This is a genomic window from Rathayibacter iranicus NCPPB 2253 = VKM Ac-1602, from assembly GCF_003149025.1.
GTDB classification, from domain to species: domain Bacteria; phylum Actinomycetota; class Actinomycetes; order Actinomycetales; family Microbacteriaceae; genus Rathayibacter; species Rathayibacter iranicus.
On the sequence record NZ_QGDV01000004.1, the window covers coordinates 170,879 to 226,912 of the forward strand.

Consider the following 56,034-nt stretch of genomic DNA (forward strand, 5'->3'; position numbering starts at 1 on the left):
GCGAGATATCTCTCCTCTCATCAGTGCCGACGCCCCCATCTTGCGAGCCCGGGCGGACGAGCCCACCCTGACGAGGTTAGCGTCTCGCCGGACATTTTCAACCAGTCGACATTCCATCATTCTGGACATGAAGCCCGTCCTCGAACGACGCTGCCCAAGCGCACGCGCCAGATGAACCTCTTTAAGCAATCCAGCTTCTCATTGAGTCTGCTCACCTTACAGAAGCGAGTATCACTGTAGCGCTCGCGAGCGCCGGCCCTCGCTCGTTGCTCACCAGAGAAGAAAGATCGCGACAAGAGTGCGCACTCAGTAGGAAAAATACCACTTATCCATCTCCATCGGGTCGCAATTTGATCCAACGCTTCTTTCACCGCTCCTTGAAGTAACGGAACATGTGCCTCTCTCGGGTGAGAGCCACGCCGAGAGAGGAGCCGAGGAGCACCGACGCCGCCGCGAGCGCGAGAATGCGCACCGTACCAAGCATTAACGCCGTCCGGTCGGATGCGGCTTCCGGCATGACGAACAGCAGCGTCACTGCCATCGCCGTGGCGCTAGCCGCAGACAGCCACGCGACATTTTCCAGGAGAAGTTGCACGAAGAGGGCACTCCTCCCGACACCGCAGTGCAGCGCGGATGCCAACTCCAAGCGGCGCACTCGGACGAGGACGCATCCAAGCGCGAGCCCAACGAGAGCAGCACTCGGGATCGTCAACAAGGAGTCACGCGCCTCGACAAGTGCTCCAAAGTCGTAGTTGGCGCCCAGACGAGCGTTGAGCTGACCCACCGTGGGCTTTTCTCCATTGCCCGGCGCAACGGCTGTGAGAATGAATGAGGGAGCCAGTGATTGAGCAAACGGTACGTCCAACCAGCATGAATCAAACATGCCGTCAGCCGGAACGACATCGAGAACCGACCAGCCCAACCCGGGAACGCGCCCATCGTCCGGGTAACTAAAAATGCCCGCGACAAAGACGGGCCCGCTCGTGGTTTCAACTCGTTCACCGACACCGATACTCAACGCGAGCGCGACCTCTTGCGAAAAGTACATACCCGCGACCGAGGGATCCGATTCGTGCGTGAAAAGCTCGACGAAGCGCGGGGTCACCGCCTTCGTGGGCACGACAGAAGACGGCAACGCTTCAAAAACGATACCGTCGCCCTCCGAAAGTGCTCCTGCCGCCCGGGCACCAGAGACGTCTGCGAGATTCTCGCAGGCAGTACCGATGACACTCTTGGCGGAACTCACAGTGGAGACAGTCGCACCGGCCGAGAGGAACTCCCGGAACCTCGCCGTGATCGCCGTCACCGTCGTCACATCGTAGACGCACAAGGAGCCGACGATGATAACGAAGAACACCAGCGCAAGGAGCGGCTTACTCGTACGAGTGGAGACGTTCCGCATTGCCTCCGAGAAGACGGATGAGAACCGCAACTCAGGTCACCAGCTCGATGATGGTGTGGCAAGCATCCGCCGCGCGAGAATCGTGTGTCGCTACGACGACGATGCTTCCACCGCTCGACACCTTCGCGAGTGCCTGGATCACGACCTCGGCCGTTGCGGTGTCGAGCTGAGCAGTCGGCTCATCCACCAGAAGCAGATCGGGCGAGAAAGCCACCGCGCGAGCAAGCATCAGACGTTGAGCCTCACCGCCCGAGAGCTGAGCGAAAGAAGCGTATCCCTTTTCTTGAAGACCGAACGTTTCGAGTAGGTCCGTCGCACGCTCTTCGGCCAGCGCCCGGCTCTCACCTTTCGCGAGGAACGGCAAGACAACATGATCGATCGCTGATCGCCTCGCCGAACCGTGCGGGTTTTGGAAGACCCAACCGGTACTCGAGATGCAGTTCTTCCGTACTGATCCGAACGTCGGAGTGACGGAGCCCGAGATGATCCCGAGCAACGTCGACTTACCGGACCCGGACGGACCTATCAGTGCATAGCTTCGCGAGGGTAGTAGTACCTGAGATATACCTTCAAAAAGGAGATGTCGACCATCGAAAGAGTGTTGAACGTCGACAAGCTCGACGAACTTGTCTCCAGCAGAGCGCTCATCGAGTGAAGCATCCGAGCGGACGTCTAACATGCACCCGAACCCTCCGGCGCAGCATCGACACTGTCCGGCGCTTCCGAGTCAGGGAAGACCACGAAAGACTTCCCCAGTTCAGAACCGACAATCTCGACAGCGAAGTTCGACCCCTCTGAGCTCGTGCAGCCACGATTATCCCTCAGTGCGAATATCGCGCCCGGAGGGACAGCCCATGTCTCCAGCGGCGAAGCGAGTTCCAGGCTTGCGTCAAGCATCACGGAGCCGCCTGAGTCGGCATCGGACTGTGCGGTACTTCCCGCCGCACCAGAGGAGTCAGAGGTGTGTAACGCCTGCCTGAATGCGGTCGTCCGCCGAAGAGCATTGACGTCCTCGGGAGTCGTGACCGCTCCGGATTCGTCAACGGGTACACGAAGCTCGCCAACCACCACGACTCGCTGTCCAGGCACGAGATCCTTCGGCGCATTGCTGACTTCAGCGCCGGTCGCTTGCGGGTCAAGGGTGGCCACTACGGTGCCTGATGCGACCTGTCCGCCAAGGGGGACGGCGCACGAGGCCGCCGTTCCTTCCGAAACCGGCAGCCAGAGGACCGAATCCCGGGCAATTGTATCAGAGGGAGAAGCAGGTCCGCCCAGCTCACGTAGTCGGGCGTTGACGATCTCAATGGCTGTCAAACCCAGAACCCCGTCGGCGCGGACAGATTTACCGAGGCGCATCAGTTCTTCCTGCAAAGCACGGACGTCGGCCCCGCTATCCCCGACGCGTAAGTCACGATAAAGCGGAGTTGTCGTCGCCACACTCAGGAGATGCACTCCGTCGACGGCAATGAAGCTCTGCCACGATGAGAGTGCAGACCCGGGCGCACAGTCGAGAGCCGTCACTGTTCCGGTCCGGGGTACCTCTACCGATAATTTTCCGCCCTGCTGAACGGACAACTTGACTGTCCGAGCATCGACCAGTGTTTGCGACGTAAGTGCAAATTTTGACGGCGTCGATTTCGTCATCGTCACCGATCCCGGCACCGCAGGCGGCACAGCAAGTGCAAGGCCCACCACAAATGCAGCGCTAGCAATCCCGATACCCGCTAATATCATCAGGCCGTAGCCCCTGCCCTTACTCATGGCGACTGCGCCGTGAGTAATGCGACTTGCGAGACTCGCGTCTCACGGCTGCTCTCCGAGAGGGTCGATCCGGCATTCCTCAAGGGCTTCTCGACCCGCATCCTCATCGACAAAAGGATAATCATCGCGAGAAGAGTCGTTGGCGTAGTCATTCGCCGAGTAAGACGATGGAACGACCGCCTTCTTCACCAGGCATTCTACGATCAACGACCCCTCGTCGGTCCTGTCCGGGTTGCGGTGTGTCCAGCTGTACAACGACCCGATCTCCGCTTCGCCGGACTGCCGGGAGCACGACTCGACATCGCTGTTGGCGACGTCGGAAGAGGTCTCTGGCGGAAAGGTGAGAGAGAACGAGCCATCCAACTCGTAGTCACCGATGTCGTACCCGAAGCCTGACACGCAGCCCCTGAAGCGGTCTATCATCTCCGAGTATTCTTGCTCTGAGATTGCCCCGTCCTTGATTGCCTTCCGGGAGAATTCGTCGGAAGCCCGCGCATAGCTGGCCGAAAACTCTGCGGCCCACGGCCCGGTGAATTCGACATCGGAGGCACTTTCTGCCCCTTCGGTGGTAGGAATCGTCTGGCTCGTACAGGCGACCAGACCCACGACCACCAGCGCACATCCGCATATTGACCACATTTTCGACCACACGTCTGACCGCCAATAACTTGAGGGCTACGGCCCTATGACGGGCATGAGCTTGGGAAGTTTCTTACGGTACTGCGTGCCGGCGAACGAACTGTACGCCGGCACGCAGCCTCTAGGAAAGGACGTCGTAATACGCGGTATTACCAGAGGCCTTCATCGGTGACCAGTGAGCTATAGCAAGCACCGACGAAGGCTTCCAACCACTGTACGCACACCCACGGTAGCCGCACGCGGTCGACCTATGGGTCCTGCTTTCGTGCTGGTATTCGGAATAAACTTGGCCACCACTTCCGTACTGGCCGCCGGCCCGCACACCGTGATGCCACACGCCCCCGTCAGCCGGATATACCGTCGTCGCTGATGCGCTGATTGCTCCCCCCATCACGAGACTACTGGCAGCCAACACACCTGCAACAACCTTCGCAACTCTGCATCGAATCATGTTTCCCCATTTCACGTAGCACCTTTCGGCGCCCCCATTAGTGCTTTCGCTGAGGAAGGCTAACACACCGATGAGTAGACGTTCAGGTCAAGCATCTGAGCTTTGCATCGACGCATCAATGACGACATCAGCGCCTCGCGCTCGCGGTCCTTTGAGTTGCGCCGAATTAGCATTTGACCAGGAGGTTCTTCTACCCGACTCGGTGGATTGGCTTCTCAGGCGAACGCCTCGCGTCCCCCTGAGAGGGGTATCAACGCGCGGCCCTCATACGTTGAAACGTGATGGAAAAGAATCAGAAAGACCAACAACGAAAGATAGGTGTCGGCCACGCAGCAGACCTCCGCCGCCGGGACCAGTCAGCGCTCGGCCCGCAAACACGCTTCTCTCCGGCGCCTCGTCCGATTGCCGTGCGCGCACCACAGGACGCACCGCAGCGATGCGCGCCGCGGTTGCACGTCGGTGACGTACTACTCAGCCCCATGCGCGCCAGCACCTTCCGACACGTGCCCCCGGCCAGTCAAGGTGCCGCCCACTGGCTTATAATGCTAACCATAATCGTTATGCTGCACCTATCTGTAAATGCTCGACCAACTACTCGCCACCTCCCAGCGACGCCGCGGACTCCTCGAGAAGCGCCGTCATCCCGACGCCCATCGCCAGATCTCTTCGCGGACGATTCCGCCGCGACCGCGTTGGGCGCGCAAGACCCTCGAGCATTCGAATGTACGGTGGTAATCATGAGTACCGCCGCATAGCGAAGGGTTGTGCAGGCAACGGCGAGGAATGATGCCCGGTTCGGGTGTATTCCAGCGTGACGCACCGAGTCGTCGCGCGGCCGGAACGAACTGCCCGAACGGTTCCGTCGGATCCTTGCTCTCGGGCACAGGCTGTGGAGCGTGACTCGCCGTGCGGGCGGCTGAGTGATGAGGGCGTCTCGCGGACGTTCGTGCACGACCATTCAGAGTGAGTACGTTCTCCTCCTCACAACGATCGACAGCTGACCGTCGGTGCGAGCCGAGCCCGGGTTGCCTGGGGTCGCGAACGTGGTGTTACTGTCTGGGTATCCACACGGGTGCCCCTGCAAGGGCTGAGATCGGGCTGACGCGGCCTGCGACCGTCGAACCTGTCCGGGTAATGCCGGCGAAGGAAGTAGGAATCGTCATGGGCTCTGCCATGCCTTCGCACTCGCTCACGTATCTCAGCGATTCTGAGCACCAGATCTATGTCCCGGCGACGAAGATCGCCTTGAGCGCCAGTCCCAATGGGAGCGAGAACGAGGCGTTCGTCGCCTACCGGACGGAGGGACCCGGCAGTGATCCGGTGAAAGGACTAGCGCCGTTCCGGGCGCCCTGGATCCAGGACCGGGACGACACCGAGTCCTACGAAGGACGCCGACGAAACCTTCACGACGACGGCCGTTCCGCTCAGCGCCGGGGAGCAGCCTCTGCCGAGTGGGAGGGCGCCAAGCCCGTCGTTCGGCGTGCTCGGGACGGGCGGGTGGTGACGCAGATGCGGTACGCCCGGGACGGCGTGGTGACTCCCGAGATGCGTTTCGTCGCGCTGCGGGAGGGATGCGATGTCGAACTCGTGCGCCGCGAAGTCGCGGCAGGCCGAGCGATCATCCCCAGCAACATTAATCATCCCGAGTCCGAGCCGATGATCATCGGCCGGGCGTTCCTGGTGAAGATCAATGCGAATATCGGCAATTCGGCTGTCACGAGTTCGATCCGGGAGGAGGTCGACAAGCTGCAGTGGGCAGCGAAGTGGGGTGCTGACACCGTCATGGATCTGTCGACCGGAGACGACATCCACACCACGCGCGAATGGATCCTCCGCAACTCTCCTGTGCCGATCGGAACTGTCCCGATCTACCAGGCCCTGGAGAAGGTGAATGGGGAAGCCGATGACCTGACCTGGGAGATCTACCGCGACACGGTGATCGAACAGTGCGAGCAGGGCGTCGACTACATGACTGTTCACGCGGGGGTGCTTCTTCGCTACGTGCCCTTGACCGCCGAACGCGTCACCGGCATCGTCTCGCGAGGCGGGTCAATCATGGCCGGCTGGTGCCTGGCCCACCACGAGGAGAATTTCCTCTACACCCACTTCGATGAACTGTGCGAGATCTTCGCGCGGTATGACGTCGCGTTCTCGCTCGGTGACGGGCTCCGGCCTGGGTCAACAGCGGACGCGAACGATGCCGCCCAGTTCGCCGAGCTCGATACCCTCGCCGAGCTGACCAAGCGGGCGTGGAAGTTCGATGTGCAGGTGATGGTCGAGGGCCCGGGCCACATCCCCTTCCATCTCGTGCGAGAGAACGTCGAGCGTCAGCAGGAACTCTGCGACGGAGCGCCCTTCTACACTCTCGGGCCCCTCGTGACGGATGTCGCGCCCGGATACGACCACATCACCTCCGCGATCGGTGCCACGGAGATCGCTCGCTACGGGACGGCCATGCTCTGCTACGTCACGCCGAAAGAGCATCTCGGCCTGCCGAACAGGGACGACGTCAAGACCGGCGTCATCACCTACAAGATCGCCGCTCACGCCGCCGACCTCGCCAAAGGCCATCCCGGCGCCCACGAGCGCGACGACGCCCTGTCAAAAGCTCGATTCGAGTTCCGTTGGCGGGACCAGTTCGCGCTCGCCCTGGACCCTGTGACGGCGGAGGAGTTCCACGACGAGACCCTTCCAGCGGAACCGGCGAAAACGGCCCACTTCTGCTCCATGTGCGGCCCGAAGTTCTGCTCCATGCGTATCTCCCAGGACATCCGGGATCAGTTCGGGGGTCTGTCCGGCCAACAGATCGAAGCCGGGCTGAAGCAGAAGTCCGCTGAGTTCACGGCGTTGGGCGGGAAGGTGTACCTCCCCGAACCGGCCATCAACGAACTCTGAGCATCGTCACGGATATCCACCGTCCGGGTGGCTGCTCTGTCCTGGGTCTGCGTCGTGGTGGTCATCGCCGCGTGGTGGGTTGCGAGCACTGCCGGACTCGTCCCGACTGACGCGCTGCCAGGACCACTCGACGTCGCTCGGGCCGCGGGGACACTACTCGTCGATGGCGAGTTCGTCGGCGCCCTGACGGCGAGCCTCGCACGGGTACTGGTCGGCAGCATATTCGGTGGTCATCGGTCTGGGGCTCGGTGTCCTCGCGGGGCTCTCGGTGATGGGTCAGGCTGTGATCGATCGGCCGCTCCAAATGCTCCGGATATCCGAGACGTCGATCGTCGGCTCGTGGAAGTGGCGACCGCGTACCGCATCCCTCGCGCCGTCATCGCCGTGCAGGTTCTGCTCCGCGGAGCCCTGCCCCAGGTCCTCACGGGGTTCCGGTTCTCGATCGGCATCGCGTGGATCGCACTCGTCACCGTCGAGGTCGTCGACACCCCCGAGGGTCCGGGCTCTCTGCTCAACCAGGCGCGGCAGTTCGCCCGCACCGAGATCGTGCTCGTCGTCGTCATCGTCCACGGCAGTGCAGGACGCGCTGCAGGTGCATCGCTCCTGTGGCAGAGGCCCCGTAACAATCCTTCGTGCACCTATCTGCAACTAATCAAAAAAGATGGGAGCGCACCCTGGTGGCTGCCAGGACCGGGATCAACAGGGGTGACGAGCCGGAACAGGCAGCTCCCCCACTTGGTGTACAGGCCCTCCGTCAGCGCCAGGTGCGGCTGTCCGACGAGCAGAAGGCCAAGCTGGCCGCTGAAGTACGCGGCCGGTGGGAACATCCGGCAGCTCGCCGCGTCGTGGGGCGTCAGCCGAGAGGCGGTGCGGTCAGCGCTCAGGCAGCAGCATGTTCCGGTTCGACAGGTTGTGCTGACAGATCGGCAGCTGGAGGATGCGGCGGCGCTGAAGACGCGGGGCTGGTCGCTGAACCAGCTCGGTGCGCTCTACGGTGTCGATCCGAAGACGATGAAGGCGAGGCTCCAGGCGCAGGCTCGAGAATCGGAGTAGAGACAACCGCTGCCTTCGTGTTGTCCCGTACGTAGTCCGGGTTCTCCATCTGCCAGCGCACAAGAGCGAGGATCGCACGGACGAGCTTCTTCTTGTCGATGCGCTGCGCGATGGGCACGATCGTCACGTTGCTGGACGCTCCCCCGCCGCGCTTCGAGTCGTGCTGCTTCGCCTCCGAGACTGAGGCATAGGCCGGTGGCGGACTGCGGTGCCGACGAACGATCTCTTCACGCTGCTCGTCCGTGACGCCGTGGGCGCGGGAGGCCGTGATGAAGGCACCTTCGATCAGCTTGAAGCTCTTGCCTACTTCGTTGCGCATCGAGAGATGGGTTGCATCGAGCTCCTTGCGGTGCTCGAGGAACTCCTGCTCGCCGTAGTCTCGGTCCGTGGCGTAGTACTCGTGGGTATCAAACTGCTTCGTCAGGTCGAGCAAGGCGAAGAAGATCTGCAAACTCTGGTCTTGAAAGACCAGGCGAAGGAATTGGTGACGGCGGAAGTGCTCACTGGCGTGAACGCGCGGCACCCTTAGGCGCTCAACGACTTTAGATAAGTGGAGCGCACGTCTTTCATTTCCTGCCAATCTGCTTCCAAATCCGACAGGGCTGGTACTACATTAAGAGCTGCTAATGGCTGAGAATGGGAATCAATGTACCGACAGGCGTCTTCGAATACTCGGAAAACCGCCTCTGATGCAATCCCAAGAGCATCACCATTGATTTTACTTAGTACGGTCATCTGGATATTAGGCCGATAGCGTTGCGAAACGCCTTGCAGCAAATCCATTTCAGTGAAGACCTCACACCAAGACCGAAGCCACCCATACCCAGTGCGAATCAAAGCCTCACGCGTGTCGCCAGATTCCTTCTTCGCAGCCTCAATGGTCAGATTTACCTTCTTCGTCAACTCACTGATGCTGTCCCAGCGAGGACCACTTGCCGCAGTGACTTTGCCTTTACCGCCGTCGTCAGTGATCTGATAAAAACGACAGCGCTTAGACTTTTCAAACCGGCTAATGAGCGCAGCGGCGAAAAGCACATCGTGAGTGAATACGATAACCTGGATCGTATCGGCAAGGCGAGCGATGCGATCTGCGACCTCGTTGATTCGCCTATGATCCAAGCTCGAGACTGGATCATCAAAAATCACTGGCGCGCTTATACCGCTAAGTCGTGCCTCCGCAAGAAAGTCTGCCATGGCAAGAACCTTCTGCTCACCCTCCGACAAAATTTTTGAAGGGCGATGCTTGCCGCTCAAAACCTTCTTGCGATGAGCCCTTCCTTGTCGCCCAATGAACTCTACCTTCAAGCTGGGCGCTCGGAGTGCTTCGCATTCCTCAAGGAACAAGCTATCAAAGCTTTCGTTGACCAGATGGTCGCTTGCCGCCTTCGACAAATCCGTCAACGTGCGCAAAAACCCGGAGAAAGGCTTCGCCAGGAGCCTCAGTTTGTCAGCTTCTTTCGCGTTGACCACAACGGCTTCAAGCTCCGCCCAGCACCGCCCAAGCTCGACAGCAACCTGAAGCTTCTGAAGATCAGCACGTTTCTGCTTCAACAGTTCATCTCGATCAGAAACTTGCTTTTGCAACTCAAGGATCGTGGCGTCGACAGTAGCTTTATTTTCTGAGAGCTGACCGCTCACCCGACCCGCTACAGAAACCAAGTCAACGTCAATGACCTCACCGGCTCTAGTTCTCGTACGAGCATGATCGAATGCTGCAACTATCGGTTTCAAGCTTTCAAGGAATGACGGCTTCACGTCGAGCTCCGCGAACTCATCCACGAATGCCCGAACCTCACCAACATCGACGCGCTCGATTGCACTCTTAACCGATGTGATCGACGCTTTAGCCGATGCTATGTCTTTGCCGATCTTATCGAGAAGATATTCGGAATAGCGCGCAAGAAGAGCATGGCCGGCCGGAGTCAACTGTTGACGGCAGTAGAGGCATCGACTGTCATCGTGACTACCCGATGAATCAAGGTGTTCTTGATACTCGGCGCCAGCTTGCACGAACCGCTCCCACCTTTCCTCAGGTTCGACGGGAAGGTCAGCAGTTTCGAAGAATGTGGTTCGGAACAGGTCACGATCTGATTCGAGCCGCTTTAAAGAAGTGTGCATCTCATTATGAGCAACCAGGTCAAGTTCACCGAGTTGTTCTGAGGCAGTCAGAGCTTGATCGAGTACTCGTGCTTGTCTTCGCGTCAAAGCCAAAGTGTTGGACGCCGAATCTGTCTGCAGAGCAGCAACAACTGTTTGAAGCTGTTCGATATCTGCGTCGGCTTCCGTCCGTGTATCAGCCAGCGCTTTCAGCGAGACCAGATCGGAAGTCGCACCGAGTGTTTCGATTTGCGGATAGATAACTGAATCGCGTGGAAAACGATGAAGGAGAGAAGGTGAAGCCTTTGTAAGTGAAAGCAAATCAGCGTCGATCAACTGTTTCACTTCTTTAATACCGCTCGAAACATGATTGAATAAAGCAAGTACCGCAGGCACGTACACGTACTCAAGCTCGTCGTCGACATGAAAAGTCACGGCAGGACTATCGAAGATGGACATGCGAGTAAATGGAGAGCGGCCGAAGTCACCTCTCCAGTCAAGTTCGTGTAGCTCGGTTCCGAGCAAATAGGAAATGCTTGCCGAAACAGGCAGTTGGGATACGGCGGCGACGTCACCTAAAATGGGGTCAGCCGTCCTGCTCCCGGCTAGTGCTTTGAAGACACGCGAGTAGCCAGTTTTTCCCGTTCCGTTCTCTCCGTAGAGAATGGTAAGTCCGTCGTGTGGTTCTATGACGGAAGTTGACACCAGGGCATTCACCCCTGACACCTTGTCCAGCTTGCGTATTACAAGTGGAGAAACTTTTTCTTCCACTACGGTCTCTACCGCAAGATCCGGCTCAACGGGCAACGTGCGTTCTTCGAGACCCTTAGCCTGCCTGAACAGATCATATGCGTACTCAACGTCAGATCGATCGACAGCATGGCCTGAAGCAAGAACACTCTTAACGAGGAACCGAACCCACTCATCCTTGCCGTTCGCCCACCGCGCTAAAGTTGAGCGAGGATCTTCAACGTTTTTCTCTTCAACCAAGTCAGCTGTACTCATCAAACCTGATTATCTCAGAAACGGGGCCGAGCGCAAGAAGCAAAAACTGGCGCGCTGAGAACGGACCGGTACAACTGTGGATAACTCGACAGAGGTGGACTACCCCATCACCTCCCTTCATTCTTGTACCGGCGTCAGCTTTCGGCCTCAGGCGCACTTGCCCGCAACAGGGGTGGCTGACTGGCGTGAAGATCCATGTAGTTCTACCTAGGTACCGGTCGCAACAAAAAAGGCCGCTCGCTGGTGCGAACGGCCTTCGTTACGATGTGCATGATAATGCATAACCATAATCGTTATGGTGCCCCTGGAGGGACTCGAACCCCCAACCTGCTCCTTAGGACGGAGTCGCTCTTCCATTGAGCTACAGAGGCTGGCTGAGCCAGTGTACCCGCCGCCCGGAGCGCCCGCGAAGCCTTCGACTCTTGACAACAGCACGTCCCCCTGCTTGGTTTGTTACTATACTAACCAACCACGTAACCAGCATGACCCGAGCTGCCCGAGAGGAGGCATCCGCCCGTGGACGACTCCCGCCCGCTCTTCCTCCAGATCGCCGAGCAAATCGAGAACGACATCATCGCCGGCGCGCTCGCGGAAGAGACTCAGGTCCCCTCAACCAACGAGTTCGCGGCGTTCCACCGCATCAACCCGGCCACCGCAGGCAAGGGCGTCAACCTCCTCGTTGACGACGGCGTCCTTTACAAGAAGAGGGGAATCGGCATGTTCGTCGCCGCAGGGGCACCCGCCCGCCTCATCGAAAAGCGCCGCATGCAATTTCGCGACCAGTACGTCGCACCATTGCTCGCCGAGGCCGCCAAACTCAGCCTCAGCACCGAGCAACTCGCAGACATGATCAGAGCAGGGGATCGCCATGAGTGCGGTCATCGAGGTCCACGACCTCAGTAAGAGCTACGGCCAGGTGCAGGCCATCGACGGCATCAGCTTCAATTAGAGGAGAACCGCATTCACGGCCTCCTCGGCCGCAACGGCGCGGGAAAGACGACGCTGATGTCGCTGCTCACCGGCCAGGAATTCGCCAGCGCCGGCGAGATCCGCATCTTCGGTCACAGTCCCGTCGAGAACGCCGCCGTCCTCTTCCGCACCTGCTTCATCAAGGAGGGCCCGAAGTACCCCGACGACTTCAAGGTGAAGCATGTCCTGCGCAGCGCCCCCTGGTTCTTCGACGGCTGGGACGAGGCCTTTGCCCAGGAACTCATAGACGACTTCCGGCTCCCCACTGACCGGAGAATCAAGAAGCTCTCCCGCCGCCAGCTCTCGACGATTGGCGTGATCGTCGGTCTCGCCTCCCGCGCGCCGCTCACCTTCTTCGATGAGCCCTACCTGGGCCTCGACGCTGTCGCCCGGCAGCTCTTCTACGACCGCCTCTTGCAGGACTTCGCCGAGCATCCGCGCACTGTCGTGCTGTCGACGCACCTGATCGACGTGGTCAGCAGCCTGCTCGAGCACGTGCTCGTGATCGACCAGGGTCACCTCGTCGTCGACAGTGACGCGGAGGAGCTACGCGGAGCCGCCGCCACAGTCGCCGGTCCGCGCGCAGCGGTCGACTCCTTCACCGCGGGCCGTGAGGTCATTGCCCGCTCCGCCCTGGGCAGCCGCGCCTCGGCGACGCTCCCCCGCCTTGACGCCTCCGGGTGGTCGCAGGCCCTTCAGCACGGGCTCGAGCCCGTCTCGCTTCAGCAGCTCGTCGTACAGCTCACTACCGGGAAGGACCCGAGATGCCCCCCTCGTCCCCGCCCGCTTCCGGCATGACACCGCCGCCGGACGCTTCGGCAGTATCGTCCGCCTCCACTTCACGAATCCGGCCACGATCCTCTACACACCGCTTGCGATTCTGATCGTGATCTTCCTCGGCAACCTCGCCGTCTGGTGGCTGATCCTGCGGAACCTCGACACAGCCGCGGCGGTCACCGAGGCGACCAACGGGATGCAGTATTCAGGAGCGACATTCTTCATCTTCGTGTACATGATGGTCGTCGCCGTTCAGGCGGTGAACATCAGTTTCGGTCTCGCGCTGCGCTACGGATCCACGCCGCGACTTTTCTCTCGGCACCGCCCTCACCTTCGTCGGACTCTCGATCGCCTGGACCGTGCTTTTCGCGGTCATGGGCGGCCTCGAGGACGCGACCGACGGCTGGGGCTTCGGCGGCAACTTCTTCCGCGCAATTTACTTCGGCGATGGACCGCTCCTCGAGCGCGTCTTTGCAGTCCTCTGCACGTTCCTGTTCTTCTTCTTCGTCGGTTCCGCGACCGCCTCCGTCTACGTCCGCTGGCGCCAGCGGGGCATGCTCGTCTTCTTCACCGCGCTCGGGATCGTCGTGCTGGGCGTGAGCGCACTCCTGACCTTCACCGAGGGCTGGAAGGCTTTTGGCGAGTTCTTCGCCAACATCGGCTTCGTCGGCGGCTACGCACTCTCGCTGATCCCGACCGCTCTCGCCGCCGTCGCGGGCTGGGCGATCCTCCGCCGCGCGACTCCGCGCAGCAGCTGAGCCGGCGGTCGGGACCGAGACCGGACGGCTGCTAGGGCGCCGGTTGTTCTTCGAAATAGAGAGTGCAGCTTGATGCTAGTTCCGCTTTGACGCCCGCCAGATCGCCGTGTAACGCGGGATCCGCAACGGTCCGTCGCCAACCAGCATTGGGGTCAATGAAATTTTCTTGATAAACTTTCAAGCTAGTGAAGCTATCAACCATACTGAGCGCCTTCTCAGCGCCCACAACGTCTCCCATGTTTGTCGTCGAAACGAGTGAGTCCTCCCATGCGCAGAGCCAGTAAGTCGCCATAGTTGACTGCACGAAAGAAGGTTCGACTCGAACGCTGACTCCGTCGGTCGGCTCCTCGATTCCGAGAGAATCGTTCCATTTGACCCCCTGTGGGAGCGGAGCCTCAAATAAACTCGCCTGATCCTTAAGAAGATCGAGCGCAACAGTGCCCGAGACGAGAGAACCAGTGTCAGACGACAGACCAGCATTCACATCTGCATGGGCAGTCGAAATCGAAATTCCTAATATGATCGCTAGAGGCAGACCTGCCGTCCCTGCAACAATCGAGCGCTTGTTCATAATTTCTCCTAATACGTGAGCGGACCGGTCCAGTTGACGTCTTTCGACGTCGAACCACCGCAAGCCCCGAATACATTTGTGATAACTGAATAAGGCCCTGACGGGATCGAGTAACTTCCCGTATTCCACTTCGAGGACCTATTACCGCCAACATCGTGCCACTCGGCCTGGTCGAGAAGAATACCGCCCCCGCTTCCAGGATTACGAACCCCGAATTGAAAAGCGCCTCCACAGAACGAGTGGTCGTTCGTGGATAGGGTGAATGCGATTCCGCCGCCATCATGGTATCTGACCTTACCGAAATAGGTCTTCCCATTCTAGTCCGATCTGCCCCCGATGGACTCGGTGGTCAAATCGGCCGCAGCCGACGCCGACATTATTGCTGCCGTTATAAGCCAAACTAGCTATAGCGACCCTCATTATTCCGCTCTTTCTCTGCGAAAGGCTTTCTTTTCAGAAATGGCTCATATTCTCTCCAACTTTTCATTGTCGGCGGTTAATCCACTTTCCAAATATCGAGTCGCTTTATTCCCGATGTGACGCATTCCGGCCGCCAGGAGTCCGCCAACCGATTGGTCTTCGATGTCGAATGCATCTCACTCAAGATCAACGTCCTCCCGCCTGTCCGCTGCAGATCGAACTGGAGCCAGCCAGATCGAGGAGGACAACACAGTCAAGCCAGTGGCGCGGCATATAAGAACCAAGCGCCGTGACTCGTGCGTAATCAACCTTAAAGTCCCCCAAAAAGGTCTAGCAGAGCGCGCCAAACTGGCTCGTCGCAGTCAGAGATTGTCACGATCAGGCGGCGGTGTCGATGCGCCGTTACCGAGAAACAGGACCAGGACTCGGTGGCTTATGCAAAATTCGATTAATCGAGACAGCACGCATTTTCTTTCGTGACGACGGCCGCATCACGGGGCTGTTATCCTCGCCGGATCGCCGTCGTGAGCGGTGCATCGGAGCGGCTGATGCGCACGTCGCCCAACCGCGGTGCGGACGGCAGTGAGGGGAAACTCATGATCGACGTGCAGCAATTGGTCGTCGCCGTGGATACGGTGACGTTGCTCCCTCCGACGAGCGTGCGAGTCGAGGCAGGCGAGATCTTGGTCGTTCGTGGCAAGAACGGCACGGGCAAGTCGACGCTACTCAAGGTGCTCGCCGGTGTGCGCTCACCCACCGGCGGATCCGTGACAGTCGGTGGTGAGCCGGTTTATCGCCGCAACCGGGCTTTCCGACGTCGAGTCGCCTCCCTCATCGGGCTCCCACCGATGGCACCAGACCTCACAGTGGAAGATCACGTCCGGCTTGTCGCCGCGACCTGGTTCGACACGTCCGCAGACGCCGAGCGCTCCGCTTCGGACGCGCTAAGCGCGCTCGCTCTCGACGGACTGCTCCGAAGGTTCCCGCACGAGCTGTCCTCAGGGCAACAGCAGCTCTTCGCCCTCGCCCTCGTGATCGCTCGGCCATTCGATGTGCTCGTGCTCGATGAACCGGAACAGCGTCTCGACGCGGAGCGCCTCGCACTCGTGGGGGATTTGCTCGACAAGTGTCGAACGAACGGCGTAGCCATCGTCATCGCGACCCACAGCACCGCGCTCGCGGATCGTCTCGCCGACCGCGTCCTCGACCTGGACCACCCGCAGTGACCTCCCGCCTCGCATCGGCAACCGGCATCTGGCGCGCGCGGCAACCTCGGGCAGCCGGTGATCGTGCGTACATCGCGTACTCGCTGGTGCTGCTCGGGCTGGTCGTCGTGATGCCCGTGGTGCGCGCCGCGTGGCTCGCCGTGACGACGCCAGAGGCCGCCGACGCGCTGAATGGCCCGGACGCGGCGGTAGTCGCCGCCGTCGCCGTCCTCGCACTCTGGGCGGCCGCGCTCATCACCGGACGGAGCCGCGGGCCAGCCGTCGCACCCCCTTTCTTCACCTACGCCCTCACGGAGAGCGACCTGCCACGGCGCGAGGTCTTCCGTTCGCGCGTCGTGATGGCAGTCGTCGTCGCAACCGTCGCGAGCGGAGGCATCGCCGTCTTCTTCGGCGCAGCACTCGGCGCGGTCGGGCTCCTGACTCCGCCGAGCGTCATCGGTTTCAGCATTCGCGGTGTGCTCATTGGGACGATCAGTGCGGTGTGCTGGCTGAGTGGAGAAGCCGCTCCGAAGGCATCCGCGATCGTCGCCGGTGCCCTGATCGCCACTGCCACGCTCGGAATCGTCGGCCTGGATTCCGGACCGGTCGTCGCCCAGCTGTCGAGCTGGGCCTGGGCATCGGCACATGCCGACGTACCCGCAATCGCCGCCCTTGCCGCACTCTCCGCGGGAGGTCTCCTCGCGGCGCCAACACTGCTCGACCGGATCAGCGAACCGACGCTCGCGATGCAGTCCGCTCGATGGGACGTCGCGATGGCACATGCCGTGAGTCTCGACTTCACGGCTGCGTCGGAGTCCTACCAGGCCCGGCCCTCCAGCGGGCGTCGGTTCCGCGCGGTGATCCAAGGTGCGAGTCCGGTCACCCTCGTGGTCGTCCGTGACACGATCGGCGCCCTGCGTACCCCACTTCGTGTGGTGAGTGGCGCCCTAACGATCGTCGGATCGGGCGTCCTCCTCGTCGCGGCGGCAGCAGCCCCTGGCGCCGCTCCGCTGCTCGGAGCACTTGCCGCGGCGTTGCTCTATGTCGGGACCGGTGCCTTCAGCCGTGGCCTCCAGCACATCAGCCAGGTCTCCCGCGCCCAGCCTCTGTACGGCATCAGCGACGGCGTGCTCATCCTCCTGCACACCATCTTTCCGGTCGTCATCGCGGTGGTTATCGCGGTGGCGACGACGATCAGCATCAGCGCCGTGCTTGTGCCCGGGGCAGTGGGATCACTCCTGTGGGGCTCCGTTGCCTTGCCGGTCGTGGTTGTCGCCGCCCGCGTCAGCAACGCGTTACGCGGACCATCGCCGATATTCCTCATGATGCCGGCACCGTCGGCACTCGGTGACCCGATGCCATTGCTGCGGGTGCTGTGGGCTCTCGACGCTCCACTGTTCGCCGTCCTGGCCGGCGTCTCGGCGACAGCCGGACCGCGAGGCGTGGGTGGCTTGAGTGCAGTGTTCGTCGTGATCGGTCTGTTTTTGCTCGTCCGGTGGCTGCGTCGGGCCTGAATCGGGACGTTGGTCGGGGGCGCGAGTCGCACCACCGCAAGGGACGGACAATCGAGTCACGCTCTGTCCTTTGCGGGACCCGTCAGTGAGCGGACAGATACTGGCAGCGCCGCCCTACTGACCATTGTGGCCGGACAGCCGTCGATCGAAACCGCGGCCGTTAGGCGAAGAAGAGTGTCTTTCAGGACCCGAGAAAGGGGATCCCGATGAATAGTGAAGTCCATGCAGCGGTGCCGGTACGACGACACACATCTTCCTGCTTCATCCGCGCCCGGGCCTACACCCGCGAACACGGCGAGGACCTCCCCGACGTCGCGAACTGGACCTGGGCCGGCGACCGCCCCGGAAACGCCAGCGCGAACCCCGGCACCGACAACGAATAATCCCCTCCTCCGACGACCTGACGGGCCGCGGTCGCGCCGCTGGCAAGGCGAAGGAGGAAGCGATATCCGCAGTATCGCGCCCGACGACAACGCCGCCACCGGTGCGACCGCGCGCGGCCCGTCAGGCAGCCGGAGCCAAGTAGTCGTCCCAGTCGGGCTGTGTGCGTTCCGCGCCGCGCACCAACCAGGACCCCGCGCGCGGCATCCGGGGCGCGGTGCGCAGACGCCAGCCCATCTCCTGCGGGGTGCGGTCGCTCTTGAGGTTGTTGCAACGCTGGCAACATGCGACGAGGTTCTCCCAGGTATCCCGTCCACCGCGCGACTTCGGCAGGATGTGGTCGATCGTCGCCGCGTGCTGTCCGCAGTAGCCGCAGCGGTGATTGTCCCGGCGCAGCACGCCGCGGCGCGAGACCGGTACCTTGCGGCCATTAGGGATGCGCACGTAACGCGTCAGCACGATCACCGAGGGCCGGACGTAGTCGCCGGTTGCACCGTGCACGGGATTGTCCTCATCGGCGGCGATGACAGTCGCCTTCTCGGTCATCAACAGGACCAGGGCCCGTTTGAACGACACCACCGCGAGCGGCTCATAGCCGGCGTTAAGAACCAGAGTGCGCATTAGTGACCTCCGTGCTGTCGCACGCCAAGCCGCAAAGACGTCGCGACCACGAGCAAGGGCGCCGTCGTGATGACGGCACCCTTCGGGGCCGCGGCGCAGTGCCGCGTGATGGCGTGGAGTCGTATCCGTGTGTCGGAGGAGTGGACCGTCGCGGCGAGAATCTCGGCGCGTATCGAATCGGTCCGCCGCACGCGAGAGGACAGCGCCACGCTGTGGTGCCCACTCCGCTCAGCCATCCCGGCACTCCGTCCCTCGACGAATCGATCCGCTCGCCACGCGAGCAGACTGGGGATCAGATTAACCCTTTGGGGCGGGATCGTGATGGATCTCGGCGGATTCGTCACGCGCAGTTCACACGCGGAGACGACGAGAGCCCGCGCCCGCGAACGGGGAGCGGGCTCTCAGGGCCGAACTCGCATCAGCCGGTGATGCGCACGATCCGGTAGTCGGAGGTCCACAGCGGCTGCACACGGACGCTCGCGCCCTCGTACGGCGCGTGCAGGATGTTGCCGTTGCCCGCGTAGAAGCCGTCATGGCCGTCCATGATGACGAGGTCGCCGGGCTGAGCGTCGGCGAGCGACACCGGAGTGCCCATCGCACCCTGGCCCGCGGCCGAGTGCGGCAGAGAAATGCCGTACTGCGCGAACACGTACATCACGAAACCGGAGCAATCGAAGCCACTTGGGTCGCCGCCGCCGAACACATAGGGGACGCCCTGGTACTGCAAAGCCGTGGCGAAGACCGACGAGAGGCTGTACCCGGTGGTCGGCGCAGCCGCGGCGATGTCGGGAGCGGAGGCACCAGAGTAGGAGTTGAACGCCTCGGCGGTCTCGGCCCGGGCCTCTGCAACGGTGTTCGTCTCGACGACCGGCTCGGCGACCGCGACGGGCTCAGGCGGCGGCGGAGCGGCCTCAGCAGAGAAGCCATCGCGGGCGATTGCGGCCTGCACTACTCCTCCGGCGACGGCGACCGTCTGCGCATCGCCCTGGCGGAGCAGATCGGCGCGGGACGCGGCAAAGAGGCCGTCGTCCTGTGTTCCCGGAGTGAAAGCGTAGGCGGGGAGAGCCATCGTGGCGACCAGCGCGCCGGCAAAGCCGACCATCGCGACCTTGCCGACGACCCGTCCGCGGCGCTTGCGCGGGGTCCCTGCTGGCGAAGGCACGAAGTCGGTGATGTCGATGCGGCGCTCCGGCCCGGCGGGCACGGCGCGGCGGACAACCGGCGCCTCTGCATGAAGACGGGCCCGGATCACCGGGGGTTGATTCTCGAAGGAGGCGTTACTGGAGTGGTTCGGGTGAGTGGAGCGATACCGGTCGGAAGAACCGGCGTCGTCATGTGAAGAAGGTGAATTATGAGGCACAGCGGAGGTCTCCGACGTCCCGTCAGCCCAGGCAGCTGTCCCGTCTCATGCACGAAGCATCGAGGTGAACGGTATCCGAGACGGGCAGGGGGGCGTCGGATTCCGCAGCTCAACGGCCGAGGCGCGGTCGAAGAGCTTCACAGAGCGTAAGCGACCGTTACCCATTTGTCACCTTCGGCACGCAAACAAACTACTGTCCGTTCCTCGGAGGCCGTTGACGCTCCAGCAGCCGGACAGGGACAAAGACCTACTCAGCCGACGAGGAAGATATGCGCTGCCACCTCGTTAGGGAGCTCGATGCCCGCGGACACGCCGTCCATTCGTGCGAGCACGTAGCCGTTGAGCGCCGAGAACTCGCCCTCGGCACCGGGCACAACCCCCGCCTGCTTGAGCTGGAGGAGGAGTTCCGGATCGACCTGTGCTGGCTCGCCGAGTCGACGAACGACTCCGCGCAGCGGCTCCGTCGAGCCGGCGACGAAGCGGGGCAGACTGATGACGCCGTCGGCGAATCGCGAGGCCGGAATATCGCCGAGTTCGTCGAGGCCGGGGATCGGATTTCCATAGGGCGATTCCGTCGGGTGATCGAGCATCTCCAGGAGTCGGCGCTCGACCTGCTCGCTCATAACGTGTTCCCAGCGGCAAGCCTCCTCGTGCACGAACTCCCAGTCGAGCTTGATGACGTCGTGCAGCAGGCGCTCGGCTAAGCGGTGCTTGCGCATGACGTGGATTGCCTTGCGGCGACCATCCGAGGTCAGCTCGAGGTGGCGGTCGCCCGAAACGACGACAAGGCCGTCACGTTCCATGCGACCGACCGTCTGCGACACGGTCGGGCCGGAGTGGCTCAGCCGCTCCGAGATGCGCGCACGCAGCGGGATGATGTTTTCCTCCTCGAGTTCGAGGATGGTGCGCAGGTACATCTCGGTCGTGTCGATCAGATCCGTCATTTCAGCCTTCCCGTCTCGGCGCGCTCAACCCTACTGGTCGGCGCGCCGCAGCATCCGCGCTGCGGCACAACACAGCCCTCCGTCACTCGGAGGAAGGGATCTGGCCGGGAACCCTAGTATTAACGCATGCCAGACCTCACCATTCCTCGCGAGCTACTCCCCCACGACGGACGGTTTGGCTGCGGCCCGTCCAAGGTGCGGCACGACCAGCTCTCCCACCTCGCCACGCAGGGCGCACACCTGCTCGGTACCTCGCATCGACAGGCACCAGTGAAGGATCTGGTCGGCCGGGTGCGCGAGCATCTCGCGACGCTGTTCCGCCTCCCCGAGGGCTACGAGGTCGTTGTGGGCAATGGCGGTTCGACCGCCTTCTGGGACGCCGCCGCCTTCTCTCTCATCGAGCGCCGCGCCGAGAACCTGACCTTCGGCGAGTTCGGGCAGAAGTTCGCCGCCGCCGCATCCGCTCCGTTCCTCGAGCCGTCCCACGTCGTCTCCGCTCCCGCAGGCTCGCGGAGCGACGTCGAGATCGTCGAGGGGATCGACGTCTACGCCTGGCCCCACAACGAGACGAGCACCGGAGTGATGGCGCCCGTGCGCCGGGTCCACGGCGACGACGGCGCGCTGACCGTCGTCGACGCGACGAGTGCCGCCGGCGGTATCGACGTCGACATTGCCGAGGCGGACGTCTACTACTTCGCCCCGCAGAAGAACTTCGCCTCCGACGGCGGCCTCTGGTTCGGCCTGTTCTCTGCCGCCGCGATCGAGCGAGTCGAGCGTGTTGCCGCCAGCGGACGCTACATCCCCGAGTTCCTCAGCCTGAAGAACGCCGTCGACAACTCGCGGCTGAACCAGACGCTGAACACCCCCGCACTGTCGACGCTCCTGCTGATGGAGTCGCAGCTCGAGTGGATGAATGCTTCCGGTGGTCTCGCTTGGGCCTCGGCCCGGACGACAGAGTCCTCCTCCGCGATCTATGAGTGGGCCGCGGCGTCCACACTGGCGACTCCGTTCGTCGAGGTGCCCGAGCATCGGTCGCAGGTCGTCGCGACCGTGGACTTCGACGCCTCGGTCGACGCGGCCCTTGTTGCCCGGGTCCTTCGCGCGAACGGAATCGTGGATACGGAGCCGTACCGCAAGCTCGGTCGCAACCAGCTGCGGATCGCCACCTTCGTCGCCGTAGAGCCGAACGACGTCCGTTCGCTACTGCGCTGCATCGACTACGTCGTCGACCGCCTGGCGGTCTGAGGCCGACGATGCGGCTCTGGCTGCGGGAGGAGGAACGGCGGCCGACCCCGCCGACGTTCGCGAGCAACGACGCGACGGCTCTCCTGGTCGGCTGCGTCGTCTGGGCGCTCGCCCTCGTCGCCGTGCTGGTCGCGACGACGAGTGGAGTGGTCGTCGAGCCGCTACTCTTCTCGACCGTCGTGATCGGTCTGGTGCTCGGCACGATCGGCCTGTTCTCCAGCCGCCACCGCAGCTAGGACGCTCCGCTTCTCTTTCCGGAGAATCGCTTCCGTGCCCGAATGACATTCGCGACCCCTCTCCGCGTGCCTCGACGTCGAGACGGATTGTCACGCTCCTGCGCGAAGGCTGCCGCCTCGACCGTTTTTCTCAGCGACGGCGACGACGACGCACTGACTGCGCCGGAGCGGGATTGTCATTCGCGGCATCAGTCGAGTCGTCCGAGTCGGACTCGTCGGCGTCGAGCGGGTCACCGTCATCGGAGTCGTCGTCATCGTCCGAGTCGACGTCCAACTCCTCGACGTCCGAGTCGTCGTCGAGATCAACGTCCACATCGTCGAGATCATCAGTCTCATCGTCGCCCTCGAGATCGTCACCCACGGCGTCCTGCGCGGACTGGTAGTCCGCCATGCGCACGGTCCAGGGGACCCAGTCCGGCGCAAGCACGGCGCCCTCACCCGGCAGCAGCTCGACTTCCAACACGGTGACGGCCTCGGTCTCGTCGATTCGAGAGAGCGTCGCCGTCCACAACCACCCGGGGTACCCGCTCATGAGATTCGCGAACTGCAGCGACACCACATGCTCGCCCTGCGCAACTGTGGTGACGAGTTCACCGATCGTCTCGTCGGGAGTGATCTCGGCGAGAGCCGAGCGGGCCGTCTCTATCGAGGCGGCGAGGACGGGATCGAGTTCGAAGACCTGCGCAGAAGCGCCGCGCTCACCGCCGTCGAGGGCGTCCACCTCGGAATCCTCCTCGATCGAGGCGATCTGGAGTGATTCGTCGCGCGTCGTCTCGTCGCCGTCAGGCATCCAACTCATCCGCAACCCGGCGCAGGAGCGCCGCAATCGTCGTCCCATGGGCCTTGTCCGGGTAACGTCCGCGCTTGAGTCCAGCGCCGATCCCGTCGAGGAGTTTGACCGTGTCCTCGACGATCACGGACATGTCGTCCGCGGACTTGCGGTTGAGCTTCGCCATGCTCGGCGGGGCGTCGAGGATACGTGCGGAGAGGGCCTGGGCTCCGCGCTTGCCATCGGCGATACCGAACTCGAGGCGGGTACCCGCTTTGACCGCGGTCCCGGAGGGCAGAGCAGAGGCGTGCAAAAAGACTTCCTGGCCGTCATCAGTGCTGATGAAGCCGAAACCCTTGTCCTCGTCGTAGAACTTGACCTTGCCGGTAGGCATGCAGACCCCTCCTGAAAATGACGCAGCCATCAGTTTAGACGACCAAGCCCGCCCTATCCTTGACGGGTGAAGCCACAGGAGCCGGCGGGCATCGGACGCGCGGAACGCACCCTCGCCTACATGTTCATCGCGATCATCGTCGTGACGGTCCTCGCGTTCCTCGCGATCCTGATCGCTCCGACCCTCGGCGTCCGCGAGTACACAGGGGCACTGTGGCAATTCGTCTTCGCGCTCCCCCTCGTAGGCCTACCGATCGCCTTCCTCATGATGATCGGGATGCTGATTGTGGGAGTCCGCCGCCGCGCCAAGTCCTGATCCGCTGTTCCACGCCGGGGGGCGCGCATCGAGCGACCCACCACTCGGCTCCCAGACGGCACACAGCCAACGGCCAGATACTGGCGTGCATGGACGGACCGCGCATTCTCATCGTCGACGACGAGCCCAACATCAGAGACCTACTCACCACGAGTCTCCGCTTCGCCGGCTTCGCCGTGCGCGCGGTCGGCAACGGCGCGCAGGCAATCTCCGCGGTGTTAGAGGAGGAGCCAGATCTCATCATCCTCGACGTCATGCTTCCCGACATGAACGGCTTCGGCGTGACTAAGCGCCTGCGCTCCGCGGGGTACACCTCACCGATCCTGTTCCTAACGGCGAAGGACGATACCGAGGACAAGATCACCGGGCTCACTGTCGGCGGCGACGATTACGTCACCAAACCGTTCAGTCTCGACGAAATCGTTGCCCGCATCAAGGCGATCCTCCGCCGCACTATGCACGCCGAAGAGGACGCGGTCATCCGGGCCGGCGAGCTGACGATGGACCAGGATACGCACGAGGTCCTCGTGGGCGACGAGCCGGTCGAACTGAGTCCGACTGAGTTCAAGCTGCTCCGTTATCTGATGCTCAATCCGAACCGGGTGCTGAGTAAGGCGCAAATCCTCGACCACGTCTGGGAGTACGACTTCAACGGCGATGCAGGCATCGTCGAGTCCTATATCTCGTACCTGCGACGTAAGCTCGACACACACTCGGAGGAATCGCTCATTCAGACCAAGCGAGGATTCGGGTACATGCTGAAGGTGGCGAAGGCGTGAGCCTTCGCCGTTTCGACGTCCGTCCCTGACTCAGGGGCGTCGACGCCGTCGACACGAGGGAGTTCCACCGCCATGCACCAGGGTCTGGCCGAGCGGTGGAACTCCATTTCGCTACGAACAAAGATCACGGCCGTCACGGTCCTGTTGTTGACCCTTGGCCTGCTCGTCTCGGGTATCGGCACCATGACGATGCTCAAGCCGCAACTCGTCGCGCAGCTCGATGCGCAACTGGCGGACCAGGTGCAAAAGACGGCGAGCGAACTCTCCGTCCGCGATCTAGCCGCCATCGACGACTCCAAGGCCGACTTCGGCGCGGTCTACGACCAGTACGGCGGTTTAGACAACACGAACGCCTCCGGCGCTGCCGATCCGGCGTTCCCGAAGACCTTCACGCTCGAGCAAGCCCTACAGGGCGGCGACAAGCCGATGGAGATCTGGAGTTCGAACGGCAAGGTCGAGTACCACGTCATGTCGACGGTATTCACGAGGGGCGCCGAATACCAGACTCTCCTGCTCGCCGTGTCGACCCGCGACGTCGACAACATCATGACGATCTACCTCACGATCTTCCTCGGCTTCGGGGTCGCGATTGTCGTCATCGGCGCCCTCCTGACACGCCTGCTCGTCACGACCACGTTCGCTCCGCTGCGCGAGGTCGAACAGACAGCAGCTGCCATTGCGGATGGCGACTTCAGCCAGCGTCTCGACGGGACGACCCCCAATACCGAAGTCGGTCGACTCAATCGCTCGCTCAACGCGATGCTCGGACGCATCGACTCGGCCTTCCGAGACCGCGCGCGCACGATCGATCAGATGCGCCGATTCGTCGGCGATGCGAGCCACGAACTGCGTACGCCCCTCGTCTCCGTTCGCGGGTACGCGGAGCTGTACCGAATGGGTGCTCTCCAAACACCCGAGGCGGTCGGCCAGGCGATGGAACGCATCGAGAAGGAGGCAATCCGGATGGGCGGCCTCGTCGAGGACCTCCTCGAACTCGCCCGCCTCGACGAGACCAAACCGCTCGCCCTCGCCCCCGTCGACCTGATGCCGCTCGCCCGCGACGCCGCGATGGACGCGATGGCCTCCTGGCCGGACCGCGACTTCGGAGTCGAGACCCGCGATGACACGCCGGTTGAGACCCCGGCCCTTGAGCACGAAGAGGACGATTTCGTCCCGCCGCAGACGATCGAGTTTGCCAATCCAGGACTCACCGGCCCGATCGCTGCAGCCGGAGCACGCCTCGCGCGCTTTCGTCGCCGTCCCCGCAGGGTGAAAGCCGAGGAGATCGCGGCCGGAGCTGCCGTTGCCGTTCCCGAAGACGCGGGCGCACCCGCGTTGGTGATGGCCGAGGAGAACAAGATTCGCCAGGTTCTCACTAATCTGATCGGCAACGCCGTCCGCTACACCCCCGAAGACACTCCGATCGAGGTCGGCGTCGCCGTTGACCGCTCACGGCGGCTAGCACTGCTGGAGGTTATCGACCACGGCGAAGGAATCCCTCCCCAAATCCGCGAGAAGATTTTTCAGCGCTTCTGGAGGGCCGATACGTCGCGCACTCGAGAAACGGGCGGCAGCGGCCTCGGTCTGGCTATCGTGTCCTCGATCGTCACCGCACACAAGGGCCGCGTCGACGTCGTCGAGACACCGGGAGGCGGCGCAACCTTCCGCGTCGCCCTGCCGCTGCTGACAGTCGGGCAGAACGGCGAGACGTCCCCCGCCTCCGTCTGATCGGTCGGCGCCGCGCGCCCCTCTGCATAGCGGATGCCGTACCGCGCGCCTGATCCCGAATCCCGCCGTGTACGCGGCCCACGTACGTGCGAGGCGACCGCGCTCATCCGCTCGCCGGCCGCGCCCCGCAGAAGGCGGCTCCTCCGAAGAGGAACCGCCTTCTGCGTGGTGAGGGGCCGGACTTAGAAGTCCATGCCGCCGGTCGGGTCGCCGCCAGCAGCGACCGGGTTCTTCTCCGGCTTGTCGGCGACGACGGCCTCCGTGGTGAGGAAGAGGCCGGCGATCGACGCTGCGTTCTGCAGAGCGGAGCGGGTGACCTTGACCGGGTCAATGATGCCTGCGGCGATGAGGTCGACGTACTCGCCGGTCGCGGCGTTGAGGCCCCAACCGGTCTGCAGCTCGCGAACCTTGGCGGCGACGACACCCGGCTCGAGACCGGCATTCAGAGCAATCTGCTTGAGCGGAGCGTCGATGGCGACGCGCACGATGTTCGCACCGGTCGCCTCGTCTCCGACCAGCTCGAGCTTCTCGAAGGCGAGCTTGCCGGCCTGGATGAGGGCGACGCCACCACCGGCAACGATGCCCTCTTCGACGGCTGCCTTCGCGTTGCGAACGGCGTCCTCGATGCGGTGCTTGCGCTCCTTGAGCTCAACCTCGGTCGCCGCTCCGGCCTTGATGACCGCGACACCGCCGGCGAGCTTCGCGAGACGCTCCTGGAGCTTCTCGCGGTCGTAGTCGCTGTCGGTGTTCTCGATCTCGCCGCGGATCTGCGCGACACGACCTGCAATGGCCTCGGCGTCGCCGGCACCCTCGACGATCGTGGTCTCGTCCTTGGTGATGACGACCTTGCGGGCCGAGCCGAGCAGGTCGAGAGTGACGTTCTCGAGCTTGAGGCCGACCTCCTCGGAGATGACCTGACCGCCGGTGAGGATCGCGATGTCCTGGAGCTGCGCCTTACGACGGTCGCCAAAGCCGGGGGCCTTCACAGCGACCGACTTGAAGATGCCGCGAATCTTGTTGACCACCAGGGTCGCCAGCGCCTCGCCGTCGACGTCCTCGGCGATGATCAGCAGCTGCTTGCCCGCCTGGATCACCTTGTCGACGACGGGGAGGAGATCCTTGATGTTCGAGACCTTGGAGTTGACGATGAGGATGTAGGGGTCCTCGAACACCGCCTCCTGGCGGTCGGGGTCGGTCACGAAGTACTGCGACAGGTAGCCCTTGTCGAAGCGCATCCCCTCGGTCAGCTCGAGCTCGGTGCCGAAGGTGTTCGACTCCTCGACGGTGACGACACCCTCCTTGCCGACCTTGTCGATCGCCTCGGCGATGATCGCGCCGATCTCGGGGTCCGCGGCGGAGATGGAGGCGGTCGCCGCGATCTCCTCCTTGGTCTCGATGGCCTTCGCACCAGCGACGAGTTCGGCGGTGACAGCCTTGACGGCCTTCTCGATCCCCTTCTTGAGGCTGATCGGGTCGGCTCCGGCCGCGACGTTGCGCAGGCCCTCGCGGACGAGCGCCTGGGCGAGGACGGTCGCGGTGGTAGTTCCGTCGCCAGCGACGTCGTCTGTCTTCTTGGCGACCTCCTTGACGAGCTCGGCGCCGATCTTCTCGTACGGCTCGTCGAGTTCGATCTCCTTGGCGATGGAGACGCCGTCATTCGTGATGGTGGGAGCGCCCCACTTCTTCTCGAGGACGACATTGCGGCCGCGCGGGCCGAGGGTGACCTTGACCGCATCGGCCAGAGTGTTGAGTCCACGCTCGAGGCCGCGGCGGGCTTCTTCGTCAAAAGCAATGATCTTGGCCATGTGTGTTTCTCGTCCCTCCCGGACGTCGTGAAGTTTCAGTGCTGGCACTCGACTGGAGCGAGTGCCAGGACCGATTCTGGCACTCGCGGTGGACGAGTGCAAGCGACCGTGGCGCGCTCCGCACGGAAAAGGAGCCGCCGCCCGCACGAGGCGGACGACGGCTCCCTGAAGCCTCGCGGCTAGACCGGACGGACCGATTCGGCTTGCGGCCCCTTCGACCCCGTGCCGACCTCGAACGCGACCGGCTGGCCCTCCTCGAGGACCTTGTATCCCGACATGTCGATGGCGGAGTAGTGGACGAACACGTCCTGCCCACCGCCGTCGACCGTGATGAAGCCGTAGCCCTTCTCAGCGTTGAACCATTTGACGGTTCCGTTCGCCATCTCTGTACTCCCCAGTGCTGTTCTGCCCGCGGCGCGAGCCATGCGCTCGTACCTGGTTGGGAATACTAATCGGACGATCCGTCCGCTGACGGGCCCGGGAAGGCTTCGCAGCGAAGAGTTGCCCGGGATTCAACACGGAGGAAACGTGCCCGTAACAGAAGGGGCCGGGATCAACCCTGCTTGGCGGCGAAGTCAGCACCGAGCACCACGACCACGGTGCCCGTCTCGGCGAAGTCCTGCGAGAGCGTCAGCGTCCCCACACCGAGCGAGTCGGCGAGACCGAGCGCAGCACCCTCGAGTGCCGGATCGGTGTAGTAGATGGTCGTGACCGTCACGTCCTCGGTATTTGCGTTGGCCACTGTCGGGACGCTCCAGCCGGCGGCGGTGAGGGCGCTGCTTGCCTTGGCAGCGAGCCCAGCGGTGGCTGTTCCGTTCAGCGCCGAGACACCCAGGGTCGGATCGACGGTCGCCGCGGTGGTCGGCGTCGCTCCGGCGGTCGGCGCCGTGAACACGTCCGTGAACTCCACGCGATCGTCGATGACGAGCAGTCCGATGAATCCGAGGAGGACGATCACTCCGGTGGCTAGCGCCGCCCATGCGAACGCGATGGCCCGCGCATGCGGGGCGGGCGGCCGACGATGCGCGCCGACGCGACCCTCCGTCGCTAGGGCCTCATCGAAGCGGTCTGTCGGATGCGTGTTCGACATCGGGGGTGCGGCCGGCCTTCCGTTGGGGGACTCGAGCAACTCGTCTACTCGAGAGGCCCGAGACGACGCGCGGCGCGGGCGCCGGCGCGCTGGTCGCGGATGCGCTGCAGCCGCTTCACGAGCATCGGATCGTGCGCAAGGGCAGCCGGTGAGGCGAGCACTGCGCTGAGCACCTGATAGTAGCGGGCAGCCGAAAGTCCGAACTGGGAACGAATCGCGTCGTCCTTATCGCCCGTCCGTGCGGTCCACTCGCGCTCAAAGGCGAGCACCCGCAGGTCGCGCTCGGACAGGCCGGTGTCGCAGCTCGGGTCCGTCGTCCTGCTCATTCCCCCAGGGTAGGGAAGAAGGGCGGAACGGATGCGGAGGCGCTCCGAAGCATGCGGATGCGCACGATTCCGCCTTCGAGACGCGGCGCGCAGGGAGGTGCTGAGCCCGGTCGTCGTCTCGCTGCTCGCGGAGGAGGACGTCGGTGCGCAGGCGGGCGAAGTCGTCGGCGTTGTCGGTCGAGAGTTCGCTCCACGCCGTCGAGATCACGGAATGTGCTTCAGTGGATCGCAGTTGAGGAAAGCGGAGGGGAGCTATCTCCCCCCGTACACTGGCGAGAATTCCGAGGGAGACCCATGTCGTCGTATTCCGTGAACAAGACCGACGCCGAATGGCGGGAGGAGCTCGACCGCGACCGGTACTCGGTCCTGCGTGAGGCCGCCACCGAACGTCCGTGGACCGGCGAGTTGCTCGACGAGCACCGCTCGGGCCTCTATACCTGCGCCGCCTGCAACGCCGAGCTCTTCACGAGCGGCACCAAGTTCGACTCCGGCTGCGGCTGGCCCAGCTTCTACGAGTCGGTAAACCCCGACGCGGTCCAGTTGATCGAGGACAGCACACTCGGCATGGTCCGGACCGAGGTACGGTGCGCGAACTGCGGCTCACACCTGGGCCATGTGTTCCCCGACGGTTTCGGCACGCCGACCGGCGACCGGTACTGCATGAACTCCATCGCGATGAACTTCCAGGCCGAGGGCGAGTGACCGCGCCCCACTCCCCCGTGCTCGAAGCCGTCCTCGCGCGCCGATCGCGCTCGAAGGTCACGGCCGAGGCCCCGGGGCACGACGAGATCGCGGCGTTCATCTCGGCGGCGTCGCGACTCGCCGACCATGGTTCACTGCGTCCGTGGCGGGTCATAGAGATCCGCGGCGCGGCGCGCGACCGGATCGGGCGCAGCTTCGCCGCGGCCTCGGGCGAGAAGAAGAACCCGCAGAAATACATCGAGAAGACGCACCGCGCCTCCCTTCTGCTCGCCGTCGTGGTAAGCGTAAAGAAGTCGAAGGTGCCGGCCTGGGAGCAGGAGGCCGTCGCCTCGGGCGTCGCGCACCTCCTGAGCCTGCTGCTCGACGAGGCCGGGTGGGGCGTCTTCTGGCGCACCGGCTCGTATACGCGCGCCAAGGCGGTTCGGAAGGCGCATCGCCTCGAGAAGGGTGAGGAGCTGCTCGGCTGGCTCTACGTGGGCCGGCCCGACGGCAAGATCGGCGGGCCGAAACGGCCAGCACCGGCCGAACGACACCTCAGCGTCCTCGAGCCCTGAGCGCCGGCCGCGCGCCCCGGACGACATGCCGTCGAGGCCCGCGATAAGGTGGCTGAGCGCGAGAGCGTACCTGCCGACGTGGCGCAATTGGTAGCGCACCCGACTTGTAATCGGGCGGTTACGAGTTCAAGTCTCGTCGTCGGCTCCCCATGACGAAGGCCCCGCCTGCGCACTGCGCGGACAGGGCCTTCGCGCATCCGTCTATCCGGCGGCAGCGACATCCGTTCCAGGCAGAAGACCCGAGGTGTCACACTCCGTCACGGCACGTACCCAGCTCACGAACCGGGAGTCATCGATACAGCTGTTCACCGCGGCGGTGTCCTCGACTCCCGCCCGCGCGGCGTAGTTCTTCAACTCCTACCTGCCTCCGACATTCACCGGCGACCGCTTCGTCACCCGGCGTGCGCAGCGCATCGCCGAGCCGGCGCAGGAGCCCCTCTAAGCCGTCAAGCCCGCCTGCTGAGCGGCGGCACGGCCGACTCGTCCATGTCTCGCAGAATTGCGTTCATGGCCAGCTGCACCTCAATCGCATACGTCTGCCACATCTCAGTGCCGGGGTCCTCCTTGAGCTTCCGGAGTCCCTCGTCATCGCGTTTGACGTGGTCCGCCCACAGTTCGGGCAAGCGTTCTTTCCCGAGGAGCCCGATCAGCGTGAGCGCTTCGGCTCCCATTCGCTTTCGCTCGTGGGGATCGGTCGATCCACCGCGGACCTGGTTCTCGAGCAGACGAGTGGCGGCCGTCAGTTCGACTTGGAGGCGGGCCTGTCGTGCAGCTGCCGCTCGATCGGCGTCCGCGATGGAGCGGGCGTTTCGCCGGTCGAGTGCGGACACCACCAGCGCGATGATCGATGCGACGACAGCAGCGAGCACGGCCGTAACCTGGATGGCGTTCGAGAACTCAGTAGGACTCATGCCGCGACCCTAGAACATCACGCTCCCGCCGGTCCCATTCTCGAGGACGTCCTGGCTACGCTCAGCCACACCAACAAAACTCTCGCTTCATCCCGCCGAGAGAGAGAGGCGAGCCCTCCATATTCGCTTCATCGCAGGCTAGGAGCCGCTGGCTCCACGACGTTCCTCTGATCGCTGAAGCGCACGAGGACCCAGACTGCCGGGCGCCCTCTAAAGGCGCCGGAACCCGCGTCGAAGGTACACCTCCCACCTGCTGCGCTCTGCATCAGCGACGGAACGATCCGCGTGAGGTCCTGCCGCGAACACGTCCTGCCACATCAGGCTCGGTCGCGTGAGGTCGACCACACGGTACATCGTCGTTCCGTCGACCTCTTCTTCCAGCACCTGCACGTTGATTTGGGCATCCATCTTGTGAGGTTACAGAGCCGGTCCAGACTCTGACGGTAGTCGGCCTCACGATTGGCGAATGTCTCACTCGTGGACCCCGATGTCGATGGTCACCCGTTCAGTCTGGCCGGTCGAGTGGCGGGTCACGGACCGCACCGAGGATCTGAAGTGGATCCGGCTCATCCATTACCAGGGTCGCCCGACGTTCGTCTACGTGACGAAAGACGGCTGGGTTGTCGCTGGCCGAGACCGCCTCCGCGACGTTGCAGGCGCGTTCCCCGCGTGGAAGTGTGCGGTCACGAGTCGTAACTGAGTCATAATCACACGTCGATGGTCACCGATCTCAAGCGATTCACAGTGACGTAGGTGCCTCGCCACTGTCCTGCGATGGCGCGCGTTTTCAACCCGTCGTCAGGTGGCGTGATCTACGTGACGAACAATAGATAGGAATGGGCGGTTACGAGTTCAAGTCTCGTCGTCGGCTCCCCATGACGAAGGCCCCGCCTGCGCACTGCGCGGACGGGGCCTTCGCGCATCCGTCTATCCGGCGGCAGGTGCAGGCTCAGTCGAGGCCGGAGCCGGCGAGGACGTCGGCGCGGGCGTGCCCGACGAATAGGACTGGGCGGCAGCCGAGAGAACAAACGAGCTGAACGCATCGGGATCGGTCAGCGAGCCGGAGTATGACCCGCCGTTCACGAGCACAATCGGTGTTCCCGTCGCGGCTGGAACATCCGTTCCGGGCAGGGGACCTGAGGTGGCGCGCTCCGTCGCGGCGCGAACCCAGCTCACGAACCGGGAGTCATCAATGCAACTGTTCACCGCGGCCGTGTCCTCAACTCCCGCCTGAGCGGCATAGTTCTTCAGCTGATCGTCGGAGAGGCCGTTGGTTCCCTCCGCGGGCTGATTCTTAAAGAGCAGCGAGTTGTAGTCGAAGAAGGCGTTCGGCTGAGTGTCAGCGACGCAGGCGGCGGCGTTAGCTGCACGCTCCGAGTACTTTGTCCCATTCGAGCGGGTCGTGAGAATGGCGATGGGGTGAATCTCGACGGTCGCGGCTCCGCTTGTCACCCACTCCTTGATTTGGTTACCGTTGGTCTTCTCGAATTCACCGCAGTAAGGGCAGAGGTAGTCAAGGTAGACCCTGATGTCGACCGTGCCGGACGAGGTGTCGAGGACGCTCGGGGTCGGCGTTCCCTCGGCGGGCAGTGAGGGACTGGTCTGAGCGACCATGTTCTCGCCGATGACCACGCCGTCGCTGGCCATGTTGGCCGGACCAGGCCCCGCCGGGCGGATGCTCGAGCTGACGGCGAAGACCACGATCGCGACAATCGCGATCACAACGACGGCCAAACCTCCCTGCAGGGCGATCCGACTCACGCGGTCTCGGCGCTTCTGCTGCTCGCGGAGTCGGCGCGCCTTTTCTCGGGCAGCCTCTCGTCGCTGGTTCTTCGAAAGACGGTCGTGGGCTCCGTCGTTGGTCATGACAAGGACGCTCCGAATGAGAGGGGGAAAGGGGAAGGGGTTGCCGCCGGGGCGCGACTCGCCGGAATCCTACGCGCGAGCCCTGGGAAACTTCCAAACGGTGCCCACCTGCAAGCGCCGGTCCCTCTGGGGCCCGTGGCATACTGAGACGACTGGTCACTGTCGCCCAGGCGACGATGACCATCACTTCCATTCACTCGGATCGTCCGGCACGTACCTGCCGGTGAAGGAGCAAGAACAATGGCGTCCGTAACTTTCGACCACGCATCCCGCGTCTACCCCGGGGCCACGCGTGCATCCGTCGACAAGCTCAACCTCGAAGTCGGTGACGGCGAGTTCCTCGTGCTCGTCGGTCCTTCCGGCTGCGGCAAGTCCACCTCCCTCCGCATGCTCGCCGGCCTCGAAGAGGTCAACGAGGGACGCATCCTGATCGGCGACCGCAACGTCACGGACGTTCCGCCAAAAGATCGCGATATTGCGATGGTGTTCCAGAACTACGCCCTGTATCCGCACATGTCGGTCGCAGAAAACATGGGCTTCGCTCTCAAGATCGCCGGTGTCAACAAGGATGAGCGCGCGGCGCGTGTCCTTGAGGCGGCGAAAATGCTCGACCTCGAGCCCTACCTCAACCGCAAGCCCAAAGCCCTGTCGGGTGGTCAGCGCCAGCGCGTCGCGATGGGCCGCGCGATCGTTCGCAAGCCGCAGGTCTTCCTCATGGACGAGCCGCTGTCGAACCTCGACGCCAAGCTCCGGGTCTCAACGCGCACTCAGATCGGCACCCTCCAGCGCCGCCTCGGCATCACGACGGTCTACGTCACCCACGACCAGACCGAGGCACTGACCATGGGCGACCGCATCGCGGTGCTGAAGGACGGAGTCCTCCAGCAGGTGGGGACACCCCGCGACCTCTACGAAAACCCGAACAACGTTTTCGTCGCCGGATTCATCGGCTCGCCCGCGATGAACCTCTTTCACGCGGACGTCACAGACGGCGGCGTCAACTTCGGCGATACGGTCCTCCCGATTGCCCGCGAGGCGCTCGCGAAGGCGAGCCAGAAGGTCGTCACGCTCGGTGTGCGCCCCGAGGACGTCACCGTCTCGACTCAGCCCGGCGGCCTGCCGATCGAAGTCGACCTTATCGAGGAGCTCGGCTCGGACGGCTACCTCTACGGCCACACGGAGGTCGAGGGCCGCCGGACCGACATCGTCGCGCGCGTCGACGGACGCGTCCACCCCACCGCAGGCGATCGCGTCTACGTGACCGCAAACCACCGCGTGCACATCTTCGACGCGGAGTCGGGCGAGCGCCTCTCCTGAGTCGGCGCTCCTCCCACGCACACGCTGCCGCCGTCCTCCCAGGGCGGCGGCAGCGCCCGTTCGGCCTTCTCCTCCGTCCGCCTCCCCCTTCTTCCGACACGAACGGCGCACAATGTCCGGCTCCCTGAACATCACCTCGGCCACTGTCGACCCGGCCCTGCTCGACCTACCCTGGAACCTGCGCTTGGACGACTGGCCAGACGAGTACATCGCCGCGCTGCCCAAGGGCATTTCGCGGCACACCGTCCGGTTCGCACACCTCTCGGGACACGTGGTCGCCGTCAAGGAGACCACCGCCGAGATGTCGCGGCGCGAGTACGAGATGCTTAAGACCCTGCAGCGCCTCGACGTGCCGTGTGTCGAGCCCGGCGCCGTGATTATCAACCGGACGGACGACGAGGGAGAAGCGCTCCCAGCGGTACTGGTCACCCGCCACCTAAAGTTTTCCCTGCCCTATCGCGCGCTCTTCTCGCAGACACTCCGCCCCGATACCGCGACTCGTCTCGTGGACGCTTTGGCGCTCCTCCTCGTACGACTGCACGTGATCGGCTTCTTTTGGGGCGACGTCTCGCTCTCGAATACTCTCTTTCGCCGCGACGCGGGCGCCTTCGCGGCTTACCTCGTTGACGCCGAGACCGGGCAGCTCTACTCGGGCGGCCTGTCAAACGGGCAGCGCGAGAACGACCTCGAAATTGCGCGCGTGAACATCGCCGGCGAACTGCTCGATCTGGAGGCCGGCGGCCGCATCGACGACGATCTCGACCCGATCACGGTGTCGGATGGGATCGTCGCCGCCTACCGGAGTCTGTGGAAGGAGCTGACCGGCGCCGAGTCGTTCTCGACGTCAGAGCGCTGGCGCATCAATGATCGGGTCAACCGTCTGAACAACCTCGGGTTTGACATTGAGGAGCTGGCAATCAAGACGGATGACGCCGGATCGACGGTGCGAATCCAGCCCAAAGTCGTCGACGCGGGCCACCATCAGCGACGCCTCCTGCGTCTTACGGGACTCGACGCACAAGAGAACCAGGCGCGACGCCTCCTGAACGACCTCGACTCGTACACGGTCACCTATGACAAGCAGAACCTGGACGAGGAGATGGTGGCTCACGAGTGGCTGGCGCAGGTGTTCGAGCCGGTCATCCGCTCGATCCCGCGCGAACTCAAAGGGCGGCTGGAGCCAGCGGAAATGTTCCACCAGCTGCTCGAGCACCGCTGGTTCATGTCGCAACAGCAAGCGCGCGATGTCCCCCTGGCGGAGGCCGTCACCGCCTACGTCAACGACATCCTGCGTTACCGCCGCGACGAGGCAACGGTTATCGCTTCTGCGACTGAGGCGTTGACGCTGCCGAACCTCGTCATCGACGAGTCCGGCGACGCCGAGCTGACGGACGAGGACGCTGACGTCGACTGGACGAAGAATATCTAACTCGGACGAGTGGGGCCCGTGCGGCTGCGGCACGGGCCCTCGTCGCGTCCGGGCGACTACTCGCTTGAGGCGCGGAGCTTCGAGATCTCGTAGAGCGCGACCGAGGCCGCGATACCGGCGTTGAGCGACTCCGTCGCGGAGCTGATCGGGATCGAAACGACCGCATCGCACTGCTCGGCGACGAGGCGCGAGAGGCCCTTGCCCTCGCTCCCGACCACCACCAGGAGCGGACGGTCGGCAAGCTCGAGTCCCGGCAGGGCGACGTCGCCGTCGCCGTCGAGCCCGATGACGAAAACACCCTCGCGCTTGAAGTCTTTGATCATCGCGGTGAGATTCGATGCCATCGCGACAGGAATCCGCGCGGCGGCGCCCGCCGAGGTCTTCCAGGCCGCCGACGTGAGACCGACCGAGCGGCGCTGCGGAACGATAACGCCCTGCCCGCCAAACGCGGCGACGGAGCGAATGATTGCTCCGAGATTGCGTGGGTCAGTGATGCCGTCGAGCGCAACCAGGAGGGGGACGGCGCCGCGCGAGACGCTGCGCTCGAGCAGATCGCTGGGGTGGGCATACTCGTAGGGCGGCACCTTGAGCACGAGCCCCTGATGCACGGAGTCGATTCCAGCGAGACGATCGAGTTCGGGGCGCATGACTTCGAGCACGGGAAGGCCGCGCGCGGTGGCGATCTTGAGCGCCTCCTTGACCCGGTCGTCCATCTCGATGCGGGTCGCCAGATAGAGGGTGGTCGCCGGGATGCTGGCGCGCAGCGCCTCAAGGACGGAGTTGCGGCCCGTCACCATCTCGAACTCGTCCCCACTCTTGGGCTTACGTGAGGACGCCGGGCGCCCCTGGCCGCGGGCCGCTGCCGAGAGTGCTCCTCCAGGACGGCCCTTTCCTCCTGCAGCGACGAAGCGGTCGCGCGCCAGCTTCGCTTTGCCTGCCGGGTGGTAGGGCCGGTCCTCGGCCTTTGGGGTGGGCTTTTTGCCTTCGAGAGCCTGACGACCCTGACCGCCTGATCCGACGGCCTTGCCCTTGCTCTTCTTTCGGACCGCTCCGGGGCGGCCGGGCTTATTCGCCATCAAGACTCCAATGCGCACCCGTCTGGGTGTCTTCGATCGTGATTCCCGCCGCGGCGAGATCGGTTCGGATGCGGTCGGCGCTCGCCCAGTCGCGCTGCTCCCGCGCGGTCTGACGCTCAGCTACCAGGCGGTCGACCAGCACGCTGAGCGCACGGTACGAGGGCTCGTCGCCGGAGCGCGCCCACTCGGGCGCCTCCGGGTCGATGCCGAGCACACCCGCCATCGCGAGCACCTGGGTGCGCAGGGCCGAGACTGTGCTGAGATCCTCGGCGTCGAGGGCAGCGTTGCCAGCCCGCACAGTCTCGTGCAGGACACCGATGGCCTGCGGGACAGAGAGGTCGTCGTCCATCGCGTCGGCGAACTCCTGGGGTACGACCGGCTCGCCGAGGGCAGCGAAGCGCGTGCCCTCGAGCCGGCGGCGGGAGCGGTCGAGGAAGCCCTCGATCCGTTCGAGCGCTGCGTCGGCCTCTTCAAGAGCACCGTCGTGGAATTCGAGGGTAGAACGGTAGTGAGCCGAGCCGAGGTAGTAGCGGACGACGAGCGGCCGCGCCGAGCCGAGCAGTTCCGAGGCAAAGACGGAGTTGCCGAGGGACTTGCTCATTTTCTGGCCGGTCACCGAGACGAGTCCGTTGTGCAGCCAGTAGCTCGCGAAGGCGTGGCCGGCCGCACTCGACTGCGCGAGCTCGTTCTCGTGGTGCGGGAAGCGCAGGTCCAGTCCGCCGCCGTGAATGTCGAACTGCGTGCCGAGGTACTTCGTCGACATCGCGGAGCACTCGATATGCCAGCCGGGGCGACCGGGGCCCCAGGGCGACGGCCACGAGGCGGACTCCGGCTCGTCGGGCTTGGCTCCCTTCCAGAGCGCGAAGTCGTGTGGGTCGCGCTTGCCGCGCGGGTCGGCGTCGGTCGCCGCTTCCATGCTCTCAAGCCGCTGCCGAGTGAGGGCGCCGTAGTCGAGCCAGGAGCGCGTGTCGAAGTACACGTCTCCCGACGGATCGGACGCCGGGTAGGCGTGTCCGCGCTCGATCAGGGTCTGGATGAGGGCAATCATCTCGGCGATGCTCGCGGTGGCGCGTGGCTCATAGGTTGGCGGGAGTATTCCCAGTGCTGTGTAGGCGGCGGTGAACTCGAGCTCGACACGGTAGGCCAGCGCCCACCACTGCTCCGAGGGGGCGCCCTCTGGAGCCCGACGACGCGACTCCTCGGTGAGCGCCAGAATCTTGTCATCGATGTCGGTGACATTGCGCACGAGCGTGACCTGATAGCCACGGTACGTCAGCCAGCGGCGCAGCTGGTCGTAGGCGAGCGCTGAGCGGAGGTGGCCGATGTGCGGCGAGGACTGCACGGTGGGTCCGCAGACGTACATCCCGACCTCGTTCTCGCGGAGGGGAACGAAATCGACGAGGGCCTGAGCCTTCGAGTCATGCAGTCGCAGAGTCACGCGGGCGAGTTTACCGGGCGTACTGGGCCGACCCTTGCCGGGGCTACGGGCTGTGGATTACCTGGCGCTTGCGGGACTGGGGAGGACCAGTGCGGTCGCTGTCGCGGCCACTCCTTCTCCGCGGCCAGTGAATCCCAGCGCATCAGAGGTCGTGGCGGCGACACTGACCGGGGCACCGAGAAGCCTCGACAGCAGGCGCTGCGCCTCCTCCCGCCGCGGCGAAAACGTCGGGCGGTTACCGATCAGCTGCACCGCCACGTTGCCGATCGTGAAGCCGGCGGCCTCGACCAGCTCTCGGGTGGCGCGGAGGAAGACCTCGCCGTGAGCGTTCTCGAAGCGCGGGTCGGCGGTGCCGAAGCGTGAGCCGATGTCGCCAAGCCCGGCGGCGGCCAGCAGTGCGTCGCAGATCGCGTGGGCGACGGGATCGCCGTCGCTGTGTCCCGAGAGCCCGCCCTCCCCAGGCCAGTGCAGGCCGGCGAGCCAGAGCGGCGAGTCGTCGTCAAAGGCGTGCACGTCGGTGCCGATACCCACCCGCGGCACGATGACGGCATGCGCGGGAGCGAGGATCTGCTCCGCTCGCGCAAGATCCCAGGGCGTCGTGATCTTGAAGGCGAGCGGATCCCCGTCGATGACGACGCAGGCCCCGCCCTGAGAGGCGAGCAGTGCAGCGTCGTCGGTGAACTCCTCCTCGGTGTCGGCGTAGGCCTCGTCGAGCAGGTCTCGCGGGAAGCCCTGCGGCGTCTGCACCGCCGCGAGCTGCGAGCGATCGACCGTGCCGAGGATCACACTGTCCGCGTCGATCCGCTTGATGGTGTCGGTGACGGGAAGACCGGGGATCACTCCGCCTCCGCTCGCGCGTACCGCCGCGATAACGCGCTCGAACTGGCGAAGCGGAGTGAGCGCGCGCGCGGCATCGTGGACGAGGACCACGTCGATGCTCGGAGCGAGCGTCACGAGACCACGGGCAACCGACTCCTGCCGGGTGGCGCCTCCAGCGACGACGTTCACGGTGCCGTCAGCCGCACCGGCGGTCCGGGCCAGCGCGATCGTCTCGTCGATGAGGGTGGTGGGCGCCACGATGACGATCTGCACGGGCTCGGCGAGCATGAGCACGGTGCGGAGGCTGCGCTCGAGGATCGTCGTCCCCGCGCACTCGACGTAGGCCTTGGGCCGCTCGCGCCCGAGCCGGGTGCCGCTGCCGGCGGCGACCAGGACGACCGCCACGGTGGGTGGAGTAGTCAGCGTGCTCAGGATGCGAGAACCTCGTCAAGGAGCAGCGACGCTGCATCCTCGTCAGTCTTTTCGGCGAGGGCGAGCTCGGAGACCAGAATCTGCCGGGCCTTCGCGAGCATGCTCTTCTCACCCGCCGAAAGGCCACGATCGCGGTCGCGGCGGGTGAGGTCGCGGACGACCTCGGAGACTCTCACGACGTCGCCGGAGCCGAGCTTCTCGAGATTGGCCTTGTAGCGGCGGGACCAGTTCGTGGGCTCCTCGACGACCTCGGCGCGCAAGACCTCGAACACGCGTTCCACGCCCTCGCGCCCGATAACGTCACGGACGCCCACCAGATCGACGTTGTCGGCGGGAACCTCGATGACAAGGTCGCCCTGGGCGACTCGGAGCTTGAGGTAGGTCTTCTCCTGGCCCTTGATCGTGCGGGTCTTCACCTCGGCGATCGTGGCGGCTCCGTGATGGGGATAGACGACTGTCTCTCCGACCTCGAACTGCATGCGACGTCCTTTCAGCGGCGGATAGACTAACATGCGCACCAAGCAGGAGGAGGGCCGGCCAGGCGGGGCCGCAACTCTCGCTACGCTAGCCTGGTATCGGCTCGTGCACAGTGACTCCGCCCTGTCCGGGGCGAGCAGGGCCGACGATCTGGAGGATCCTGTGAAGGCGCGTATCGCTGCATCCGTCGTTCTCGCGGTCGGCGTCGCCCTCGCTACCGCCGGCTGCAACCTGGTCGCTCCGCAGGCGACTCGCAAGATCTACGACCCCAGCGATGGCGTCGGTGCGACAATCGGCGATCTTGCCATCCGCAACGCGATGATCATTTCGGACGACGGCGAGCTGGGCACCCTTGTCGTGACATTCGTGAACTCCACCGACGAGTCGCTGAGCGTCGAGGTGCAGTATGAGGGTGCCGCGGGCCGCACGAACGACACCGTCGATGCCGTCCCCGGCCGCACAGAGGTCCGCCCCGATAGCACCGAGGCAGTCCAGATGGATGGCATCGACACGATCCCGGGAGGTCTCCTCCCTGTCTATTTCCAGTACGGCTCTGAAGAGGGCAAGGAACTCCTGGTCCCCGTCCTCACGAACGCCCTCGAGGCCTACTCGACGCTGACCCCCGCACCCTCCGCGACTCCCACCCGCACCCCAACACCAAACCCCGCCCTGACGGCGCTCCCCACCCCCACGTCCGACCCCGGCGTCGACGCCCCCACCGAGTAGCCTCCTCCCCCTTTTCTTTCTTTCCTTCTCTCACCCCAAGAAGATCGCGGGCCCTGGTGGGGTGAGCTGCAAGGCGGAGGAGGGCGCGATACCGGAGGTATCGCAACTGACGACAACGCCGCAGATCACCCCACCAGGGCCCGCGAGGTGAGCTGCAAGGTGGAGGAAGGCGCGATACCGGAGGTATCGCAACCGACGACAACGCCGCAGATCACCCCACCAGGGCCCGCGATCAGGCGTCGAAGCGGTAGCCGAGGCCGCGGACAGTAACCAAGAGCACTGGCTCCTTCGGCGTCTTCTCAATCTTGGAGCGGATCCGCTTCACGTGGACGTCGAGGGTCTTCGTATCGCCGAAGTAGTCGCTGCCCCAGACGCGGTCGATGAGCTGGCCGCGGGTGAGGACGCGGCCAGCGTTGCGCAACAGCATCTCGAGGAGTTCGAATTCCTTGAGAGGCATCGCGGTTTCGACGCCGTCGACCTCGACGGTGTGGCGTTCGATATCCATGCGGACGGGTCCGGCGACGACGATGCGCTCCTCTCCCGGGTCCTCGGTGCGGCGGCGGAGGACGGCGCGGATGCGTGCGAGTAGCTCGCGTGTCGAGTAGGGCTTGGTGACGTAGTCGTCGGCGCCGAGTTCGAGACCGACGACGATGTCCACCTCGGAGTCCTTTGCGGTGACCATGATGATCGGCACGGAGGAGCGAGTGCGGATCTCGCGGCAGACCTCGGTGCCGGGCATGCCGGGGAGCATCAGGTCGAGCAGGATCAAGTCGTATTCGCCGTCGTCGAACGCGGTGACGGCGCGGTTGCCGTCCTCGGCGACGGTGACGTCGTAGCCTTCGCGTTCGAGCAGGTAGCTGAGGGGCTCGCTGAGGGCGCTCTCGTCCTCGACGAGCAGGATGCTGGTCACGCGTGTTCTCCTATCGGGGCCGTCGCCGCGAAGGGCGTCCTGGCCGGGTCTGCTTCGGGGAGCCGGATGGTGAAGGTGGAGCCGCGGCCGGGCTTGGACCAGACGCGGACGTCGCCGCCATGGTTCTGCACGGCGTGCTTAACGATGCTGAGGCCGAGGCCGGTGCCGCCGGTATGGCGGGAACGTGCCTGGTCGACGCGGTAGAAGCGCTCGAACACCCGGTCGAGGTCCTCCTCCGGGATGCCGATGCCCTGGTCGGTGACCGCGATCTCGACGACGCCACCGGTGGATCGAACGCCGATCCCGACCCGGGAGCCGGCCGGCGAGTACTGGATCGCGTTCGCGAGAAGGTTGTGCAGCGCCGAGACGAGAATCTTTTCTTGTCCAACGACGTATGCCCTCTTCATCCCGCCTTTCACCAGGCTGACGTCGTGCGACTCCGCCATCACATGGGTGGTCTCGAGGGCGGAGGTGACGATGTCGTCGACACGGATGATGTCCGAGGACCGGGCGACGTCGGTCGCCTGAAGACGGGAGAGTTCGATGATCTCACGGGTGATCTTGGCGAGGCGGTGCGACTCCTGGGTCAGGCGGTGGGCGAAACGACGCACCTGCTGCGGGTCGTCGGCGGCGGAGTCGAGCGCCTCAGCCAGCAGGCCGACCGCTCCGATCGGAGTCTTCAGTTCGTGCGAGATATTCGCGACGAAGTCCCGGCGCACCGCTTCCAGCCGGCGGGCCTCGGTGTGGTCCTCGGCGATCACCAGGACGAAGCGCGAGCCGAGGCGGGTGGCGCGCACGACAAGGGTGACGGCGGCGTCCGAGAGAGGGCTTGTGGGGAGTTCAAGGTCCTGTTCGATGTCGTCGCCGAAACGGCGCACCCGGTCGACGATTGCAACGAGGTCAGGGTGCAGGATCGTGTCCTGCGTGACCAGGCCGAGCGCGACGGCACGGGACGACGCCTTGAGCACGTTGTGCGACGGATCCGTCACGAAGGCCGGCGCGCCGACCGCGTCGATAATTGCGTCGATCCCCTCGGGGACGCTGACCGAGACGACCTCTGCGGCGATGCGGCCCTGACGCGCCGCGAGCGTCACGACGGTGGTGAGGAGGATCCCGATCGCCACACCGAGCACGAGCGACAGCACCACGATCAAGCCCGAATCCACGGACCAAGGCTAACCATCCACCGAGCGTCCCCCTACCGGATGCCTGCCACACCACCGCGGGCCGAGTACTGTTCACACCTCCGGCACCGTGCGTTAACCTGCCGTGGTCATCATGACTGCGCCTGCGCCCGTGGAGTGCAGTCGAAGCGGACGCGCGATGTGCGCGCCGCAGATCCGGCGCCGTCGTCCGCGAGCACCATAGAGAGGGTCGATCACCAGATGCGTGAAGTTTTCCAGCAGGAGCTAGCTGAGGTCCAAGAACGTCTCGTCGAGATCTCCGGACTCGTCGAGATCGCCATCGAGAAGGCGACTCAGGCGTTCAACCATTCCGACGTGACCCTCGCTGAAGAAGTCATCGCGAACGACGCGCACATCGACGAGTTGGCGATCAGCCTCGATGAGCTCGCCATCGACATCCTCGCCCGCCAGAACCCGGTAGCCCGCGACCTGCGCATCGTGGTCTCGGCCCTGCGCATCAGCGCCTCCCTCGAGCGGATGGGGGACATTGCCGAGCACATCGCGCAGCTCTCGCGCTACCGCTTCCCCGACAAGGTGGTTCCCAAGAGCCTGCGGCCGACCTTCGTCGAGATGGGACGCCTCGACGTGGTCGTCGCACACAAGCTGACTGAGCTGCTCCGCTCGCAGGACCCCCGCATCGCGGAGGAGATCCGCGACGAAGACGACAAGATCGATGAGCTGCACGTCAGCGTCTTCGACAAGGTCCTCAGCGAGGCATGGAAAGGCCAGGCCGCTGACACTGTCGACGCGACCCTCGCGAGCCGCTATCACGAGCGCTTCGCGGACCACGCGGTGTCCATCGCCAAGAAAGTCCAGTACCTGATTTCGGGCGACTGGGGCTGAGTTGTTGTGGTGGAGTCGCGCGAGCGCGACTCCACCACGGGTGGCTCTCTAAGAGCGTTATTCATAAGGTTTTATCAGCCGCGTCGATAAAGTTCGAGGCGGGTGACTGCACGAATGAGATTGGGAAGTTCTGTGAGGGGGCCGCGATAGCCGATCTTAATGATCTTCCAGTTCCTGCACGCCGAAAGCATCGCGGCATCCCCCGACGTCGAATCAAAACCAAGCCTCTCCAATCCGGACACGGAATCTCGGGCTCGTCACACCGCCTCGGGCGTGCGGCGCTCGACTGGTCCTGCGAGCCGGGCACGTTCGTGCGAGCCGGAGCGGCAGGCTACGACCGCGCTGCGGGCAGTCGCTGCAAGGCTGAGGGGTGCGGCCCGACGGTGTCGTCGGCGGTCCCGTCACGGCGGGCGCTCCAGGCACCTCCGGTGAGAGCGCCGCTGCGTCGCCGGGAGCGAGACCGAGCGGATGAGAGACTGGTCAGATGGAGCAAATGGTGCCGCTGATCCTCGCTACTCGTCGCCTTAACATCACGCGTTTTAGCCACGGTGATCTCGACGATCGGCTTGCGTACCAGTCGCGCGAAGATGTCGCCCGCTACCTCTACCGCGAGCCGCTGAGTCGGGAGGCGTGCGCGGCCAGCATTGAACGAGCGATCGCGACGACGTCGCTCATTGCCGAGGGCGACGCTCTCCTGTTGGCGATCCGGGTACACACCGAGCGCCGGGTGATCGGGGAGATCGTCCTCACCCTGTCGGATCGGCGGGCGGCGCAGGTCGAGATCGGCTGGGTTTTCAACCCCGAAGACGCAGGTAGGGGTTACGCAACCGAGGCCGCGCGGGCGGTCGCCGAGCTGGCCTTCTCGGAATACGGTGCGCATCGGCTTTTCGCTCGACTCGACGCGGAGAACGAGCGCTCGGTGCTCCTGTGCCGACGTCTGGGATTCCGCCAAGAAGCACACCTCGTCGAGAACGATCGACGCGTGTCGGGGGCGTGGGGGAGCGAATTCATTTACGCGGCGCTCCAGGAGGACCTCATCCGCGACGATGCACAGTGGCGATAACCTACGAGGCTTCTGCCGCCGATGTGGCCCGAGTGCGGCTCACTCCGTCGCCGATCGGGGAGGCCGTGTTCAGCCTGCGGGCGCTAGCGCGACCGGGTGCGGCGTCGCAATTCGGGCCGTTTCTGGAGTACGCGCGGGGGCGCCTGAGGGGCGTCGACATCCGTGTTCTCCGCTCTCTGGTGCCCAGCACCGGGTACGTGCCGGACGTCCTTACACCCAGCCCGCGGTTCGCCCCCTCGTTCCTCACGCAGCTGGAGGAGGTGCGGGCGACGCCTGCGGAGGAGTTTGCCGCCCAGGTCGACTGGATGGCGCGCGACCCGGGGACCACAAGGCAGTGGAAGGCGCGGACCGCGACGGCCCGGGCCTTTCTTCAGGCAACCGATCTTCCCGAGACGATTGCCCCGCCGGCTGGCATCGCAGCCGCCCAGAAGAGCGGCGAACCGGCGAATCAGATTAAACAGGTGCTGTCAGGTGGAAAGATCGCGACGCAAAGTCCTGGGCTCGCTCAGCTTCCGATGTATAGCGAGATTCACAAGCAGCTTGTTCAAAGCAATACCAAAATACAGCTGGGGCTACCGCGGCATTTCTCTCCGAAAACCCAGATGCTGTTTACTCCAACTGGGCACCGTGAGTTGGTGTCAGGCCGTGAGAAGTAAGTCCCTCGGCGTTGCGGGGCTCATGAGCCTCGTCGTGGCGCTTACCGGCTGCTCGGCAGATCCCGCATTGAGAACCACGCCATCACCATTGGAGCCGAGCGATGAACTTAGAATGGTAATTTCCGCGATCGACTCTGGGGATCCTTCGCGCCTGACGAAGCTCTTCCCCGACCAGCAGCCGTCCGCTATTACGGCAGTCTATGACGCATGCGGCGCCATTGCAGTCACGTCGCGGCGCATCGACAGCCAGGACGGGGATTCGCCCCGCACCCTTTATGCAACTCTTGCTGGGCCCTTGAAAGCAGACCAATCGACGGAAGGGAGATGCTCCTTTCTACTTTATTGGACAGATAGTCAGACCTGGCGCCTCACTTCCACCTAGGGAAATCGGCAAGAAGATGGGACGTCTCTCCTCAAGAGGCGTCCCATCTTCTTGTTCCTAGCGTCAGCCGGGGGGACGAGCAGGCTGCCGAACTGCCGATGCTCTGCGCTTCGATGACGACCTCACGCAGCACATCAACGCTCAACGCGGTGGCTCGCGGGAATCGGGAATTCCGGCGAGCCGAACGCTGTCCTCCGAGCGCGGGATGGGCGGGCTGTTACTTCTTGGCGCCCTGGGCGGCGACGGCCGCGGCACCGGCGGCAGCCGCCTCCGGGTCGAGGTAGCGCGCCTGGCCGATCGGCGCGAAGTTCTCGTCGAGGGAGTAGACGAGAGGGATGCCGGTCGGGATATTCAGCTCGGCGATATCCGAGTCCGAGATGCCATCAAGGGTCTTCACCAGGGCTCGCAACGAGTTGCCGTGCGCGGTGACCATCACGGTCTTGCCCGAGGCAAGGTCCGGCTTGATGTCGGACTCCCAGTAGGGCAGCATCCGCTCGATCACGAGCTTCAGCGACTCGGTGCGCGGCAACGCGTCGCCAAGGTCGGCATAGCGCTCGTCATGGGCCTGCGAATACTGGTCGTCATCGGACATCGGAGGCGGCGGCACATCGAACGAGCGACGCCAGGTCTGGAACTGCTCCGGACCGTACTCGGCCAGAGTCTGCGCCTTGTCCTTGCCCTGCAGCGCCCCGTAGTGGCGCTCGTTCAGGCGCCACGAGCGCTTCACGTCGATCCACAGCCGATCGGCGGCTTCGAGCGCGATATTCGCGGTTTGGATCGCACGCGTCTGCCGCGAGGTATACACGATGTCGGGATGCAGCCCAGCCTCGATCAGCAGCTCACCGGCGCGGGTCGCCTCGGCGACTCCCTGCTCGGTGAGGCGCACATCGACCCAGCCGGTAAAAAGGTTTTTCTGGTTCCACTCGCTGTTGCCGTGGCGCACGAGGATGAGCGTGGAAGTCTCGGACATGCATCCAGCTTAGAGGCGGCCATTGCGCTTCCGGATACGGTGGAGAGTATGCCCATCGGTACCATCACCCGCGGAACGACGGGCACGAACCGCCTGCGCCGAGTGGACCGCAGGCTCGCCGAGCTGCCGGTGCTGCGGAGCGCGCGCTCTCCCCTCGTCGTCGACCTTGGCTTCGGAGCGAGCGCGGTCACCACGCTCGAGCTGCACCGGCGCCTCCTCAGGGCGGCTCCGGACGTCGAGGTGCTCGGCCTCGAGATCGAGCCTGCTCGCGTCGCCACAGCGCGGCGACAGCTGGAGCAAGTCAGGGAGGGAGGCACATCCTTCCCCGCGGACGCGCGCGTACGTTTCGAGCGGGGTGGCTTCGAGGTCCCTCTGCCGACGCAACGACGCGCCGAGGTCATTCGGGCTTTCAATGTTCTCCGCCAGTACGACGAAGGCGATGTCGCCGGCGCCTGGACGACGATGACGACCCGTCTCCAGCCTGACGGCGTGCTCGTCGAGGGCACCTGCGACGAGATCGGCCGCATCTGCACCTGGATCGAGGTCGGCCGAGAGGGCCCGCGTTCGCTCACCCTGTCGCTCCGTCTCGCGAGCATTCCCTCGCCGATGACCGCGGCAGAACGCCTGCCCAAAGCGCTGATTCACCGCAATGTCCCCGGGGAGCGAGTGCACGCCTTCCTGGCCGCGCTCGAACGGGCGTGGACGCTGAACGCCCCACTCGCCGTCTACGGGCCGGGTCAGCGCTGGCTCGCGACCGTGCGCGATCTGCGAGTCGAGTGGCCGATCCTCGATGGTCCGCGCCGCTGGCGTCTGGGCGAGGTCACGGTCGCCTGGAACGCGGTGGCGCCAGCCGCCTGACGGCTAGGACAGCGGAGGCAGGGCGGCTCGGGCCTCCGCTGGGCCTGCGCCCGTCGCTGTCAGCAGGTCGACGACCAAGGGGCGAAGCAGCACGAGGAGGGTTTTCTCGGCCAGTCGCGCCTCGGGAATCAGCCGCTGCGGGTCGAGGGACGTGGCGAGCAGGACGAGATCCTGGCGCGCAAGCGCGAGCACAGACGGATCGGCGACGGCCCGTCCCAGCAGCGCAATGCTCGGACCAAAGCTCGCGACCACTCCTGCGAGTGTGGGGCGCGCAGCAGCGTCGCCGACGAGGAAGTCAATGCGCCGGGCGATGATGCGGAGGTTACGAGTTGCGAGGTCCAGCGCGGCAAGCATTGTGCTCTGCCGAGTCAGCTCGACGCGATGCCGACGGATGAACGGCGAAATGCGGGCCACGCCCGTCGCCGAGTCGAGGGCTGCCGTCCACCCGTCGATCATCGGTTGTGTGGCCCGAATCCGCTCGAGGGCCGACGACGAAGCGGAGGAGTCGCCGCGCTGCAGTGCCTCTGTCAGCTCCTCGACTGTGCGGCCGAGCGCCGAGACCAGCCGGTGCGCCTCCGCCCGGGCGGTGTGTAGCGAAGGACGCGGCACGACCGCCGTGCAGAGCAAAGCCGCGAGTCCGCCGATCAAGCCGTCGAGGCTCCTGGTCAGGACGCCGCCATCGGGCGCCGGCAGGATCATCACCAGCATCGCCTGAGTGCCGGCGGCGACCGCGAAGCCGGGCGACGGCGAGAGCGCCCGACCGAGAGTGAAGACGATCGCCAGCACGACGGCAAGCTGCCAGACTCCGCTCCCCCACAGCAGGAGCAGGATCTCGCTCGCCGTGATACCGATCAGCATCCCGATCGCTGTCTCGGCGACTTGCTTTGGGCGGGTGTCGCGAGCGATCCCCAGACTTGTGATGGTCACGGTGAGCGCGAGCACAGGCGCGGGATGCCCGACCACGAAGCGCGCCACGGAGTAGGCGAGGACGGCGGCGAGCACGATCTGGAGCACCGCTGGCAGCGACGCCGCCGCGCGGCCGATCGCTTTCCGGGGATGCAGCTCCCACGCCTCGACGAGACCGTGGACGCGCTCAACCGCCCGGCCCCGCGTGGCCGGTCCTGCGGCCACCACGGCGTGGCCTACCTGGTCGTCGAGCCGAGCCTGGGCAGGCGAGGCACGTCCGCCTCCGCTCCGGCTTCGGGCGGGACGACGACCTCCTGTGCCGCTGCGACGCGAGCGTCCCCGACGATCACTGTGAGTTCGAGTTCGATGGGGACGGTGCGCTTGATGACAGCGAGAGCGATCGGGCCGTCCTCGTAGTGCCAGGCGCTGGAGGTGACGGTACCGACCTCGACCAGTTCGCCGCCTTTGTGTGCGGTGACGATATCCCCGTGTCGGGGCAGCACGGAGTCGGAGCCGTCGAGCTGCAGCAGCACGAGACGGCGAGGCGGATGACCGAGGTTGTGCACCTTCGCCACCGTCTCCTGCCCGCGGTAGCAGCCCTTAGCCAAGTGCACGCTGGAGCGGAGGAGGTCGAGTTCGTGGGGGAGGGAGCGCTCATCGACCTCGGTCGCGTGCCGCGGCCGCCACGCGGCGATCCGGAGCGCTTCGAGCGCGTCGGCACCGGCGAGGGTGACTCCAGCGGCGGCGGCGCGGCCGTCGAGGCCGTCGAGCACGGCGCGCGGGACAAGAATCTCGCAGAGATTCCAACTCGCTGCCGGATGCTCCGCGATGAGCGCATACTGCCAGCCGCCAGGCTGCACCTGGGCCCACGGGTCGCGCCACGCGATCGAAGCCTCGCCGAGGCCGAGCACGAAGGCCAGAGCGGCCCCCTCTCCGAAAACAGCGAGGGTTGCGAACTCCTCGGTACGCTCCGACACCTCAACGCGGAGCAGGAAGCGCATCCGATCGAGCCAGGCTGCCAGGCCCGCGGTCTCGTCGCGGTCGAGCAGAAGCCACGTCGTTTCGCCGTCGTCGACCAAGCGGATGACGTGCTCGATCCGGCCGGACGGGTCGAGCAGGAGGGTCTCTGCGCAGGAGCCGGGCGAAAGTCGGGACACGGCCTGGCTGGTGAGCGAGTCGAGCCAGGTGAGACGGTCAGGACCGGTGACGGTCACGACTCCGCGGCCGGAGAGGTCGACGAGGGCGGTGCCAGCGGCGAGCGCCCGCTGCTCGCGGAACGGCTCGCCATAGTGAGCAGCGACTCCGGGCTCGGCAGCGCTCGTCCCCGCCACTGCGCCGGCGGCTGACAGTAACGGCGAGAGGACGTCAGTCGACACGGGCGAGCCGTCCTGACGAGTGGGTGCGGAGCCCCTGGCCGAGGGCGGCAATATCCCATGCCCAAAGTAGGTGGTCATCCACGAGGCCATACAGGCGTGTGGCCGCTGCGTAGTCCTTTGCGGCGGCCGTGCGCATCACGGCGTCGGTGGCGAGGTCGATCCGCGGTCCTTTGACCTGCCCGAGGTAGAGCTCGCTGACGCCGTCCGGATGCACGAGAGACACCTCGATGTCGAAGGCGCCGGCGGCATTACGCAGAGTCTCAACGGACTCCGCGTCCGGGAAAGCCGGAGCACCGCGCCCGGGGAGCATCGCCGGACCAGCATCGGCGTCGGTCAGTGCACGGCTGAGTCGCCAGTAGCCCATTTCGCTCACCAGGGGCCGGTGATCATGCTCAGAATCGTCGAGCAGCCAGGTGTAGGAGTTGTAGTTGAGGTAGGGGAGGCCGTCGTAGCTGAAGCTGATGCGGTGGCCGAATTCGGCCTGCACCGGCTCGTCGCCGACGGCGTAGTCGATGACTCCTGAACCCTCCCAGACGCCGAGCAGCCAGGAGAGGGGAACGAGTTCGGGCGGCAGGCCCGACGGAAGCGAGATCACACCGGCTCCGGCGATGCAGCTAGCTCTGACCGCGGTAGAGCTTGTACACGACCACGCCCGAGACCCACGCGATGGAGAGGGAGGCGAGCCCGAGCAATCCGAGGTAGAAGAGTTCGAGGGCGAGAAGCATTCCGCCATCTTACCCGCCAGCACTGCCACTGATGCGGGCCGGGAGGGACGCTCAGGCGGGTAGCAGCAGCGCGATTCCGCTGGCTATCGCGACGAGCACCATCGCACCGACGATGCTGGTCATTGCGCGGACGAGGTAGCCGTCCGCACGCGCGACGGCGAGCTGAACGGCGAACGTCGCAAGCACGCAACCGCCGAACGTCAGCGCGAGCCAGAGCTGCCGGGACGCCGGAGCGGCGACAGCCAGCGTCACGACGGAACCCACGAGCGCGAGTGCCCAGACGACGCCGATACCCAGCCGATCCCTGCTCATCAGTCAATTGTGCCCTAGGCGATCCGCCCTCCCAGCCCGCCGCTAGTATGGCGGGCAGACCATTCTGGAGGATCCGTGGCGCAGTTGTTGATACTGACCTCGGCGGGAGGCGCCGACGTGCTCCCCGCACTGGGACTGCTCAGCCACAAGACCAAGCAGATTCCCGCCGAACCGGCACAACTCGTCAACGCGCCGAGCTGCGACCTCATCCTCGTCGATGCTCGCCGAAACCTCGCGAGCGCCAAGTCGCTGTGCAAGATCCTCAGGACGACCGGGATCAACGTCCCGCTCATCCTGATCCTCACCGAGGGCGGACTCACGGCCGTTTCCGCCGACTGGGGCGTCAACGACGTCATCCTCGACTCCGCGGGCCCCGCCGAAGTCGACGCCCGCATCCGCCTCGTCATCGGTCGTCTCGCACAGGAGCAGTCGACCTCGCGCATCCAAGCGTCGGGAGTCGTTATCGACGAGGCGAGCTACTCGGCCAAGGTGCACGGGCGCCCGCTCGATCTGACCTTCAAGGAGTTCGAACTCCTTCGCTTCCTCGCCACGCACCCCTCCCGCGTCTTCACACGGGAGCAGCTACTCAGCGAGGTCTGGGGCTACGACTACTTCGGGGGAACGCGCACGGTCGACGTGCACGTGCGGAGGCTGCGGGCGAAGCTCGGCGATCTGGAGTCGCTGATCGGTACGGTTCGCAACGTCGGATACCGGTTCAACGTGTATGAAGAGGACAATGAGCGAGTCGCTCAACCTGTCCGTTGAGGATCTCGCCGATCCCGCCACCGCAGCTGCCCTCGAGCACCTGATCGGGCGCGCCGCCTGGTTCGACCGGCAGCCCCCCTTCAGCGACCAAACCCTCGTCGATGCGCGCACCGGCTCTCGCACCCTGCTCGTAGGCCTGCGCGCCGACGTGGTGGTCGCCGCGGCGATCCTCGGCCAGGGCGAGCTCGAGTTCGTCGTCGATCCGGAGTGGCGCGGAGTCGGATTCGGCACCGCCACGCTCGAGCAGGTGCTCGCCGGTGGCCGCACAGGGCTTCTCGCCTGGGCACACGGCGATCATCCCGCCGCCCGCGCGCTCGCCGAGTCGCACGGCTTCGCGCCGGTGCGAACTCTCCTCCATCTGGTGCTGGAGCCCCTCGCCACGCCGGAGGTTCGCGTGCCGGAGGGATTCGTCCTGTCCGACGCGCGCGACCTCGACGCCGCCGAGTGGGTCGCCCTGAACGCCCGGGTGTTCGCTGCGCATCCGGAACAGGGCCGGCTGACGGAGGACGACCTTGCGGCCCGGCGTGCGGAGCCGTGGTTCAACGAGGGCGACTTCCTCCTGCTCCGCGATGCTGCCGGCACTCTGGTCGGCTACGACTGGCTCAAGATCGAGCCCGGCTCGACGACCGGAGAAATCTATGTGCTCGGGATCGCTCCGGAGGCGTCGGGCCGAGGGCTCGGACGCTTGCTCCTCGGTGCCGGTCTGGCCCGGATGCTGGAGCGCGGCTGCACGACGGCAGACCTCTACGTGGAGGCCGAGAACCGCTCCGCGGTTGCGCTGTACCGCTCACTGGGATTCACCGACGCCTCCATTGATGTGCAGTACGTGCAGCGCGCGGCGCCGGTGCGCTGAGCCAACGCTCCTCCACAGGCTCTTCCCCGCCGCCGTTCATCCGGCATTCACGGCCCACGGCGCGGACCGACCGGGCTCGGTGCCAGGATGGTCGCATGGACGGCGACAACCTGCTTCTCGAAGACGGACTGAGCGATGAACTCGACGATGACTTCGACGATGAGGAGGAGCACTCGGACCCCTTGCTCCCCGACGACCGCTACCTCGACCGCGAGCTGAGTTGGCTCGCCTTCAACCAGCGCGTGCTCGAGTTGGCCGAGGACCCGCTGGTGCCAGCGCTCGAGCGGGCGAACTTTTTGGCGATCTTCTCGTCCAACCTCGACGAGTTCTTCATGGTTCGGGTCGCGGGCCTCAAGCGCCGCATTCTCACCGGCCTTGCTCTGCCGACGAATATTGGGCGTGTCCCTGTCGATGTGCTCACCGACATTTCCACCAAGGCGCATCTCCTGCAGCAGCGTCACTCCCGAGCGTTCAAGGAGCTGGTCGAGCCGGCCCTGCGCGAGGGCGGCATCGACCTCGTGCGCTGGGACGAACTCAGCGACGCGGAGCGGACGGTGCTCGACGACTACTTCTCGGCGCAGGTGTTTCCCGTGCTCATGCCACTCGCGGTCGATCCGGCGCACCCGTTCCCCTATATCTCAGGTCTTTCGCTCAATCTCTCCGTCCGGGTGCGCAACCCTAAGACGCAGAAGGTCGAATTCGCTCGCCTCAAGGTGCCGCAGATGCTGCCGCGGTTCGTCCGCATCGCCGGCGTAGCTGCTCCGGGCGAACCAATGCGATTCATCTCACTCGAAGATCTGATCGCCAATCAGCTTGGTGACCTGTTTCCGGGAATGGAGATCCTCGACCACCACGTCTTCCGCGTGACCCGCAACGAGGACGTCGAGGTCGATGAGGACGAGACCGAGAACCTGATCAAGGCGCTCGAGAAGGAGCTGCTGCGCCGCCGGTTCGGCCCGCCCATCCGCCTCGAGGTCACCGACGACATGGACGACGAGACTCTCGGCCTGCTGGTGCGCGAACTCGACATCACGACTCAGGAGGTCTACAAGCTCCCGGCACCGCTCGATCTCAGCGGGCTCTTCAGCCTGCAAAAGATCGACCGCCCCGACCTCAAGTACCCCAACCACGTCCCGACCACTGCGGTGCAGCTCTCGCCGAGCGAGCCTAACCAGCGGCAGGACGTCTTCAAGGCGGTCTCGCGCGGGGACGTGCTGCTGCACCACCCCTACGAGTCGTTCGCGACCAGCGTGCAGTCCTTCCTCGAGCAGGCGGCGGCGGATCCGGACGTGCTCGCGATCAAGCAGACGCTGTACCGCACCTCGGGCGACTCCCCCATCGTCGAGGCGCTGATCGACGCGGCCGAGTCCGGCAAGCAGGTGCTCGCGCTGGTCGAGATCAAGGCCCGCTTCGACGAGCAGGCGAACATCTCGTGGGCGCGCAAGCTCGAGAAGGCGGGCGTGCACGTGGTCTACGGGCTTGTCGGGCTGAAGACGCACTGCAAGCTCGCGCTCGTGATCCGCCAGGAGAAGGGAGGGGTGCTCCGCCACTACTCCCACATCGGCACCGGCAACTACAATCCGAAGACCTCGCGCGTCTACGAAGACCTCGGCCTTCTGACCGCCGATCCCGACGTCGGCAAAGACCTCACTCGCCTGTTCAACGAACTCTCGGGCTACGCGATCGAGAAGAAGTTCAAGCGCCTGCTCGTCGCGCCCCGCCACCTCCGCAAGGGCCTACTCAAGCGGATCGCCGTCGAGACCGAGAACGGGCGGGCGGGCCTCCCCTCCGGCATCCGCATCAAGGTCAACTCGATTGTCGATGAGGCCGTGATCGACGCCCTCTACCGTGCCAGCCAGGCCGGAGTGCCCGTCGATGTCTGGGTGCGTGGGATCTGCGGGCTCAAGCCCGGGCAGGAGGGTCTGTCCGATAACATCCGGGTGCGCTCGATCCTCGGACGCTACCTCGAACACTCCCGCATCTTCAGCTTTGTCAACGGCGGCGAGCCCGACGTCTTCATCGGCAGCGCCGACATGATGCACCGCAACCTCGACCGTCGCGTTGAGGCGCTGGTGCGGATCGTCGAGCCCGCGCACCTCAGCGAGATCGACGACATGTTCGAGCGCGCCATGGACGTGCGCACCGCGTCCTGGTGGCTCGGGCCCGACGGAATGTGGTCGCGACACCACCTCGACGGCGATGGCACCCCGCTGGCCGACTTGCAGAACCAGCTGATGCAGCACATCACTCACCGCAAGCGCACGGCCACGCGCTCCGCCAACCGGGCTTCCGGCCGCTGACGCCGTGACGGGCACTGTCTATGCAGCAGGGGCTGTGTGCTGGCGGATCATCGAGGGGAGGCCGCACGTCCTCGTCATCCATCGCCCGCACCGGAGGGACGTCAGCCTGCCCAAGGGCAAGGTGGATGCCGGAGAATCACTCCCCGAGACCGCTGTGCGCGAGATCCGAGAGGAGACCGGGCTCGCCGTCGCCCTCGGCGTTCCCCTCGGCTGCACCACGTACTCGCTCCCGAACGGCCGTCCGAAGGCCGTGTACTACTGGGCCGCGCAGGTCACTGAGAAGGCCGTGCTCGCCTCCGACTTCCTCCCTAACAACGAAGTCGAGGCCCTGGAGTGGGTCACCGTGAAGCGGGCGCGGAGTTACCTGACCTACCCGCACGACGTCACCATCGTGGACGAGTTCGCCCGCATCGCAGCGCGCGGGGTACTCGAGACCTTCGCGATCGTGGTGCTTCGGCACGCGAAGGCCGTTCCTGCTAGCTCCTGGGAGGGCCGCGACTCCACCCGCCGGCTCACGCAACGCGGGCGCGCGGAAGCAGACGCCGCGGCACGAGCGGTGGCTGCCTGGGGACCACGTCGGCTGGTCTCGAGCACCGCGAAGCGCTGCCGGTCGACGATCGCACCACTCGCAACACTGCTCAAGAAGGACGTCCGTCTCCGCGACGAGGTCAGTC

Annotated in this window: 58 protein-coding genes, 2 tRNA genes and 1 riboswitch (1 of these 61 running past the window's edge); of the genes, 29 read left to right on the plus strand and 31 right to left on the minus strand. The window is 64.7% G+C overall.

The features are described 5' to 3' along the window. Positions 1-367: 367 nt before the first annotated feature. The 5 genes from B0H03_RS06710 to B0H03_RS17440 all read right to left on the minus strand — a co-directional run bounded on the left by B0H03_RS06710 (position 368) and on the right by B0H03_RS17440 (position 4,253). Complete coding sequence (locus tag B0H03_RS06710) at positions 368-1,246, minus strand: hypothetical protein (protein ID WP_127843958.1); 879 nt, start codon at positions 1,244-1,246, stop codon at positions 368-370. Between the two features lie 187 nt (positions 1,247-1,433). Beyond that, on the minus strand, positions 1,434-2,081 hold the full coding sequence (locus tag B0H03_RS06715; RefSeq protein ID WP_104265050.1) for an ABC transporter ATP-binding protein: 648 nt from the start codon (positions 2,079-2,081) through the stop codon (positions 1,434-1,436). Beyond that, the gene (locus B0H03_RS16155) at positions 2,075-3,163 is read right to left on the minus strand and encodes a peptidoglycan-binding domain-containing protein (protein ID WP_127843959.1); all 1,089 of its coding nucleotides are present in this window, start codon (positions 3,161-3,163) and stop codon (positions 2,075-2,077) included. The genes B0H03_RS06715 and B0H03_RS16155 overlap by 7 nt, the downstream gene beginning before the upstream one ends. A 42-nt stretch (positions 3,164-3,205) precedes the next feature. After that, positions 3,206-3,775 carry a hypothetical protein gene (locus B0H03_RS06720; RefSeq protein WP_104265051.1) on the minus strand — a complete coding sequence of 190 codons (570 nt, stop codon included), beginning with the start codon at positions 3,773-3,775 and terminating at the stop codon, positions 3,206-3,208. A 148-nt stretch (positions 3,776-3,923) separates the two neighbouring features. Continuing rightward, positions 3,924-4,253, minus strand: a complete 330-nt coding sequence (locus B0H03_RS17440; RefSeq protein WP_109714854.1) for a lactococcin 972 family bacteriocin — start codon at positions 4,251-4,253, stop codon at positions 3,924-3,926. A gap of 1,058 nt (positions 4,254-5,311) precedes the next feature. After that, a riboswitch (TPP riboswitch) is annotated at positions 5,312-5,419 on the plus strand. Between B0H03_RS17440 and thiC the strand changes: the two genes are divergently transcribed. The 3 genes from thiC to B0H03_RS06740 all read left to right on the plus strand — a co-directional run bounded on the left by thiC (position 5,388) and on the right by B0H03_RS06740 (position 8,730). Beyond that, the gene (gene thiC / locus B0H03_RS06730; RefSeq protein WP_419956896.1) at positions 5,388-7,148 is read left to right on the plus strand and encodes a phosphomethylpyrimidine synthase ThiC; all 1,761 of its coding nucleotides are present in this window, start codon (positions 5,388-5,390) and stop codon (positions 7,146-7,148) included. (Overlaps the previous riboswitch by 32 nt.) 57 nt (positions 7,149-7,205) lie before the next feature. After that, entirely contained in the window at positions 7,206-8,201 is a 996-nt protein-coding gene (locus tag B0H03_RS06735) for an ABC transporter permease (RefSeq protein WP_258062016.1), read from the plus strand. 208 nt (positions 8,202-8,409) lie between these two features. Continuing rightward, positions 8,410-8,730 (plus strand): hypothetical protein, encoded by a 321-nt coding sequence (locus B0H03_RS06740; RefSeq protein WP_104265053.1) that lies wholly within the window; start codon positions 8,410-8,412, stop codon positions 8,728-8,730. Here the strand turns inward: B0H03_RS06740 and B0H03_RS06745 are convergent. Continuing rightward, complete coding sequence (locus tag B0H03_RS06745; RefSeq protein WP_104265054.1) at positions 8,727-11,303, minus strand: AAA family ATPase; 2,577 nt, start codon at positions 11,301-11,303, stop codon at positions 8,727-8,729. The two genes, B0H03_RS06740 and B0H03_RS06745, sit on opposite strands and share 4 nt — an antisense overlap. A gap of 296 nt (positions 11,304-11,599) precedes the next feature. Then, a tRNA-Arg gene (locus B0H03_RS06750) sits at positions 11,600-11,674 on the minus strand. Between the two features lie 145 nt (positions 11,675-11,819). Between B0H03_RS06750 and B0H03_RS06755 the strand changes: the two genes are divergently transcribed. The 3 genes from B0H03_RS06755 to B0H03_RS06765 all read left to right on the plus strand — a co-directional run bounded on the left by B0H03_RS06755 (position 11,820) and on the right by B0H03_RS06765 (position 13,807). Further along, the gene (locus B0H03_RS06755; protein ID WP_104265055.1) at positions 11,820-12,206 is read left to right on the plus strand and encodes a GntR family transcriptional regulator; all 387 of its coding nucleotides are present in this window, start codon (positions 11,820-11,822) and stop codon (positions 12,204-12,206) included. 57 nt (positions 12,207-12,263) lie between these two features. Next, on the plus strand, positions 12,264-13,070 hold the full coding sequence (locus B0H03_RS06760; RefSeq protein WP_337189961.1) for an ATP-binding cassette domain-containing protein: 807 nt from the start codon (positions 12,264-12,266) through the stop codon (positions 13,068-13,070). Positions 13,071-13,408: 338 nt separating this feature from the next. Continuing rightward, the gene (locus B0H03_RS06765; protein WP_104265056.1) at positions 13,409-13,807 is read left to right on the plus strand and encodes a hypothetical protein; all 399 of its coding nucleotides are present in this window, start codon (positions 13,409-13,411) and stop codon (positions 13,805-13,807) included. A 31-nt stretch (positions 13,808-13,838) separates the two neighbouring features. Here B0H03_RS06765 and B0H03_RS16160 read toward each other — a convergent pair whose 3' ends face one another. Next, positions 13,839-14,378, minus strand: a complete 540-nt coding sequence (locus tag B0H03_RS16160; RefSeq protein WP_127843961.1) for a hypothetical protein — start codon at positions 14,376-14,378, stop codon at positions 13,839-13,841. Between the two features lie 968 nt (positions 14,379-15,346). On the opposite strand from B0H03_RS16160, the gene B0H03_RS06770 reads away from it, so the two are divergent. The 3 genes from B0H03_RS06770 (at position 15,347) to B0H03_RS16530 (ending at position 17,900) form a co-directional block, all read left to right on the plus strand. After that, a complete protein-coding gene (locus B0H03_RS06770; protein ID WP_237399390.1) occupies positions 15,347-16,024 on the plus strand; it encodes an ABC transporter ATP-binding protein in 678 nt (225 codons plus the stop codon). Further along, positions 16,021-17,517, plus strand: coding sequence for a hypothetical protein (locus B0H03_RS06775; RefSeq protein ID WP_104265057.1), 1,497 nt, complete (start codon positions 16,021-16,023; stop codon positions 17,515-17,517). Before B0H03_RS06770 ends, B0H03_RS06775 begins: the two co-directional genes overlap by 4 nt. Positions 17,518-17,723: 206 nt before the next feature. Then, entirely contained in the window at positions 17,724-17,900 is a 177-nt protein-coding gene (locus B0H03_RS16530; RefSeq protein ID WP_160487266.1) for a hypothetical protein, read from the plus strand. A 121-nt stretch (positions 17,901-18,021) separates the two neighbouring features. Here the strand turns inward: B0H03_RS16530 and B0H03_RS06780 are convergent, their stop codons facing one another. From B0H03_RS06780 to B0H03_RS06795, 3 genes are all read right to left on the minus strand, one after another. Beyond that, positions 18,022-18,519: an HNH endonuclease gene (locus B0H03_RS06780; RefSeq protein ID WP_104265058.1), complete on the minus strand. Its 498-nt coding sequence runs from the start codon at positions 18,517-18,519 to the stop codon at positions 18,022-18,024. A gap of 418 nt (positions 18,520-18,937) precedes the next feature. After that, complete coding sequence (locus B0H03_RS17240) at positions 18,938-19,771, minus strand: C40 family peptidase (protein WP_276329552.1); 834 nt, start codon at positions 19,769-19,771, stop codon at positions 18,938-18,940. 359 nt (positions 19,772-20,130) lie between these two features. Continuing rightward, a complete protein-coding gene (locus B0H03_RS06795; protein ID WP_104265060.1) occupies positions 20,131-20,823 on the minus strand; it encodes an iron-dependent transcriptional repressor DtxR in 693 nt (230 codons plus the stop codon). Positions 20,824-20,949: 126 nt separating this feature from the next. On the opposite strand from B0H03_RS06795, the gene serC reads away from it, so the two are divergent. Beyond that, entirely contained in the window at positions 20,950-22,068 is a 1,119-nt protein-coding gene (gene serC / locus B0H03_RS06800) for a phosphoserine transaminase (protein WP_104265061.1), read from the plus strand. 8 nt (positions 22,069-22,076) lie between these two features. Then, on the plus strand, positions 22,077-22,304 hold the full coding sequence (locus B0H03_RS06805) for a DUF2530 domain-containing protein (protein ID WP_104265062.1): 228 nt from the start codon (positions 22,077-22,079) through the stop codon (positions 22,302-22,304). Positions 22,305-22,434: 130 nt separating this feature from the next. Here the strand turns inward: B0H03_RS06805 and B0H03_RS06810 are convergent, their stop codons facing one another. Together B0H03_RS06810 and B0H03_RS06815 are read right to left on the minus strand one after the other, a co-directional pair. Further along, positions 22,435-23,094 (minus strand): DUF3027 domain-containing protein, encoded by a 660-nt coding sequence (locus tag B0H03_RS06810; RefSeq protein ID WP_160487265.1) that lies wholly within the window; start codon positions 23,092-23,094, stop codon positions 22,435-22,437. Beyond that, entirely contained in the window at positions 23,087-23,467 is a 381-nt protein-coding gene (locus B0H03_RS06815; RefSeq protein WP_104265064.1) for a cold-shock protein, read from the minus strand. Before B0H03_RS06815 ends, B0H03_RS06810 begins: the two co-directional genes overlap by 8 nt. A gap of 66 nt (positions 23,468-23,533) precedes the next feature. Between B0H03_RS06815 and B0H03_RS06820 the strand changes: the two genes are divergently transcribed. The 3 genes from B0H03_RS06820 (at position 23,534) to B0H03_RS06830 (ending at position 26,289) form a co-directional block, all read left to right on the plus strand. Further along, positions 23,534-23,782 (plus strand): hypothetical protein, encoded by a 249-nt coding sequence (locus B0H03_RS06820; protein ID WP_241560429.1) that lies wholly within the window; start codon positions 23,534-23,536, stop codon positions 23,780-23,782. An 89-nt stretch (positions 23,783-23,871) separates the two neighbouring features. Further along, positions 23,872-24,561: a response regulator transcription factor gene (locus B0H03_RS06825; RefSeq protein ID WP_055787731.1), complete on the plus strand. Its 690-nt coding sequence runs from the start codon at positions 23,872-23,874 to the stop codon at positions 24,559-24,561. Positions 24,562-24,633: 72 nt separating this feature from the next. Beyond that, positions 24,634-26,289, plus strand: a complete 1,656-nt coding sequence (locus B0H03_RS06830; RefSeq protein ID WP_104265065.1) for a sensor histidine kinase — start codon at positions 24,634-24,636, stop codon at positions 26,287-26,289. A 182-nt stretch (positions 26,290-26,471) separates the two neighbouring features. Here B0H03_RS06830 and groL read toward each other — a convergent pair whose 3' ends face one another. The 4 genes from groL to B0H03_RS06850 form a co-directional block, all read right to left on the minus strand. Continuing rightward, positions 26,472-28,094, minus strand: a complete 1,623-nt coding sequence (gene groL, locus B0H03_RS06835; RefSeq protein WP_104265066.1) for a chaperonin GroEL — start codon at positions 28,092-28,094, stop codon at positions 26,472-26,474. A gap of 179 nt (positions 28,095-28,273) precedes the next feature. Continuing rightward, the gene (locus tag B0H03_RS06840) at positions 28,274-28,477 is read right to left on the minus strand and encodes a cold-shock protein (protein ID WP_104265067.1); all 204 of its coding nucleotides are present in this window, start codon (positions 28,475-28,477) and stop codon (positions 28,274-28,276) included. 170 nt (positions 28,478-28,647) lie between these two features. Then, a complete protein-coding gene (locus tag B0H03_RS06845) occupies positions 28,648-29,184 on the minus strand; it encodes a LytR C-terminal domain-containing protein (protein WP_104265068.1) in 537 nt (178 codons plus the stop codon). Between the two features lie 44 nt (positions 29,185-29,228). Beyond that, complete coding sequence (locus tag B0H03_RS06850) at positions 29,229-29,510, minus strand: DUF3263 domain-containing protein (protein WP_104265069.1); 282 nt, start codon at positions 29,508-29,510, stop codon at positions 29,229-29,231. A gap of 294 nt (positions 29,511-29,804) precedes the next feature. On the opposite strand from B0H03_RS06850, the gene msrB reads away from it, so the two are divergent. From msrB to B0H03_RS06865, 3 genes are all read left to right on the plus strand, one after another. Beyond that, the gene (msrB, locus tag B0H03_RS06855) at positions 29,805-30,212 is read left to right on the plus strand and encodes a peptide-methionine (R)-S-oxide reductase MsrB (RefSeq protein WP_104265070.1); all 408 of its coding nucleotides are present in this window, start codon (positions 29,805-29,807) and stop codon (positions 30,210-30,212) included. After that, a complete protein-coding gene (locus tag B0H03_RS06860) occupies positions 30,209-30,766 on the plus strand; it encodes a nitroreductase family protein (RefSeq protein WP_104265071.1) in 558 nt (185 codons plus the stop codon). Before msrB ends, B0H03_RS06860 begins: the two co-directional genes overlap by 4 nt. A 72-nt stretch (positions 30,767-30,838) precedes the next feature. Further along, positions 30,839-30,911 (plus strand) — tRNA-Thr (locus tag B0H03_RS06865). A gap of 301 nt (positions 30,912-31,212) precedes the next feature. Here the strand turns inward: B0H03_RS06865 and B0H03_RS06870 are convergent. Continuing rightward, a complete protein-coding gene (locus tag B0H03_RS06870; protein ID WP_104265072.1) occupies positions 31,213-31,677 on the minus strand; it encodes a hypothetical protein in 465 nt (154 codons plus the stop codon). 210 nt (positions 31,678-31,887) lie between these two features. Further along, the gene (locus B0H03_RS06875; protein ID WP_104265073.1) at positions 31,888-32,085 is read right to left on the minus strand and encodes a hypothetical protein; all 198 of its coding nucleotides are present in this window, start codon (positions 32,083-32,085) and stop codon (positions 31,888-31,890) included. A 58-nt stretch (positions 32,086-32,143) separates the two neighbouring features. Between B0H03_RS06875 and B0H03_RS06880 the strand changes: the two genes are divergently transcribed. Next, on the plus strand, positions 32,144-32,377 hold the full coding sequence (locus B0H03_RS06880; protein ID WP_104265074.1) for a hypothetical protein: 234 nt from the start codon (positions 32,144-32,146) through the stop codon (positions 32,375-32,377). Positions 32,378-32,604: 227 nt separating this feature from the next. On the opposite strand, the gene B0H03_RS06885 is transcribed toward B0H03_RS06880, so the two are convergent. Further along, positions 32,605-33,543, minus strand: a complete 939-nt coding sequence (locus B0H03_RS06885) for a DsbA family protein (protein ID WP_104265075.1) — start codon at positions 33,541-33,543, stop codon at positions 32,605-32,607. A 240-nt stretch (positions 33,544-33,783) separates the two neighbouring features. Here B0H03_RS06885 and B0H03_RS06890 point away from each other — a divergent pair, with 240 nt between their 5' ends. Further along, the gene (locus B0H03_RS06890; RefSeq protein ID WP_104265076.1) at positions 33,784-34,860 is read left to right on the plus strand and encodes an ABC transporter ATP-binding protein; all 1,077 of its coding nucleotides are present in this window, start codon (positions 33,784-33,786) and stop codon (positions 34,858-34,860) included. Positions 34,861-34,972: 112 nt separating this feature from the next. Beyond that, entirely contained in the window at positions 34,973-36,289 is a 1,317-nt protein-coding gene (locus tag B0H03_RS06895; RefSeq protein WP_104265077.1) for a DUF4032 domain-containing protein, read from the plus strand. 56 nt (positions 36,290-36,345) lie between these two features. On the opposite strand, the gene rlmB is transcribed toward B0H03_RS06895, so the two are convergent. From rlmB to B0H03_RS06915, 4 genes are read right to left on the minus strand one after another with little or no spacing between them, the layout of a single operon-like run. Next, positions 36,346-37,365: a 23S rRNA (guanosine(2251)-2'-O)-methyltransferase RlmB gene (gene rlmB, locus B0H03_RS06900; protein WP_104265078.1), complete on the minus strand. Its 1,020-nt coding sequence runs from the start codon at positions 37,363-37,365 to the stop codon at positions 36,346-36,348. Then, on the minus strand, positions 37,355-38,803 hold the full coding sequence (cysS, locus tag B0H03_RS06905) for a cysteine--tRNA ligase (protein ID WP_104265079.1): 1,449 nt from the start codon (positions 38,801-38,803) through the stop codon (positions 37,355-37,357). The genes rlmB and cysS overlap by 11 nt, the downstream gene beginning before the upstream one ends. A gap of 57 nt (positions 38,804-38,860) precedes the next feature. After that, the gene (gene ispD / locus B0H03_RS06910) at positions 38,861-40,057 is read right to left on the minus strand and encodes a 2-C-methyl-D-erythritol 4-phosphate cytidylyltransferase (RefSeq protein ID WP_181075055.1); all 1,197 of its coding nucleotides are present in this window, start codon (positions 40,055-40,057) and stop codon (positions 38,861-38,863) included. After that, positions 40,051-40,533, minus strand: a complete 483-nt coding sequence (locus tag B0H03_RS06915; protein ID WP_104265081.1) for a CarD family transcriptional regulator — start codon at positions 40,531-40,533, stop codon at positions 40,051-40,053. Before B0H03_RS06915 ends, ispD begins: the two co-directional genes overlap by 7 nt. Before the next feature lie 31 nt (positions 40,534-40,564). Here B0H03_RS06915 and B0H03_RS06920 point away from each other — a divergent pair, with 31 nt between their 5' ends. Further along, positions 40,565-41,257 carry a DNA modification methylase gene (locus B0H03_RS06920; protein ID WP_109714856.1) on the plus strand — a complete coding sequence of 231 codons (693 nt, stop codon included), beginning with the start codon at positions 40,565-40,567 and terminating at the stop codon, positions 41,255-41,257. A gap of 232 nt (positions 41,258-41,489) precedes the next feature. On the opposite strand, the gene B0H03_RS06925 is transcribed toward B0H03_RS06920, so the two are convergent. After that, on the minus strand, positions 41,490-42,167 hold the full coding sequence (locus tag B0H03_RS06925; protein ID WP_104265087.1) for a response regulator transcription factor: 678 nt from the start codon (positions 42,165-42,167) through the stop codon (positions 41,490-41,492). Continuing rightward, positions 42,164-43,333 (minus strand): sensor histidine kinase, encoded by a 1,170-nt coding sequence (locus B0H03_RS06930; RefSeq protein WP_104265088.1) that lies wholly within the window; start codon positions 43,331-43,333, stop codon positions 42,164-42,166. The genes B0H03_RS06925 and B0H03_RS06930 overlap by 4 nt, the downstream gene beginning before the upstream one ends. A gap of 219 nt (positions 43,334-43,552) precedes the next feature. Between B0H03_RS06930 and phoU the strand changes: the two genes are divergently transcribed. The 3 genes from phoU to B0H03_RS06945 all read left to right on the plus strand — a co-directional run bounded on the left by phoU (position 43,553) and on the right by B0H03_RS06945 (position 45,913). After that, a complete protein-coding gene (gene phoU / locus B0H03_RS06935; protein WP_104265089.1) occupies positions 43,553-44,194 on the plus strand; it encodes a phosphate signaling complex protein PhoU in 642 nt (213 codons plus the stop codon). Positions 44,195-44,678: 484 nt separating this feature from the next. Further along, positions 44,679-45,257 (plus strand): GNAT family N-acetyltransferase, encoded by a 579-nt coding sequence (locus B0H03_RS06940; RefSeq protein ID WP_104265090.1) that lies wholly within the window; start codon positions 44,679-44,681, stop codon positions 45,255-45,257. Then, positions 45,248-45,913, plus strand: a complete 666-nt coding sequence (locus tag B0H03_RS06945) for a hypothetical protein (RefSeq protein ID WP_104265091.1) — start codon at positions 45,248-45,250, stop codon at positions 45,911-45,913. The genes B0H03_RS06940 and B0H03_RS06945 overlap by 10 nt, the downstream gene beginning before the upstream one ends. Positions 45,914-46,512: 599 nt before the next feature. On the opposite strand, the gene B0H03_RS06950 is transcribed toward B0H03_RS06945, so the two are convergent. Then, positions 46,513-47,265, minus strand: a complete 753-nt coding sequence (locus B0H03_RS06950; RefSeq protein ID WP_104265092.1) for a phosphoglyceromutase — start codon at positions 47,263-47,265, stop codon at positions 46,513-46,515. 48 nt (positions 47,266-47,313) lie between these two features. On the opposite strand from B0H03_RS06950, the gene B0H03_RS06955 reads away from it, so the two are divergent. After that, positions 47,314-48,123, plus strand: a complete 810-nt coding sequence (locus B0H03_RS06955; RefSeq protein WP_104265093.1) for a class I SAM-dependent methyltransferase — start codon at positions 47,314-47,316, stop codon at positions 48,121-48,123. A 3-nt stretch (positions 48,124-48,126) separates the two neighbouring features. Here B0H03_RS06955 and B0H03_RS06960 read toward each other — a convergent pair whose 3' ends face one another. From B0H03_RS06960 to B0H03_RS06975, 4 genes are all read right to left on the minus strand, one after another. Next, on the minus strand, positions 48,127-49,257 hold the full coding sequence (locus B0H03_RS06960; protein WP_104265094.1) for an FUSC family protein: 1,131 nt from the start codon (positions 49,255-49,257) through the stop codon (positions 48,127-48,129). A gap of 8 nt (positions 49,258-49,265) precedes the next feature. Continuing rightward, positions 49,266-50,405: a CAF17-like 4Fe-4S cluster assembly/insertion protein YgfZ gene (gene ygfZ / locus B0H03_RS06965; protein ID WP_258062017.1), complete on the minus strand. Its 1,140-nt coding sequence runs from the start codon at positions 50,403-50,405 to the stop codon at positions 49,266-49,268. Then, positions 50,395-51,000: a nitrobindin family protein gene (locus B0H03_RS06970; protein ID WP_104265096.1), complete on the minus strand. Its 606-nt coding sequence runs from the start codon at positions 50,998-51,000 to the stop codon at positions 50,395-50,397. The genes ygfZ and B0H03_RS06970 overlap by 11 nt, the downstream gene beginning before the upstream one ends. A gap of 181 nt (positions 51,001-51,181) precedes the next feature. Then, the gene (locus B0H03_RS06975; RefSeq protein WP_104265097.1) at positions 51,182-51,442 is read right to left on the minus strand and encodes a hypothetical protein; all 261 of its coding nucleotides are present in this window, start codon (positions 51,440-51,442) and stop codon (positions 51,182-51,184) included. A 75-nt stretch (positions 51,443-51,517) separates the two neighbouring features. Here B0H03_RS06975 and B0H03_RS06980 point away from each other — a divergent pair, with 75 nt between their 5' ends. The 4 genes from B0H03_RS06980 to B0H03_RS06995 all read left to right on the plus strand — a co-directional run. Continuing rightward, positions 51,518-52,207, plus strand: a complete 690-nt coding sequence (locus B0H03_RS06980) for a winged helix-turn-helix domain-containing protein (RefSeq protein ID WP_104265098.1) — start codon at positions 51,518-51,520, stop codon at positions 52,205-52,207. After that, the gene (gene mshD, locus B0H03_RS06985; RefSeq protein WP_104265099.1) at positions 52,179-53,060 is read left to right on the plus strand and encodes a mycothiol synthase; all 882 of its coding nucleotides are present in this window, start codon (positions 52,179-52,181) and stop codon (positions 53,058-53,060) included. Before B0H03_RS06980 ends, mshD begins: the two co-directional genes overlap by 29 nt. A 95-nt stretch (positions 53,061-53,155) precedes the next feature. Continuing rightward, positions 53,156-55,360, plus strand: a complete 2,205-nt coding sequence (locus B0H03_RS06990; RefSeq protein WP_104354334.1) for an RNA degradosome polyphosphate kinase — start codon at positions 53,156-53,158, stop codon at positions 55,358-55,360. 4 nt (positions 55,361-55,364) lie between these two features. Beyond that, on the plus strand, positions 55,365-56,034 hold the 5' portion of the coding sequence (locus tag B0H03_RS06995) for an NUDIX hydrolase (RefSeq protein ID WP_104265101.1). It continues 266 nt past the right edge of the window; 670 of the gene's 936 nt are visible here — the first part of the coding sequence; the start codon lies at positions 55,365-55,367; the stop codon falls past the right edge of the window.

Bases quoted from the DNA above. Each gene is read 5' to 3' on its own strand.
- B0H03_RS06745 (WP_104265054.1), bottom strand. From the start codon at position 11,303: ATGAGTACAGCTGACTTGGTTGAAGAGAAAAACGTTGAAGATCCTCGC.
- B0H03_RS06815 (WP_104265064.1), bottom strand. From the start codon at position 23,467: ATGCCTACCGGCAAGGTCAAGTTCTACGACGAGGACAAGGGTTTCGGC.
- B0H03_RS06990 (WP_104354334.1), top strand. From the start codon at position 53,156: ATGGACGGCGACAACCTGCTTCTCGAAGACGGACTGAGCGATGAACTC.
- B0H03_RS06825 (WP_055787731.1), top strand. From the start codon at position 23,872: ATGGACGGACCGCGCATTCTCATCGTCGACGACGAGCCCAACATCAGA.
- B0H03_RS06870 (WP_104265072.1), bottom strand. From the start codon at position 31,677: ATGAGTCCTACTGAGTTCTCGAACGCCATCCAGGTTACGGCCGTGCTC.
- B0H03_RS06895 (WP_104265077.1), top strand. From the start codon at position 34,973: ATGTCCGGCTCCCTGAACATCACCTCGGCCACTGTCGACCCGGCCCTG.
- B0H03_RS06810 (WP_160487265.1), bottom strand. From the start codon at position 23,094: ATGCCTGACGGCGACGAGACGACGCGCGACGAATCACTCCAGATCGCC.
- B0H03_RS06830 (WP_104265065.1), top strand. From the start codon at position 24,634: ATGCACCAGGGTCTGGCCGAGCGGTGGAACTCCATTTCGCTACGAACA.
- serC (WP_104265061.1), top strand. From the start codon at position 20,950: ATGCCAGACCTCACCATTCCTCGCGAGCTACTCCCCCACGACGGACGG.
- B0H03_RS06940 (WP_104265090.1), top strand. From the start codon at position 44,679: ATGGAGCAAATGGTGCCGCTGATCCTCGCTACTCGTCGCCTTAACATC.
- B0H03_RS06875 (WP_104265073.1), bottom strand. From the start codon at position 32,085: ATGGATGCCCAAATCAACGTGCAGGTGCTGGAAGAAGAGGTCGACGGA.
- thiC (WP_419956896.1), top strand. From the start codon at position 5,388: ATGCCGGCGAAGGAAGTAGGAATCGTCATGGGCTCTGCCATGCCTTCG.
- B0H03_RS06950 (WP_104265092.1), bottom strand. From the start codon at position 47,265: ATGTCCGAGACTTCCACGCTCATCCTCGTGCGCCACGGCAACAGCGAG.
- groL (WP_104265066.1), bottom strand. From the start codon at position 28,094: ATGGCCAAGATCATTGCTTTTGACGAAGAAGCCCGCCGCGGCCTCGAG.
- B0H03_RS06805 (WP_104265062.1), top strand. From the start codon at position 22,077: ATGCGGCTCTGGCTGCGGGAGGAGGAACGGCGGCCGACCCCGCCGACG.
- B0H03_RS06845 (WP_104265068.1), bottom strand. From the start codon at position 29,184: ATGTCGAACACGCATCCGACAGACCGCTTCGATGAGGCCCTAGCGACG.
- B0H03_RS16155 (WP_127843959.1), bottom strand. From the start codon at position 3,163: ATGAGTAAGGGCAGGGGCTACGGCCTGATGATATTAGCGGGTATCGGG.
- mshD (WP_104265099.1), top strand. From the start codon at position 52,179: ATGAGCGAGTCGCTCAACCTGTCCGTTGAGGATCTCGCCGATCCCGCC.
- B0H03_RS06780 (WP_104265058.1), bottom strand. From the start codon at position 18,519: ATGCGCACTCTGGTTCTTAACGCCGGCTATGAGCCGCTCGCGGTGGTG.
- B0H03_RS06885 (WP_104265075.1), bottom strand. From the start codon at position 33,543: ATGACCAACGACGGAGCCCACGACCGTCTTTCGAAGAACCAGCGACGA.
- phoU (WP_104265089.1), top strand. From the start codon at position 43,553: ATGCGTGAAGTTTTCCAGCAGGAGCTAGCTGAGGTCCAAGAACGTCTC.
- B0H03_RS06915 (WP_104265081.1), bottom strand. From the start codon at position 40,533: ATGCAGTTCGAGGTCGGAGAGACAGTCGTCTATCCCCATCACGGAGCC.
- B0H03_RS06890 (WP_104265076.1), top strand. From the start codon at position 33,784: ATGGCGTCCGTAACTTTCGACCACGCATCCCGCGTCTACCCCGGGGCC.
- B0H03_RS06850 (WP_104265069.1), bottom strand. From the start codon at position 29,510: ATGAGCAGGACGACGGACCCGAGCTGCGACACCGGCCTGTCCGAGCGC.
- B0H03_RS06880 (WP_104265074.1), top strand. From the start codon at position 32,144: ATGTCTCACTCGTGGACCCCGATGTCGATGGTCACCCGTTCAGTCTGG.
- B0H03_RS06715 (WP_104265050.1), bottom strand. From the start codon at position 2,081: ATGTTAGACGTCCGCTCGGATGCTTCACTCGATGAGCGCTCTGCTGGA.
- B0H03_RS16160 (WP_127843961.1), bottom strand. From the start codon at position 14,378: ATGAACAAGCGCTCGATTGTTGCAGGGACGGCAGGTCTGCCTCTAGCG.
- B0H03_RS06795 (WP_104265060.1), bottom strand. From the start codon at position 20,823: ATGACGGATCTGATCGACACGACCGAGATGTACCTGCGCACCATCCTC.
- msrB (WP_104265070.1), top strand. From the start codon at position 29,805: ATGTCGTCGTATTCCGTGAACAAGACCGACGCCGAATGGCGGGAGGAG.
- B0H03_RS06920 (WP_109714856.1), top strand. From the start codon at position 40,565: ATGCGCACCAAGCAGGAGGAGGGCCGGCCAGGCGGGGCCGCAACTCTC.
- rlmB (WP_104265078.1), bottom strand. From the start codon at position 37,365: ATGGCGAATAAGCCCGGCCGCCCCGGAGCGGTCCGAAAGAAGAGCAAG.
- B0H03_RS06975 (WP_104265097.1), bottom strand. From the start codon at position 51,442: ATGAGCAGGGATCGGCTGGGTATCGGCGTCGTCTGGGCACTCGCGCTC.
- B0H03_RS06840 (WP_104265067.1), bottom strand. From the start codon at position 28,477: ATGGCGAACGGAACCGTCAAATGGTTCAACGCTGAGAAGGGCTACGGC.
- B0H03_RS06770 (WP_237399390.1), top strand. From the start codon at position 15,347: ATGCGCACGTCGCCCAACCGCGGTGCGGACGGCAGTGAGGGGAAACTC.
- B0H03_RS16530 (WP_160487266.1), top strand. From the start codon at position 17,724: ATGAATAGTGAAGTCCATGCAGCGGTGCCGGTACGACGACACACATCT.
- B0H03_RS17440 (WP_109714854.1), bottom strand. From the start codon at position 4,253: ATGATTCGATGCAGAGTTGCGAAGGTTGTTGCAGGTGTGTTGGCTGCC.
- B0H03_RS06955 (WP_104265093.1), top strand. From the start codon at position 47,314: ATGCCCATCGGTACCATCACCCGCGGAACGACGGGCACGAACCGCCTG.